The following is a 45,914-nucleotide window of genomic DNA, read 5'->3' on the forward strand; positions in this document are numbered from 1 at the left end:
TGCGCAGTGTTGATGGGCCTTCACGTAGGTTCCATCAATGAACACCCACTCAAAGTCGGGGTCAATCAATAAGGCTTTGAAAATTTTGAGCCATTTTCCTGCCGCCGACCACGCATTGAAACGCTTGTAGACGGTGTTCCAACAGCCAAAGGCTGGCGGCAAGTCACGCCACGGACAGCCGCAGCGCATCCGATAGAGCATCCCTTCCACGGTCATTCGTAAATCGGGCTTGTTGTAAATGGCGTGTTGAAGCAGAATCTTTTCCAGCTTCGACCAAAGCTCGTTACTGAGCATCAATCGGGGCATCGCAAACCTGCAGAGGATTGGTGTAGGAACCTTAATTCTGCAGGTTTGCACCCCTCCTATCTGCTCCCTGCTTCAAAACGTCAACAGCCCCTAGTAGAACTACCCATCTTCTTGATAGCCGCTGCCGTGCGACCTTGCCCGCTCTTTCGCTATAATTGCGCGTTGTGTCGGCAATCCGACGGCATTATCATTCGCACACCTGCCCATTCAAAAGGAAAGTCATGAGCCGCATCACCCTCTCCCGATTTCTTATCGAACAGCAACGCAAGGCGGGCACGCTGCCGCCCGAACTGCGCCTGCTGATCGAAACCGTCGGTCGCGCCTGCAAGGCCATCAGCTACTCGGTGAACAAAGGCGCATTGGCTGACGTGCTGGGCGAGGCCGGTACCGGCAATATCCAGGGCGAGGCGCAAAAGAAGCTGGACGTGATCGCCAACGATTACCTGCTGGACGCCAACGAGTGGGGCGGCAGCCTGGCCGCCATGGCTTCGGAAGAGATGGAGTTGCCGTACCACATCCCGGGCGAATATCCCAAGGGCGAATACCTGCTGATGTTCGATCCGCTGGATGGTTCGTCCAATATCGACGTCAATATCTCCATCGGCACCATCTTCTCCATTCTGCGCAGCCCGGAAGGCGTGACGCAGCCTACCGAGCAGGATTTCATGCAGCCGGGCACCCACCAGGTAGCCGCCGGCTATACGGTGTATGGTCCGCAGACGCTGCTGGTGCTGACTTTCGGCAGCGGCGTGCACGGCTTCACGCTGGACCGCGAACAGGGTTCCTTCGTGCTGACCCACCCGGACATGCGCGTGCCGGAGCAAACCAGCGAGTTCGCCATCAATATGTCCAATATGCGCCACTGGGAGCCGCCGGTGCGCCGCTATATCGACGAGCTTCTGGCCGGCAAAACCGGCCCGCGCGCGCGCGACTTCAATATGCGCTGGGTAGCCTCCATGGTGGCCGAAGTTCACCGCATTCTGACCCGCGGCGGCATCTTCATGTACCCGAAGGACGCGCGCGATCCTTCCAAGGCCGGCAAGCTGCGTCTGATGTACGAAGGCAACCCCATGGCCTTCGTGGTGGAACAGGCTGGCGGCGCCGCCACCAACGGCCATCAGCGCATCATGGACATCCAACCGCAAAAGCTGCATGAGCGCGTGGCGGTATTCCTCGGCTCCAAGCAGGAAGTGGAACGCGTCACCCGCTACCATCAGGAACAATAAGGCCTTCGCGCCGCTAGTAGGTTCAGCCAACCCGCCTCCCGGCGGGTTTTTTCATGAATGCCGTAGTCCGGACTGCAAGACGCGCCAGCCCGCATAGGCAAATACCGCGGCCAGCAAGCCCTCCAGCGGCCTGCGGATTTTCAGGTAAGCCGTGCGCACCATGGCTTGCGAAAACAGCAAGGCATAGCCGCCAAACACCGCCAGCCCCAGAACGCCGCAAGTAGCCACTACCTTCAGCGCATCCGCCGTCGCGGCCTGGGGAGGCATGGCCAGCGCGACAATCGACAACCATACGAAAATCGCCTTGGGATTGGTCAAATGCATGCCTAGCCCCCGCAGCAGCAGGCTGCCGGCGCTTTTTGCCGCCACGCGTTTTCCCGTCGCCCCGGGGGTGGCCGCGGACCGCGCCGAGCGGAAAGCCAGCCAGAACAAATACAGCGCGGCAGCAAATTTCATGAACAGCAGCGCCGTAGCGGACTCCGCCAGAATGGCCGACAAGCCCAAAGCTGCCATCACGCCCCAAAACAGCGAACCCAGCACAACGCCCAATGCGAGCGTCAGCGCTGCGCGGCGACCATCCTCCATCGCCACGGCCATGATGGCGAGATTGCTGGGACCGGGGCTGGCCGCGCCCAGCAAGTAGGCCGAGCAGGCCAAGGCTAAGTCAACCGGGATCGTAGACGGAATCATGATTCTCTCGACAGAGTGGGGAGCCTGAATCCTAGCATCCCTGCACGGGCAATGCCATTTGCATTGCAGGGCGGCCGTATTCGGCAGCCCTGCAATTTGCTAGAATTACGTCTCATTAGCCGATGAAAACAAGCAAGCCACACATGTCTATCCAAATTAAAGACACTGCCGATATCGAAAAAATGCGGATCGCAGGCCGCCTGGCCTCCGAAGTCCTCGACTTCATCACGCCGCACATCAAGCCTGGCATCACCACCGAGGCCATAGACAAGCTGTGCCATGACTACATGGTCAATGTGCAGGGCACGATCCCCGCGCCGCTGAACTATGCGCCCGGCGGCCACAATCCGTATCCCAAGTCCATCTGCACCTCCGTCAACCATGTGATCTGCCACGGCATCCCCAACGACAAAGCGCTGAAGAACGGCGACATAGTCAATTTGGACGTCACCGTGATCAAGGATGGCTATCACGGCGATACCAGCCGCATGTTCTATGTAGGAGACGTGAGCCCGCACGCCAAGCGCCTGTGCAAGATCACCTATGAGGCGATGTGGAAAGGCATTGAAAAGGTCAAACCGGGCGCCATGCTGGGCGATATCGGTTACGCCATCCAGAGCTACGCCGAGGGCGCCGGCTACAGCGTAGTACAGGAGTTCTGCGGCCACGGCATAGGCACGAAATTTCACGAAGAACCGCAGATTCTGCACTACGGCCGCCCCGGCACCGGGCTGGAAATCCAGGCTGGCATGATTTTCACCATCGAGCCCATGATCAACCAAGGCAAGCGCCACCTGCGCATCCTCGCTGACGGCTGGACCGTGGTCACCAAGGATCGCAGCTTGTCCGCGCAATGGGAACATACCGTGCTGGTCACTGAAACCGGCTACGAGATCATGACCCAATCCACCGGCACGCCCGACAAGCCAAGCTTCAAATAAATAACGCCGCCCCTCCCTGAGCGGCATGGGGCGGCCCCTGCTAATTTGTTGCCAATCATTGCAGACCTTAAATTGACATTGCCGGCGCAAGCGATTGTTTCTAAACTGTATACACGGTATTGCCCTGACGGCAGTCCGTTTGCGGGAGAATTATCATGGCGCTGACCGTCAATACCAATGTGGCCTCTCTGGCCGGCCAATACCAGTTGGACAAGACCCATCAGGCGATCAAGCAAACGCTTGCCAAACTATCGTCCGGCCATGACGTGAACAGCGCCGCGGACAATGCCGCGAACCTCGCCATCGCCCAACAGCTGCAGGCGCAGATCAACGGCAACAATCAGGCGATCAACAATACCAACGACGGCGCATCCCTGGTACAGACCGCCGATTCGGCCATCAGTCAGCTGCAAAGCAATAATCAGCAGATTCAGGATCTGGCGATTCAGGCTGGCGACGGCGCCTTGAGCGCCAGCAATCGCCAGGCGCTGCAGCAGCAAGTGGACCAACTGACCCAGTCCAACTCCCAAATCGTCCAGAGCACGCAGTTCAATGGCACGCCCTTGCTGACGGGCGGCAATGCTACGTCGTTCCAGGTTGGCCCCAACGGCACCAGCTCCGATCAGGTCTCCGTCCCCGGGATTGATTTGTCCGCTGCGCCCGGAGCCGGCGGACTCAATGGTTATAACGCCAATCTGGCGGCAACCAACACCATAGATATCACCAGTCAAGCCAATGCGCTGGCTGCCCAGCAAAACGTGCAAAACGACCAGAGCACGCTGGCAGCCCATCGAACCACTTTGGGCGCGGTGAGCAATAGTTTCGAGGCCGTGGTCAATAATCTGCAAAGCTCCAATCTCGCCACTCAAGCCGCCAACAGCCGCGTTAGCGATACAGATTACGCCGCCGCTACAGCGCAGCTCACCGCGCAGCAGATTCTGAGCCGCGCCGGCACGTCGGCGCTGGGTCAAGCCAATGTCGCGCCGCAAGCCGCTCTGTCCTTGCTGGGCTGAGAGGATAATTCCACAAGTTCCTCAAAAATTAAAATAAATACAGGCCTGCGCGGCTTTAAAAGATGCAATGCGTCCTTTATGATGGACTTATGAATCCTGTGCGGATTCATACGAACGGGCACCGTAAGCGGTGCCCTTTGTCTATCTGCAAGGAGCGCATATGTTGATTTCGCCGTCCATCATCGTAAGCTCGCTGGATTGCGAGCGTCTTTTCTCTTTACTTGGGTCTTGCGAATACGGGCATCCCGTTGCGAGCCGCCTGGAGGCGGAGCTGGAGCGAGCCGAGGTGCGGGAGCCGCAAGCCATGCCCCCGGATGTAGTCACGATGAATAGTACGGCTCGAGTCCGCCTCGAAGGTGAAGAAGAGAAACTGCTGACATTGGTTTATCCCCGCGATGCGGATGGCGCGCTCAGCCGCATTTCCATTCTGGCGCCCATTGGCGCCGCCTTGCTGGGACTGTCCGCAGGACAAACCATACATTGGCCTACTCCAGCCGGCATGGCCGCGCTGACGGTGCTGGCAGTCACCCGGCAGCCAGAGGCCGATGGCGACTTCCACCGTTAAGCCGTCAGGCAATCAGCCCTCATCGGCATAACGCCGGGCGATTTCCTGGAATTGCTCGGCGATCTGGACAAAAGCCTTGACCACGTCCGGGTCGAAATGCCGCCCACTGCCCTCCCTTATCATTTCCACGGCCCTGGGGTGGGTGAACGGCGGCTTGTACACTCGCTTCGAAATCAGAGCGTCGTAGACATCCGCCACCGCCATCAGCCTGGCTGACAGCGGGATCTGCTCGCCTTGCAACCCTTCCGGATAGCCGCTGCCATCCCACTTTTCCTGATGGGAATAAGCGATTTCGCGCGCCAGGCGCAAAAAATTGCTAGGCCCGTCCAACAGGCGCTCCGCGCTGGCGATGGCATCCCTGCCCATCACGGTATGCGTCTTCATGATTTCAAATTCTTCCGGCGTCAACGGCCCAGGCTTCAGCAGGATATGGTCAGGGATGCCCACCTTGCCGATATCGTGCAGCGGCGCGGACTTGTACAGCAGCAGTATGGTTTCGTCGTCGAGTTCCGCGCGGTAACGCGGATGGTTGCGCAGTTCTATCGCCAGCGCCCGGACATAGTTCTGCGTGCGCAACAGGTGGTTGCCGGTTTCATGGTCGCGGGTTTCCGCCAGCGCCGCCATCATCATGATGGTGACGTCTTGAATCACTTGCACTTCGCGCGTGCGGCGCTCCACCTCCACCTGCAGAAAAGCGGCTTTGTCCTGCAGGAAGTCGGCCGCCGCCTTCACTCGCATATGCGTTTGCACGCGCGCCAGCACAATGGGCGGGGAAATGGGCTTGACGATGTAATCGGCGGCTCCGGCATCAAATCCGGCCTGTTCCTCCTCGCTCTCTCCCCGCCCAGTCAAAAATATCACCGGCGTCTGCGCCGTCCGCGGATCGGACTTCAGGCGGCGGCAAACCTCGTATCCGCCCATGCCCGGCAGCATCACGTCCAGCAAGATCAAGTCCGGCGCAGTATCGCCGCTCGCCAGCTGCAAGGCCCGCTCGCCGCTGTTCGCCACCAATACGCGGTAATGCCCTTTGAGCAAGCCATACATCTGGGTCAGGCATTCCGGCGCATCGTCGACCACCAGCACGGTATGCGTGCCTGGTTCGAATGAATCGCTCATGGCGCTTGCTCCGAAAGATCCATGCCCACGGCCTTGGCGGCCGCGCGCAACTGCTCCAGCGCGTCGACAAAGTCGAAGCTGTTCAAACTCCGTTCAAACACCTGGCAGCCGTCTTCCGGAAAGCCGGCGAGGATATCGCTCGCATGCTCCAGGAAAAAGCTCAACGCCTCTCCGTCACCTGCTTGCAGCAAGGCGGCAAGCTGATTGAACAGCGCCGCGGCATCGCCGCCGGCAGGTTTCATTTTAGTCTCCATGCCGCCCATGGCCTCTCGTAATCCAGACAAGGCATGATCCATGCTGCGGGCCAGCAACTCACAGGGCGCATCCGGATCCTGCCCGTCTCGCAACGCCCTTTCCAATCGCGTTGCATCGCTCTGCAATTCGATCAACCCTATGCTGCCTGCGGCGCCTTTCAGGGTGTGCGCGATGCGTTCGGCTGTTTCCAGATCTCCCACTTCCAGCGCCAGGCTCAGCCGCTGCATGGCATCCGCCTCCTCTTCGACGAACTGCCTCAGCATATGCAAATACAAGTCACGGTTGCCCGCAACGCGGTTCAAGCCACCCGCCTGATCCAGCCCCTCCACCGGCGGCAGCGGCAAGCCAGATGGCGGCTGCCCCGGCTTTTCCACCAAGTTTGCCGCAGGCAGCCAGCGCATCAGCGTGGAAAACAGGATATGCGGATCGATAGGCTTGGCCACATGATCAACCATGCCGGCCGCCAGGCAGCTCTCACGCTCATCCGCCAGCGCATCCGCCGTCATGGCGATGACGGGCAAGTCGGAAAACTCATCCTGCGCGCGGATGCGGCGCGTGGCCTCTATTCCGTCCATGATGGGCATTTGCACATCCATCAATACCGCGTCGAAGCCTTTCGGGCCATAGGCCGCCAATTTGTCCAGCACGGCCTGGCCATTGCCCACAACCGTGATGGTGGCCCCCGTTCCCTCCAAAAGCTCCACCGCGATTTGCTGGTTGATTCGATTGTCCTCAGCCAGCAGCAAGTGCACGCCATGCAGATCAGGCTGCAGCTCCACGGCAGGCGCGGTCCGCTTGCCGCTGCGGCCGAAGCCGAATGCCTCAAGCAAGGAGTCGTACAGCGTGGACTGGCTGACCGGCTTGACCAGAAAGCCATCGCAGCCGGCGTTCTTGGCCTGCGCCCGCACATCGTCGCGGCCGAACGCCGTCACCAGGATCACCCTCAGCCGCCTGCTGATCTGCCGCATCCGCCTGATGGTTTCCAGGCCATCCATTTCCGGCATCATCCAGTCCACCAACGCAATGTCGAACGGCTGGTCCAGGCAGTGCTGGCGCACCTGCGACACCGCCTCCCCTCCCGTCATGCATTCGACCACATCGAAGTCCAGCGCCCGCAACTGTTCGGACAACACGCTCAAAGCCGCCTGATTGTCGTCCACGGCCAGCACGCGCATTCCGCGTAGCTCCTTCGGCAACTGCGGGCGACTGGAGACGCCCATGGTTTCGTCCACGCCCAGCCAGCAGTTGAAAATGAAGGAGCTGCCCCAGCCCGGCGCGGACTCGACGCGCACGGTGCCGCCCATCAACTCGACCAGGCGCTTGACGATGGCCAGGCCCAAGCCTGTGCCGCCAAAACGGCGCGTGGTGGAGCCATCGGCCTGGCTGAACGCCTGGAACAGGCGCGAAACCTGCTCCTCGGTCATGCCCATGCCCGTGTCGTGGACGCAGAAACGCAGCTGCGCCTTGTCGCCTATGCGCTCGGCCACGCCGATGAGGATGGCCACCTGCCCTTGCTCGGTGAACTTGATCGCGTTGTTGACCAGATTGGTCAACACCTGGCCCAGCCGCAAGGCGTCTCCCACCAAGGCTTGCGGCACATCCTTGCCGGTTTCGAACAACAGCTCCAAGCCCTTGTCCGCCGCCTTCTGCGCCACCAGCGCCGAGACGCTGTCCAGCATGTCGTCCAGCCAAAAACGCTGCGACTCCAGCTCCAGGCGGCCGGCCTCCACCTTGGAAAAATCCAGAATGTCGTTGATGATGCCCAGCAGCGAGGTGCCCGCGTTGTGGATCTTGCTCACATAGTCGCGCTGCTGATCGCTGAGTTCAGTGCGCAGGGCCAGATAGGACATGCCTATGATGGCATTCATCGGCGTGCGTATTTCATGGCTCATATTAGCCAGGAACATGGATTTGGCCTTGGTCGCCTCCTCAGCCTCCTGCTTGGCCTGGCCCAGCGCCACGGAGCTGGCGGCCAGTTGGGCGTACAGGCGGCCGTTCTCAAGCAGCAGCACCAGCAGGATGAAACTCGCGGCCAACAGACCGTAAACGCGGCCAGCGTAGAAACCCAGATCGAAGCGGCCGGCATTGAACACGGTGGACAGGCCCACGTCGCACAGCCAAGTCAGCATGACGACGGATAGCCACAGGTCCAGCAAGGATTGCGGGCGTCGCAACATCATGGCCGCCAGCGCCAGCGCGCTCATGCCCCACACACAGGTCACCACGCCCCACATCAGCGGCGTGTAGTGGTTGCCTTGCATGATGGACGGTAGATATTCATGACCGGCCGTGGCCAAGGCCGCGACGGCCGCCACAGCCAGGCAAACCTGGCTTATTGACAGCAAAATCAACCGCATGCTGCTGCCGCGGCTCGCCGTGGGGCTGGGCGCCAATTGCGAATAGACGATGACCAGTCCCGGAAATCCAGCATGCCAGAACATATAGAGCCAGGCCGTGGTTTGCGGGCCGCCGGTCAGCGCGCCGTGCTCGGCGAACAGCCCTGGAAAACTCAGGGCATGAAACACCGCCATCAGCGCGGTATACAGATAGCCCATGGCCAGCAGCCGCAGCCCTGGGTGGCGCAAGATGGCGAACTGGCCGAACAGCAGCGTGGCAGTCACCAGATCGTTGATCGCTAGTGCGGACTGGTAAGTGGGTATGAAGGCCCACACCTTAGTCAGCGGGATCTGGGCGAAGGGCAACGCCGCAAAAAAAACCAATAGCGAGGCCGCGCCCACCAGGTAGGCGAGCCTGCGTTGGCCGCGTGTAGGCGGCAGCGTGGACAGGAATTCCAGGCTGGGTTGGGAGGCCGAACTTGCCTGCTGCATAAGCGCTGTTCTCCGCGTTGCGGCATGCCTCCGCCACGGAGATCATCAAGGAGGCATGGTGATGCTTATGTATAGAGCATCGGGCAGCGTCTTGCCCATCATGCGGCCATGCTGCAAGGCAAAAAACTAGGCCATGGGTTGGAATCGACTTCTCAGCCCAGCCAGCCCTTGGCCTTCGCGTCCAGCAAACGGCCCTCCAAGTATTCCCACAAGGCAGGACAGCCTTCGCGGATGGGCGGCGCGATACGCTTGACTACCTGTTCGTGACGAATGCCGTTTTCAAGCCAGCTCTGGCCATGATTGGCCAGATTCAGCAATACCGGCATGGCGCGGTCCGCGGCATTGGCGAAGCGCGCCTCAGCCGTCTCACCCGCCTCGAACTCTTTCCAGAGATCCAAAAAGCGCGCGCCCTGCTCCGGCGCCAACATGCCGAAAATACGCGTGACGCAAGCCAGCTCATGCGCCTTGCGCTCCTCCCAGCCGCTTTCGGCATATACGATAGTGTCGCCGGTTTCGATTTCGCCGATGTCATGCACCAACAGCATCATGACCACTTGGTTGATATCCACCGGTTCGGCGGCGTAAGACTGCAAGGACGCCGCCAACAGCGCGATTTGCCAGCTGTGCTCGGCCGAATTCTCATAGCGCTCGCTGTTCAGCACGCGCGTCTTGCGGGTGACTTGCTTGAGCTTGTCGATTTCCAAGGCGAATTCAATGATGTTTTGCATCTTGTTCTCTTTCTGATGGATTCGGGGATTAGCGGGCAGATCTGCAGCTTGCCCGCCCAACCGCGAGCTGCCGTCGCGGAGCGGGCAGCGTTCAAGGATAAGGGGCGGATCATGGGGTGCAAAAAAAGCAGACCGGAGTCTGCTTGGGCGCGCCTTACCAGCATCGCTGTATCATTTGAGCCAGCTGCACCAGCCGGCCATGGAAGAAGTGGCCCGCGCCGGGCAGCACCAGCACCGGCAGGTTCTGCGGCCTCGCCCAGTCCAGCACGGCGGACATTGGAATCACCTCGTCTTCTTCGCCGTGTATCACTAGCGTATCGGCTGGCACTTCCGGCGTGGGGATGGGATATTTGCCGACAGCCACGCCCATCAGCAGCAGCTTGTCAGACTCGATGCGCGCGCGCGCGCGCGCGGCGACAAAGCCGCCGAAGGAAAAGCCGGCCAGCGCCAGCGGCAGGCCCGAATGCTGTGTCTTGGCGTGCTCGACCACGGCGATGACGTCGTCCACCTCGCCTTGCCCGTGGTCATGCTCGCCCTCGCTGTCGCCCACGCCGCGCAGATTCGGGCAGTAACAGGCATAGCCCATTTGCGACAGCGCCTTGGCCGCGGTTTGCACCACCTTGTTGGTGTGCGTGCCGCCTTGCAGCGGGTTGGGATGGCAAATCACGGCCACGCCGCTGGCCTCGCCCTGAGCGGCCACGAAAATGGTATCGAGCCGGCCAGCCGGGCCGGCGACGTCCACCTTGTTCAGCGCCTTCAACATCAGATCTTCAGCCTTTCCACCACGCGGCCGTTCACCATGTGCTCGCTGACGATTTCGTCTATGTCTTCCTTGTCGATGAAGGTGTACCAGGTCTCTTGCGGATAGACCACCATCACCGGGCCATCGTCGCAGCGGCCCAGACAACCGGCCTTGTTGACGCGGATCTTGCCGTCGCCGGCCAAACCCTGCGCCTTGACTTTGTCCTTCATATAGCTCAGCAGCTCGCTGGAGCCATGATTATTGCAGCAGCTCTCGCCCTCGGCGCGCTGGTTGCAGCAGATGAATACGTGTTTGTCGAAAAAGCTCATGTTTCTCTCTCGATGAATGCGATTTTTCGCAGAGCGGGCCAACTTCGCCCATCAGGCTTCCGCCTGGGCAAACCTGAGGCTTGCCCATTCTGCGACTTTGGCTATTAGTTGTCCGTATCCGCCCAGCCGGCCGCGCCGACGGTGGCGGCGTTGTCGAACTTGGCGTAGTGGCCGATGAAGGCCAAGCGCACCGCGCCGGTGGGGCCGTTACGGTGCTTGCCTATGATGGCCTCGGCCAGGCCCTTTTCCGGAGAGTCCGGGTTGTAGTACTCGTCGCGGTACATGAAGATGATCAAGTCCGCGTCCTGCTCGATGGCGCCCGATTCGCGAAGGTCGGACATCATCGGGCGCTTATTCGGCCGTTGCTCCACCGCCCGCGACAGCTGCGACAGCGCGATTACCGGCACCTGCAGCTCTTTGGCCAGACCCTTCAGACCGCGCGAGATTTCGCCCAGTTCGGCGGTCCGGTTGTCGCCGCGGCCGGAACCGGACATCAGCTGCAAGTAGTCGATCACGATCAAGCCCAGCTTGCCGCCGTGCTGGCGCGCCAAGCGGCGCGCGCGGGCGCGCAATTCCAGTGCGGTGAGACCCGGCGTCTCGTCGATATACATCGGCGCGTCGGACAGCTTGCCTATGGCGTAGGTCAGCTTCTGCCAATCGTCGTCGCCCAGCTTGCCGGTGCGCAGCACGTGCTGGTCCAGCCGTCCCACCGAGCCCAGCATACGCATCACCAGCTGCGCGCCGCCCATTTCCATCGAGAACACCGCTACCGGCAGATGGGTTTCCACCGCCACGTGCTCGGCGATATTCATCGAGAAGGCGGTTTTACCCATGGACGGGCGGCCCGCGACGATGATCAGGTCTCCCGGCTGCAGGCCGGAGGTCTTGGCGTCCAGGTCGAAGAAGCCGGTCGGCACGCCGGTCACCTCGTCCGGATTGTCGCGGCTATACAGCATGTCGATCCGCTCCACCACCTCCTTCAGCAAACCCGGCATTTCCAGGAAGCCTTGCTTGGACTTGGCGGTGGATTCGGCGATCTGGAACACCCGGCCCTCGGCCTCGTCCAGCAATTGCGCCGCGTCGCGCCCCATGGGCGCGTAAGCGGCTTCGGCGATCTCCGTGCCCACCTGCGCCAACTGGCGCATGATGGAACGCTCTCGGACGATTTCGGCATAGCGGCGGATATTAGCCGCCGACGGCGTGTTCTGTGCCAGCGTGGCCAGGTAGGCCAGCCCCCCTATCTCGGCCAGCGCGGCGTTTTTGTCCAGCGCCTCGGCTACCGTCACCACGTCCGCCGGCCGCGCCACTTCCACTAGCTTGGCGATGCTGCGGTAGATCAGGCGGTGATCATGGCGGTAGAAATCGGGTTCGCTGACCACGTCAGCGATCTTGTCCCAGGCGCTGTTGTCGAGCAGCAGGCCGCCCAGCACCGATTGCTCGGCTTCCACCGAATGCGGCGGCGTGCGGATGGACGCCATCTCGCTGTCGAAATTTTCGTACTGTTCTGTCATGTAGACCCGGAGGGCGCGCGCGGAACGGCGCGCGTAAGGCAAAACGTAATTCTAGCGCGAAACGTCGAAGCGCTCATCAATCATTCAAGCGGCAAGAATCTTGACCCGGGCCAGCCTGAAAATTCAGAATGAATAATTATTGGAAATGGAGACGCCCATGCCCCACTTAAAAATCGGCATCATAGGCGGCCTGAGTCCGGAGTCCACAGTCAGCTATTATCTTCGCATCACGCGCCAGTACGTGGCCAGGCACGGCGATGACGGATATCCGGAAATCCTGATTCATAGTGTGTGCTTAAAGCAATTCCACGCTTGGCGCGACGCCGGCCGCTGGGAGCTGTTCGCAGACAAGCTGGCTGAGATCGCAGAAAACCTGCGCCTGCGCGGCGCGGATTTCGGCCTGATCGCGTCCAACACCCCGCACCGGGTATTCGACGAAGTGCAGGCCCGAACCGCGCTGCCCTTGCTGCATATTCTGGAGCCGGTAAGCGAAGCCATTCTGCAGGCTGGCCAGCGCACTGTCGCCCTGCTGGGCACCCGCTTCACCATGGGCGAAGCTTTCTATAGAGACGCTCTAGCCAAGCGCGGCATAGACTGTCTGCTTCCCGCCCCAGCGGAGCAGGCCACCATTCACCGCATCATCGACGAGGAATTAGTCCGCGGCGTGCTGCGTGAAGAATCGCGCCGCGTGTATCAGGACATCATCGCCCGCCTGGCCGGACAAGGGGCCGAAGGCGTGGTGCTGGGATGCACCGAGATTCCGCTGCTGATTGAGCCTAGACACAGCCCCATCCCCGTTTACGACACCGCCGTTTTGCATGCCGATGCGGCGCTGGCGCGCGCCACCCATCCGTCGTAGGGCGGATGCCTAAAAGAAGACTCGCCTGCCGCAACTTGCAGCCAGCGGCGGATGCCCCGCAAGCGGGGCATCCGCCCTACCGCATGAGTCAGCAGTTCATCCCGGCGACGAAGCCGGACGACCAGGCCCACTGGAAGTTGTAGCCGCCCAGCCAGCCGGTCACGTCCACCACCTCGCCGATGAAGAACAGTCCCGGCGCGTCGTTGGCCATCAAGGTTTTGGACGACAGCGCCTGGGTGGACACGCCGCCCCGCGTCACTTCGGCCTTTTTATAGCCTTGGGTGCCGTTGGGCTTGACGCACCAACGGTGCAGTTGCTCAGCCAATTGACGGCGCTGCTTCGGCCCCAAGTCTTTCAGGCGCTTGTTCATGCCGACGCGGTCCAGCCAGGCGTCGGCGAAGCGTCGCGACCAACCTAGTTCCGACAAGGCATTGGCGATCAGTTGCTCGCTGTCCGCCCGCTCCTCCAGCCAGCTCTCGGCATCACCGTCCGGCATCAAGTCCAGCAGCAGTTCCATGCCGGGCTGCCAGTAAGACGACACCTGCAGGATGGCGGGACCGGACACGCCCTTGTGCGTGAACAGAACGTTCTCGCGAAACTTGCCCTTGCCGGCCTTGGCCTCCACCTCCACCGATACGCCGGCCAGCGGGGTGAAAATCTCGGCATCTTCCACATGGAAAGTCAGCGGCACCAGCGCCGGCGACAACGGCGTGACGGCCAGGCCAAATTGTTCGGCCAGTTGATAACCAAACGGCGTGGCGCCTATTTGCGGAATGGACAGGCCGCCAGTGGCGACGACCAGCGAAGACGAAGAAAAACGGCCGCGGCTGGTATCCACCTCGAAGCCGCCATCTGCGGCGCGCGCCACGCTCATGATGGTGGTTTCCATCCGGCGGTCCACGCCGCCCTTGCGGCACTCTTCGTCGAGCATGGCGATGATGCGCTCGCTGCCTTCGTCGCAAAACAGCTGGCCCAGCTTTTTCTCGTGGTAGCCGATGCCGTGGCGCTCTACCATGGAGACGAAGTCCTGCGGCGTGTATTGCGCCAGCGCGGAGCGGCAAAAATGGGCGTTGGCCGACAGATAGCAGTCGAAGCGCGCGTTGACATTGGTGAAGTTGCAACGGCCGCCGCCCGAGATGCGGATTTTCTCCGCCAGCTTGGCCGCGTGGTCCAGCAATAGCACGCTGCGGCCGCGTTGGCCGGCCGTGGCTGCGCACATCAAACCGGCCGCGCCGGCGCCAATGACGATTACATCAAATTGCAAAAGCTTATTCCTATCATTTTAGTCAACTATTAGCCACGCCGGCCATATTCCAGTAAACTGCGAGAAAAGCATCCGCTTATGCGGCTTACTTTCTCAACAAGGAGAGCATAATGGAACACAAACTGCCTGAACTGCCGTACGCGCTGGACGCCCTGGCCCCGCACATTTCCAAGGAAACCCTGGAATTCCACTACGGCAAGCATCATCAGACCTATATCACGAACCTGAACAACCTGATCAAGGGCACCGAGTTCGAAAACGCCTCCCTGGAAGAGATCGTCAAGAAGTCTTCCGGCGGCATTTTCAACAACGCCGCTCAGGTTTGGAACCACACCTTCTACTGGTTCGGCCTGGCCCCGAACGCGGGCGGCGAGCCGACCGGCGCGCTGGCTGAAGCCATCAACGCCAAGTGGGGTTCGTTCGAAGAATTCAAGAAAGCCTTCACCCAAACCGCCGTCGGCACCTTTGGTTCCGGCTGGGCCTGGCTAGTGAAGAACAGCGACGGCAGCCTGGACCTGGTTTCCACCAGCAACGCTGCCACCCCGCTGACCACCGACAAGAAGCCGCTCTTGACCTGTGATGTGTGGGAACACGCGTATTATATCGATTACCGCAACAGCCGCCCGAACTATATGGAAAGCTTCTGGAAGCTGGTGAACTGGGACTTCGCGGCCAAGAATTTCGCCTGATTCCCGCTTCGCGCAAAACCAAAGGGGCCAGACGGCCCCTTTTTTGCGCCCATACGCCGCTTACTCCCTCTCCTGCATCCATAACAGGAAAAGCTCTTCCGACAGCGGCCGGCTGTAATAATAGCCTTGCGCCACATCGCAACCCAGCGCCGCCAGCTGCTGCCTGTCATCCTCCGTTTCCACACCCTCCGCTACAGAAGACAACTGCAGCTTTTGGCACATCGCGATGGCCGAGGTCAAAATGGCCAGCTTCTTCGGACTGCCCGAGGCGTCGTGGACGAATTCCCGGTCTATTTTCAACTCTGTGAACGGGCTGCGCGACAACTGCTTCATCGACGAATAGCCTGTGCCGTAATCGTCCATCGCCAGACCAAAGCCGTTGAGCCGCAAACGCGCCAATGTCCCCAGCGATGGCGCGAGATTGGACATCAGGGAAGTTTCCGTCACCTCCAGCACGATGCTCTGGCTGGGCAAGCCCTTGGACTGGACGATGGTTGTCATCTCGTCCACCAGATTGGGGTCGTTCAGCAGCGGCACCGGCAGATTGATGGAGGCGTGCAGGCCGGGATGGATGGCCAGGAAGCGCAGCATCGCGGCGCAGACCTCGCGCAGAAAATGATAGAAGAAACGAATGGCCAGCTCGCCGTCTTCCAGATATTCGACGAACAGCGACGGCGACAGCACGCCATAATGCGGGTGCTCCCAGCGCACCAGCGCCTCTACGCCGCACAGCGCATTGTCCTTCAGCGAAATCTTGGGCTGGTAATACGGCACCAGTTGCTTCATCTGCAAGGCGTGGGAAACCTCCTCGCGGGTCAGCGTGAATTTATTGTTGACCAGGCTGGGCAAATGCCAGTCCGGATTGCAGGCATCGAGCACGCGCAGCACCTCTTCGCGCCGCAGCGGCTTGGGAAACACCTCAAGCAGGTCCAGGTCCGATGCATCCACCACGCCTTGCACCGCGTCCAACACGTCGCGCGGCACGCCGCTCATCACCGCGACGAACTGCACCTTGCCCTTCATCGTGGCGGCTATGCTTTCCAGCAGCCTGACGCCGTCCATGCACGGCATGTTCAAGTCGGTGATCACCAGATCGACGTTGTCCAGCGTCTCCAGCTTGGCCAGAGCATCCACGCCGTTCTCCGCTTCCAGCACTCTGGGGAAGCCAAGATCCTGCAAAATGCCCACGGCCAGCAGGCGATGGGTCGCGGAGTCATCCACCACCATCACCGTGCGCGGCAGCCACTTATCGAGATAACCCATGATTCAGCCCCTGATTCCCGCCAGCGTGTGGGCTATCCTCTCCAGGGACATGACCTCGTCCACCCCGCCATGATTGATCGCCTCCGCCGGCATGCCGAACACTACGCAGGACTCCTCATCCTGCGCGATGGTCCGCGCGCCGGCGTCGTGCATCTCTCGCATGCCGCGCGCGCCATCATCTCCCATGCCAGTCATGATGACCCCCAGCGCGTTGCCGCCGGCGCACACCGCCACCGAGCGGAACAATACATCCACTGACGGCCGGTGCCGCGACACCAGCGGCCCGTCCTTCACCTCGGCCACATATTGCGCGCCGCTCCGTTTGACCAGCAGATGGCGGCCGCCCGGCGCGATCAAGGCCATGCCCGGCGTCAGCCTGTCGCCGCTTCTGGCCTCCCTGACCTCCACCCGGCATAGCCCGTTGAGCCGGCTGGCGAACGAGGCCGTGAACCGTTCGGGCATGTGCTGCACCACGGCCACGCCCGGGCAGGTGGCTGGCAACCTGGGCAGCAGGTATTCCAGCGCCTGGGTGCCGCCAGTGGAGGTGCCGATGGCGATGATCTTTTCCGTGGTCCGGTATTTTTCCAGGCCGGACGGCGCCTCCAGCACCACGTCGGCGGTCAGCTTGGGCGCGATCCCGCCCCCCGCTTCATGGCCCGCTGGACGCGCCATGCGTTTGAGCGCGCCCATGCGCGCGCCGGCGGCGTTCCTGACCTCCTGCACCAAATCCTTGGACGCATTCTGCAGAAAGGATTTCAGATTGATCGTCGGCTTGGTGATTACCGCCACCGCGCCGGCCGACATCGCGTCCAGCGTGATGCGCGCGCCCTGCTCGGTCAGCGAGGAGCATATGATCACCGGCGTGGGCCGCTCCTCCATGATCTTGCGCAGGAAAGTCAGGCCGTCCATGCGCGGCATCTCGATATCCAGCACAATCACGTCGGGCCAGCGCATCTTCATCCGGTTCATCGCAAAGATGGGGTCAGGCGACGCGCCTAGCACTTCGATATCCGGCGCCGTGGACAGCATCTGGCTCAAGATTTCCCTGACCACCGCCGAATCGTCGACGATCAATACCGCGATGCTCATCTAGCCCTCACCCCCATGCCCGCAGACCAACCGGTAGCGCGAGGGTTCTTCTTGCGCCAAGGGCAGGTTCAGCTTATGCAGCGACTCGGAATGGCCGATCAATAGGTGGCCGCCCTCTCGCATCCGGCTGCACAGTTTGCGCAGCACTTCAAGCTTGGTCCCCTCATTGAAGTAAATCAGAACATTGCGCAAAAAGACAATATCGAAATCCGCATGGGCGAAACGATTGCAATGCAGCAAATTCAAGCTGGAAAACTCCACTCGTTTCGCCAATTCGGGCAACACCCTCACCATGCCGGCATATTCGTCGCGGCCGCGCAGAAAGTATTTTTGCCATAGCAAGGGCGGCGTGCGCTGCACTCTATCGGTGGGGTAGACGGCGCGCTTGGCCAGCCCTAGCACCTTGGTATTGATATCGGTGGCGTACACCCGCCAATTGCCGCGCATGCCCAACGTTTCCGCCAGCACCATGGCGATGGTGTAAGGCTCTTCGCCGGACGAGCAGGCGGCGGACCACACTTTCACCGCGCCGCCGCGCTGCTGAATCTCGAGCGCCCGCCGCTCCAGCCATTGGAAATGCTGCGGCTCGCGGAAAAAGTAAGTTTCGTTGGTGGACAGCATATTGACGGCACGCTGCCGCTCGGCCTGGCTTTCCGGCTTGCGCAACAATTGCCAGTACGCGCCGTAGCTGCCAACGCCCAAGCGGCGCAGCCGCTTGGCCAGCCGCGACTGCACCAGGGAACGCTTGCTGGCCGGAAGGTCAATGCCCGCCTCCTGCAGGATGAATTGCTTGAAGCAGGAAAACTCCTCGTCGCTCAATGTCGGATCCAGCCGCTGCACGCCATTCTCCGTTAGATCAACTCACTTCGGCATCGTCATGGAAGTGCTGTTGCGCCACGGTCTCGGCCATCGCGCTCAGCTCTGACACCGACAGCGCCTGCTGCACATTCAGCAAAATGGCGAAACGCTCATTGATGGTGGCGATGCCCTGTATGAAGTCGCCGCGGATATTGGCGCCGAAAGTCGGCGACGGGTCGATTTCACTCTCGGGGATCTCCAGCACCTCGCACACGGCATCCAGCAAAATGCCCACCTCGTGATAACCATTGTCCTGCCCTGGCAAGGACAGAATGGCGACGCAAGTTGAGGGCTTGAGTTCGGTCAGCCCTCGACCGAAACGAATCGACAAATCAATTACGGGAACCACCGAGCCACGCAGATTGATAATGCCGCGCACAAAGCTAGGCATCATCGGCACCTGGGTAATGCCATCCAGCTCGATGATCTCGCGGATGAAATTGATCTGGATGCCGAACAAGTCCTGCCCGAGTATGAAGGTGACGCAGTGGAATTTGCTTTCGCCGTGACCGGCCGCCGGATCGGAACGCTCCTTCATGGCCCTGCCTCCTCAGTATTTGGAAAACTTGGCGTCGTCTATCTCATCGCCAAACTCGTCGTCTTCGAATTCTCTAGGCGGCGACGCCTTGCCGCCTTGATGGTGGCCGATCTGCAGCAGCCGTTTGCCCTTGCCGCCGCGCAGCTTGAACTGCTGCATCAGTTCCTGAAGCTGCATCGCCGCCGAGCTGAGCTCTTCCGAAGTGGAGCTCAGCTCTTCCGCCGAGGACGCCGAGGTTTGCATGCCGGTGCTGATCTGCGTCACCGCGGTATTGATCTGATCGATGCCGGTACGCTGTTCGCGCGATGCGGCTGATATCTCCTGCACCAGCGAGGCGGTCTGGTCTATGCCAGGCAGCATTTCCTGCAGCAGCACGCCAGCCTTTTCCGCCACACTGACCGATCGCCCGGCCAGATCGCCAATCTCCTTGGCAGCGACTTGCGAGCGCTCCGCCAGCTTGCGCACCTCTACCGCCACCGTTGCGAAGCCCTTGCCATGCTCGCCGGCCCTAGCCGCTTCGATCGCGGCGTTGATGGCCAGTAAGTCGGTCTTGTTGGCAATGTCGTTGATCGCTGTGATCTTGGAGGCGATTTCCTTCATCGCATATACCATATCGCCCACCGCCTTGCCGCTTTCACTGGCGCTTCCGGCCGATTTGGTAGCAATGCCGTCCGTCACCCTGGCGTTGTCGGCGTTTTGCGTGACGGTGGACGCCATCTCTTCCACCGAGGCGCTGGTTTCCTCCACACTGGAGGCCAGTTCGGACGCCGTCTGCGCCAGCGAGCTGGCGGTGGAGGCCACTTGCTCGGAGGCCGAGCCTATCGATTCGGACATGGAGCTGACTTCGGACATCGTGTCGGACAGCTTGTGCGCCATGCCGCGTATGGAAAACAGCAGGCTGGATGTATCGCCGTCGCGCAACTTGATCGGCACCGCAAGGTCGCCCTCCGCTACCCGCGCCACGATCTGCATCGCATAGGACGGGTCGCCGCCCAGCTGGCGCAAAATGCTGCGGATGATGGCCATGGCCAACAGCACCGTCACCGCCAAGGCCACCAGGCCGATGACGATCATCAGATTGCGCGCCTCCTCGGCGCTGACGGCCGCCGCCTTGCTGAGCGTGTCCATTTGCTCGGACTGCATCTTGGTCAACTCATCCAATAATTCAATCAAGGCATTGTTGGCAGGTGCAAACTCCTTGAGCAGAAAAGTCGTAGCTTGAGTTTTATCCTTGGCCACCAATTCGTACAAAGTGGCATATTTTCCATTCAATGCCTCCCGCGCGGCCGTGATCTTGTCGAACAGCTCGCGGCCTTTGGGGCTGGCGATCATCTTGTCCATCTTGGCCAATAGCTCTTTATTTTCCGCCCGCAGCTGTTCTATATGCTGTTTGGTCTTCTCCATGTCCGCAGGCTCGCTCTCCAGCAGCAAGTTGCGGACAGAACGGCCATTGTTCAGCGTGTTCTGGGTGATGTCATTGGACAGCGCCACCTTGACGTAACGTTCAGTGACGATCTCATGGGTATTGGCGCTCATGCTGGCCATGCCGCGCACGCCCACCACCAGGATCACCGCCATCAACAGCAAAATCGAGCCAAAGCCCAGCATCAGCTTGATATGCACCTTCATGCTGTGGAACCCGTCCATTGTCTTGCCTCCGCTCGCGCCGATTCAGTTTCGGCTTTCAGTACTTGGAAAACTTGTCATCCAGCTCGGCCTCGTCGAAATCATCTTCGTCCAGCTCGCGCGGCACTTTCGCCGCCCTCTTGCCTCCACCATGGCCATGGCCGGCACGCAGCAGCAGCCGTTTGCCCTTGCCGCCGCGCAGCTTGAACTGTTGCATCAACTCCTGCAGCTGCATTGCCGCCGAGCTGAGCTCTTCCGAAGTGGAGCTCAGCTCTTCCGCCGACGATGCCGAGGTCTGCATGCCGGTGCTGATCTGCGTCACCGCGGTATTGATCTGATCGATGCCGGTGCGCTGCTCGCGCGAGGCGGCTGAGATTTCCTGCACCAGCGAGGCGGTCTGGTCTATGCCGGGCAGCATTTCCTGCAGCAACACGCCGGCCTTTTCCGCCACGCTGACCGAACGGCCGGCCAGTTCGCCGATTTCTCGCGCGGCCACTTGCGAGCGCTCCGCCAGCTTGCGCACTTCCACCGCCACGGTCGCGAAGCCCTTGCCGTGCTCGCCCGCCCGCGCCGCCTCGATGGCGGCGTTGATGGCCAGCAAGTCGGTTTTATTGGCGATATCGTTGATCATGGTGATGCGAGAGGCGATTTCCTTCATCGCGTGCACCATATCGCCCACAGCTTTGCCGCTTTCTGTCGCGCTGGTGGCGGATTTGCTGGCGATGCCATCCGTCACCCTGGCGTTGTCGGCGTTTTGCGTGACGGTGGACGCCATTTCCTCCACCGAGGCGCTGGTCTGCTCCACGCTGGAGGCTAGCTCGGACGCGGTCTGCGCCAGCGAGCTGGCCGTGGAAGCCACTTGCTCGGACGCTGAGCCGATGGACTCCGACATGGAACTGACCTCGGACATGGTGTCGGACAGCCTGTGCGCCATCTCGCGTATCGAGAACAGCAGACTGGAACTATCGCCGTCACGCAGCTTGATCGGCACCGCCAAGTCGCCATCGGACACTCGAGCGACAATTTGCATCGCATAGGAAGGGTCCGCGCCCAATTGGCGCAATATGCTGCGCGTCACCAGCATCGACAGAACGCCGCAAAGCAATAGGGAAATCAAAGACAGTCCGATGACCTCTCGCGTAGTGCTGACATAGGTTTCCTGGCCTAACGTATGAGTTTTTTCAGCGACTCTCTCATTCACTTCTTTAACTATCGTCAGGTCCTTGTCGATACGATCAAACGCCGGCCTGACCTTGGCATGCATCATCTGCAAGGCCTGCAGCCGTCCCTCCCCGTTTCCGGTGTCTGCAGCAGACAAGCGCATGGCCTCTTTCGCCGCGCTGACGTAAATCGGCCATTGTTCCTGCCACTCCTTGTTCGCCGCCGCCTCTTCCGGCTCCATGGTGGAAGAGAGCTCTGACTTCATTTGGCTGAACAATTGCTTTTCGTACTCTTCCAGATGCTCGACCGCACTTTCTTTCTGTGCTTTGTCCACTTCCACCAAGTAGCGGTACACCGCCCGGTTGTGCCGCACCACCGCCGCGCGGGCATTATTGATCCCTACCAAGGGCTCAAACTGATTAGTGAACAAATCCTCCAGGCCGGCATTCACTCTGGCGCTGGCCTGGTAGCCCACCAAGCCCATGGCCAGCAACAAGACCATTAAGAGCGCGAAGCTCAACAGCAACTTGCTGCGCACCTGTAAATTGTGAAACCAGCTCATGGCAAACCTCACTCATCAAAAGTAGGAAACCCAGTGTTGGACTTTCAATCTCTTTGCAGCGCTGCTTCGGCGCTTTGCCGGATCAGCCTCCGCTCGCGCCGGCAGGCGTGATGGATCAACTGCGGAATATCCAGCACCAGCGCCGGCTTGCCGTTGCCCAGGATGGTGGAGCCGCTGATGCCGCGCAGCGACTTGAAAATCTCGCCCAAGGGCTTGATCACTGCCTGCACCTCGCCCATCAGCCTGTCCACCACGATGCCGGCCCGGTTTTCGCCGTAATGCACAATCACCACATATTCCTGGCCCTCCGCCGGCGGCAGGCCGAACAGCTCGCGCAAGGAGACAAAGGGCAGCCAGTCGCCGCGCAGATTCACTTGCCTCGTGTGCTGGTTCATCGCATCTTGCGGCATGTCCACGCACTCGATCATCATGTCCAGCGGCATCACCAGCGCGGAGTCGTCCACCTCCACCCGGAAGCCATCGATGATGGCCAAGGTGAGCGGCAGCCTTAGCCGGAAGGTCGAGCCCTTGCCCTCGATGGACTGGATTTCAATTTCGCCGCGCAAAGCCTCGATATTGCGTTTCACCACATCCATGCCCACCCCGCGGCCGGACAGGTCGCTGACCTTGTCGGCGGTGGAGAAGCCCGGCAGAAAAATCAGTTGCAGCGTGTCTTGGTCGCTGAGCATGCGTCCCTCGGCCACCAGGCCCCGCTCCACCGCCTTGGCCAGCACTTTTTCCCTGTTGATGCCGCCGCCGTCGTCCCGCACCTCCACCACCACGGAGCCGGCGTCATGGTAAGCATTGAGCGTAACCGTGCCTTGCTCCTGCTTGCCGGCGGCCAAGCGCTTCTCGGCCGACTCCAAACCATGGTCCACCGCGTTGCGGACGATGTGCATCAGGGGGTCGGTCAGCTTTTCCACCATAGATTTGTCGATTTCCGTTTCGCCGCCCAGAATTTCCAGCTGTATGGTCTTGCCCAGCTGCTTGGATACCTCTCGCACCATGCGTGGAAAACGGCTGAAGATTTCGTCCACCGGCACCATGCGCAGCGTCAGCGCGTCATCCCGTATGCTCTCCACCAGGGTGTTGATCACGGCAACCGATTCCAGCAGCTCGGCATCGCCCCTGTCCTGGGCGATCAACTTGGTGCCGGACGAGGCGATCACCAGTTCTCCCACTCGATTGATCAGACGGTCCAGCTTGCTGGCTTCGATGCGGATGTACTGGCCATCGGCGCGCCCGCCTTTGGCCGGCGCTGCGCTGGCGAGCGGAGCCGGCTGCGGTCGCGCTGCCTCGGGTGTCACAATCGGCGCCGCGTCCTCCTCAGGCGGCGCGTCGCGAACATCGCCGCCCCGCAATCGATCCGCTTCGTTTTCGCTCAAGGCGCCGCGCGCGATCCAACGCGTCAGTTGCTCCTCTAGCGGCTCCCCCAGCCGCATGGCCAAAGCCAGATAGTCCGCCAGCGGCGCGTGCGGCGGCAAAATGCCCACCAGACTGTCCTCGGCGATAAATTCGAAGGTGCCCGCTATCCTCTCGAAGCTTGCCGACGAATCCAGCGCCAGATCAAAGCCGATAAAGCATTCTGTGACATCCAGCAGTTGCGGCGGCGGCCAGTTGCGCCATACCGGCTGCACGGCTTTCAGTTCACCCAGACCGGCCAGATAGCGTAGGAAGGACAAAGGATCAAAGCCATGGTGGAAGGTGTGGGGATGAAAGCGCAGGGAAAGTTGCCATAACGGCGTTTGCACCGGCACCGGTTCACCCGCCGCGGCCAGCCGCGGAGCCTCGGGCAAGGCCTGTTCTGCGGCAAACGTTTCAGCAGCGGCCCGCATGTCGCCGCCTTCTTGATAGTGTTTCAGACTGGCCAACAGCGGCTCGCCCTCCGGCAAGTCATGCAATCCCATCTCGTCGCTGGCCGAGGCCGCGTCCAGCAGGCGGCGCAGGTGATCGTTGCAGGACAGCAGCAGCGTGATCAGGTCGTCGCTGAGCGGGACCTGGCCGGAGCGCAGCCGCTCCAGCACGTTTTCCATGACATGGGCGAAGCGGACCAGGGCCTCCAGGCCGAAGATGCCGGCGGAGCCCTTGATGGTGTGCGCGGTGCGGAACAGTAGATTGTAAGTTTCGTCTCCCGGCGGGTAAGCCACTGGGTCGAGCAGCGCGGCTTCAAGCCCATCGCACAGCTCGCGTGACTCTTCGAAGAAAACCGCCTTGGCCTTGCTAAGATCCATGATCGCCATCCTCCGCCGCCGCATCGCCGCGATCGGCCAGCGCATTGAAGCCCAGCCAGCCCGCCACGTCGTCCAGCAAGGGACTACCCGCCGCAATGGCCGTCGGCTTGCCCATGCGCCGCGCCTCCGCGAGCAGGATGGCCAGCATCTGCGCGCCGCAGCCGTCCATCTCGGCGATGCCGGACAGGTCCAGGACCAGACGGGCATGGTTTAACAAGCCAAACAGCTCGTCCTGCATGTCCTCCGCCGTGAAAATGGTCCATTCGCCCTCCAGCGCGGCCCGCGTCGCCTCGCCGTCTTGGGTCAATCGGATCGGCATGTCGCGGCTCCCTATGGCTGAATCAGCTTGGACACGGCGTCGAGCAGCTTGGCCGGATCGAAGGGCTTGATGATCCAGGCCTTGGCCCCGGCCTCCTTGCCCTGCGCCTTCTTGTCGTCGCTGCCCTCCGTGGTCAGCATGATGACGGGCAGGAATTTGGTGGCGGCGCCTTCCTTCAGTTTTTTCAGCAAGGTGATGCCGTCCATGCCCGGCATATTGACGTCGGAAATGATCAGATTGACGCGGACGCCACCCAGCTTGGCCAGCGCGTCGTTGCCGTCGCAGGCCTCTACCACCTCGTAACCGGCCCCCTTGAGCGCGATGCTGACGGTTGCGCGTATGCTGGCCGCGTCATCGACGACCAGAATGGATTTGCCCATGGTGTTCTCCACATGCTATGGCGATAAGCGCGATGTCAGAAGAAATCGACATCGCCGCTGGAAGCTGCAGGCTTGCCACGCTCCCCTTTATGCAACGCGGCCTGCTCCAGCGTGGTATAGGTGGATTCCAGCTGCCGCAGCCACTCCTGCGGCTGAATGGCGGGCGGCGGCAGTCCCGAGCGGCGCGCGGCGCGCACGGCTTGCAGATGCGCCTGCATGCGCTCCACATCGCTCGCCACATGCTGGGCGATCTGGCTGACCCGGTCCTGGAACTGCAGCGCGATCAGCGAAGCATGCAGCTCCTTTTCCACTTGCGAGCCTTCTTCCTGCATCTTGCGGTTGATCTGCGCCAGACGCTCCGCGGCGCCGCTGAAATCCTTGACTGACTCGGCCAGCAGGCCCAGAGCGGTATTGCCCTTGTCCGAATCCTGGGAGCCGAGGCTGGTGGTGGTTTGCCGCGTCTGTTCCAGCGCGCCGTTGATTTCCTCCACTTTTTCCGACATCAGCTTGCCGGTCTGCTCCGATTGCTGGGACAGCTTGCGCACTTCGTCCGCCACCACTGAGAAGCCCCGGCCCGCCTCGCCGGCGCGGGCGGCTTCTATGCTGGCGTTCAGCGCCAGCAGATTGGTCTGGTTGGAGATGCGGCCCACCTGGTCCGCCATGGACAACAACTCGCTGGAATATGTCGCCAGCCGCGAAACTTCCGATGTCAGCTGCTGACGGTGACTGATGATTTCGGACAGCACCGTGGAAATTTCGCGGCTGCGCTCGCCGGCATCCTGGACCATGCGGCCCAGGTCCGCGCTGCCGATCTCGCTGGAGGAGGATCGGGCCGCCTCTATGGTGGCGTGCAAGCCATTCGCAATGCCGGTCAGGGTGTGCGCCAACTGGTTGCCGCCCGTGGTGGACTGCTCTATCACCAGTTGCAGATTGCCTGACCAGCGGCGCACCACCTGCTCCAGCAAGTCGAGATGCTCGTCGTATGAGGAATCCGACTTGGCGGTTTCGACAGCCGGCGGCTCCCGCTCCGCCCCGGCAACGGGCCGCAACGCCAACAGCGCGAAAGCGGCCGCGCTTGCCAGCAGCCAGCCCAGCCAGCCGGAAACAAAGGCGGTGGCAAGCGCCGCCAGGGCGCACGCCACCGCCATGGTGAGGAGGGGTTTGCTTCTGTTGTCCATTCTCCCTCCCGGCGGCCGCCGGCCACGCCCGCTGGCCGCCACCGCATGAATCCGCGAGGAAAGCTAGGCCGTGCCGCATGATGAATCTGGCCGGCTCATAGTCCGGCCATATGGAATGCGGGGCGAATGCTTGCCCCGGCTTGGAATCGCCGATTTCACCGCGATTACTTGTTTTTACTAAAGGCGTCCGGAGCGGAGCTGTCAAGGCGGGAGCGTGAACGCGGCTTTGCGGCGGGGCCTGGGCGATGATTGCGCAGCCGCTTAAGGCAGCGCCTGCCCCAGCAGCTTGGCATAGCTGCCGTCGTGCTTCATTGCGGCCAGCGCGTCGTCGAAGCGATCGCGCACCCCTGCCAGCCCAGGCTTGCGGGAAAAGGCGATATAGCTGGGGATGTCCTCCAGCGGCGGCCGCAATTCGACGACCAGCCGCTCTGCATGCCGCCGCCGCAATATGTCCCAAGCTCCCAGGCGGTTGCTGACCAGGATGTCGAATCGGTTAGCCAGCAGCATGTCCAGGTTTTGCTCGCCGCTGGCAGCGGTTTCCGTCACGCGTATGCCGCCGCGCTTCAAGGCGGCCTCGAAAGCCTCTCCGTAATTGACGGAGCGCACCACGCCGAAGCGGTAGGCGCCCAGCGCGTCCAGGCGGCCATCGAAAGGGATGTCCGCGCCCTTGCGCGTGAACAGGGACACGACTTGCGGCGCCAGCACCTGATGGCTGTAATCCAGCCTCGCTTCTCGCTCCGGGGTGCGGTAGAGCGTGAAAATGGCGTCGGCGCGTCCATCCTGCGCCATGGCCAACGCCCTTCCCCATGGGTAGATGACGATATGCACCGGCACGCCCATGCGCCGGAACGCCTCGCGCACGATGTCCGCTGCGAAACCCTTCACCTCCGCGCCGTCCTGATACTGGTAAGGCGGGTATTGCAGCGTGACCAGCTCCAGCGCGGAAGCGCCGGCGGCAGGGCCGGTCAGAAGAAGCAGTATGACGGCGGCGATCCAGGCCACGCGAACCTCCTGACGGAACGAAACCGGGGCCCGCTCCTTCCCAGGAGGGGCCCCGGTCTTGCCGAGAGCCTGGCGGGCGTGCATTCCACGGTATAGCCTACCGGGAACGGCGCCGACGCCGCCGTCTTACATCAGGTTCTGCTCGGCCACGTTCAGGTTCAGGTCTATCATCTGTTCGCTGCCGCTCTGGTCCTTGTGCTTCAGGTCCAGGCGCGCGCATTCGATGGCGTCCAGATAGGCTGCGGTAATGTCGCCGGTGATGTACTCGCCGTCGAAGCACGAGCTTTCGAACAGCTTCAGTTCGCGGTTGACGCTCGCCACCGCGTCCTTCAAGGCGTCCAGATCTTGGTAGATCACCACGTCGGCGCCGATTTCGCGCGCGATGTCCTGCTCGTCTCGCCCGGTAGCCAGCAGTTCGGCTCGGGTGGGCATGTCTATGCCGTAGACGTTGGGGAAACGCACCGCCGGCGCAGCGGAGGCGAAATACACATTCTTGGCGCCGGAGTCGCGCGCCATCTGCACGATTTCCTTGGACGTGGTGCCGCGCACGATGGAGTCATCCACCAGCAGCACATTGCGGCCGGCGAACTCCAGCGGCACCGGGTTCAGCTTCTGGCGCACGGATTTCCTGCGCACCGCCTGGCCCGGCATGATGAAGGTGCGGCCGATGTAGCGGTTCTTGATGAAGCCCTCGCGGTACGGCAGGCCCAGCGCGTTGGCCAGCTGCAGCGCGCTCTGGCGGCTGGAATCGGGAATCGGGATCACCACGTCTATCTCCAGCCCCGGCAGATCGCGGCGAATTTTCTCGGCCAGCGTCTCGCCCATATTCAGGCGGGACTGGTAAACCGACACGCCATCAATCACCGAATCCGGACGGGCGAAGTAGACGTATTCGAACAGGCAGGGCGCGAGGCGGGTGTTTTCCGCGCATACCTGGCTGTGCATGTCGCCATCGAAAGTGACATAGACGCATTCGCCCGGCAGCACGTCGCGCAGCAGCGTAAAGCCGGAGCAGTCGAGCGCGACGGACTCTGAAGCGAACATGTATTCGGTCTTGCTGTCGGACTCGGTGCTGCCCATCACCAGCGGACGGATGCCGTTGGGGTCGCGGAAAGCAACCAGGCCATAGCCGGCGATCATCGCCACCACCGCGTAAGCGCCCTTGACGCGGCGATGCACGGCGGCCACCGCGCCGAACACCGCGTCCACGGTCAGCTCGGGACCCTGCACGCGCTGCGCCAGCTCATGCGCGAACACGTTCAGCAGCACTTCGGAGTCCGAATTGGTGTTGATGTGCCGCAGGTCGTGGCGGAACATGTCCGCCTTCAGTTCGTCGGTATTCGTCAGGTTGCCATTGTGGGCCAGCACCACGCCGAACGGCGAATTGACGTAGAACGGCTGCGCTTCGGCCAGGCAGGACGCCGAGCCGGCGGTCGGATAGCGCACATGGGCGATGCCGGCATTGCCCAGCAGAGAGCGCATATTGCGCGTGCGGAACACGTCGCGCACCATGCCGCTGCCCTTGTGCATGTGAAAGGTCTCGCCATTGGCGGTAACGATGCCGGCCGCATCCTGTCCGCGGTGTTGCAGCACCTGCAAGCCATCGTACAGCAGTTGGTTGACCGGAGACTGACCGACCACGCCTAGAATTCCACACATCTTTAAAGCCCTCTATCCCAACTTGCTGAAAAAGGAAAACCCCAAAAGAAAAAGGCGGAATCTTGAAGTAAAGATATCAAGATATTCCGCCTCTTCATCTAACTGTCCGGCGCCTGGCCGGGCGAGTCGTAGTGCAGGTTGTTCGCCATCGTGGGCGGCAACCATGGCCTCAATGACAAGGCCAGAGATTCGAATGGCGCCGAAAGCACCGCGTTCCTCCACATCGGTTTTTGCGGCAGGCTGCTCAAGCCCGCCAACAGCACGGCCGCCGTCACCAGCGCCACGCCGCGCGCCAGGCCGAATATTCCGCCCAGCATGCGATTGATCACGCCCAGGCCTATGCTGTCCACCAGGCCGGTCAGCGCGACGCGCAGCAGCGCGGTGCCCAGCCAGACCAGGAAGAAGACCAGCACGAAGCTCGCCACCATGCGCACGCCCTCGCCCGGCAGGCTGGCGGGCAGGAAGGCCTCCACCAGCGGCGAGAACTGCTTGGCGCACCAGAAGGCGATCAGCCAGGCGCCCAGCGACAGCACTTCGGCGATCAGGCCGCGCATCAAGGCCATCAGCACAGATCCGGCGACGATGGCAATAGCGATATAGTCGAAGGCGGTCATGGCGGCTACTTGTTGATGATGATGCCGTTGATGCCGGCGCGGGCCAGCTTCTGCAGCGCGGCCTGCGCCTCCGCCTGGCTGGCGAACGGCCCCACCCGCACGCGCGTCACTTCGCCCTTGCTGGTCTCCACCTTGGAGAAGTGGGCGGTCACGCCTATGGAGGACAACTTGCCGCGCAGCGCGTCCACCTTGGCCGGATCGGACAAGGCCGCCAGCTGGATGACGGACTTGCCGTGCGCGTCGCTCTTGGCGGAGTGGCTTTCCGGGTCGAAGCGGCCCTCGAGGATGGCCGCCGGGTCCGCTTGCTTGCGCGGCTTGCTTTCGGCCTTGGCCTCGTCGGGCTTGCGCTTGGGCTCAGTCTGAATCTCGGGTTTGGCTTCGATCTTGGCTTCGGGTTTCGCCGGTTTGGGCGGCTCGGCCGCTTTCTCTACGGGCGCAGCGGGCGTTTTGGCCGCGGTAGACGGCGCGGTGATGCTGGACAGATTGGCCGGCAGCTCGGTCGTAGAGGCCGGAGCCGGCACGGCTTCCGCCGCTTGAGCCTGCGAAGCGGCATGCTTGGCCGCCGAGGCCGGCGCGGATGCGACAGGTTCGGACGCGCCGCCCATGATCTCTATCGATTCCGGCTTCATCTGCTGCTCCGGCAGATGATCCACCACCTTCCACAGCACGGCGGTGGCGAGGGAAACCAGCACGACCGCGCCCACCAGGCGGCGGCGCGCTCGCTTGCGCAACAAAATCAGTTCATCGTGGCTGGACAGTGCCATGCATTCCTCAAACCGGGTGACGCCGGGCCGTTTCCACCTCGGCTACGGTGTGGAAAGACCCGAAAACGACGATTCTATCATTGTCGCCGGCTTGCGATAAGGCTGCGGACCAGGCTTGCGCCACGCTGCCATACGTTTTGACGCTGGCCACGCCGGCTTGCGCCAGCGCGGCGGCGATGGCTTCGCCGTTCTGGCCGCGCGGCATGTCCAGTCCCGCCACCAGCCAGTGATCGAACTCGTCCTTCGCCAATTCGATCACGCCGGTCATGTCCTTGTCGGCCAGCATGGAGAATACCGCGTAGCGGTTCTCGGCATACGGCAATTGTTTCAGCGCCGCCGCCATGGCCTTGACCGCGTGAGGATTGTGGCCCACGTCCAGCACCACGGCGGGACGGCCCGGCAGCACCTGGAAGCGGCCAGGCCACTCCACTTCCACCAGTCCTTGCTTGACCGCGCCCGCGCCCACCGGCAGCCGCTCGCGCAGCGCGTCCAGCGCCGCCAGCGCGCCGCAGGCGTTGAGCATCTGGTAGCCGCCGCGCAAGGCCGGAATCGGCAGCGCGTGGCGGTGGCGGTCGCCGATGCGGAACGACCACTGATTATCCATCCTAGTGAAGCCGAAGTCGCGCCCGTATAGTTTCAGATCGGCGCCGATGGCGGCGGCGTGATCGATCAGCCGCGCTGGCGGCTCCGCATCGACGCAGATCGCCGGCTTGCCGGCGCGGTAAATGCCGGCCTTCTCGAAACCGATGTCTTCGCGGTTGTCGCCCAGGATGGTCTGGTGGTCCAGATCCACGCTGACCACGACGGACACGTCCGGCTCGAAGATGTTGACCGCGTCCAGCCGACCGCCCAGGCCCACCTCTAGGATGATCACGTCCACTTTTTCCGCGACGAAACTGTGCACGGCGGCCAGGGTGCCGAATTCGAAGTACGTGAGGGTGGTGTCGCCGCGGGCGGCGTCTATGGCCTCGAAACTGGCGATGATGCGCTCATCGGACGCCGGCTTGAGATCAATGGCGATGCGCTCGTTGTAGCGCGTGATGTGCGGCGAGGTGTAAGTGCCCACCTTGAAGCCGGCGGCGCGCAGCATGCAGGACAGCATGGCGCAGGTGGAACCCTTGCCGTTGGTCCCCGCCACCATGATCACCGGACAGGCCGGCCGCAGCGCCATCGCGTCGCGCACGCTTGAGACGCGGGCGAGGCCCATGTCTATCGCGGTGACATGCAGGCCCTCCTGCCAGCGCAGCCAATCGTCCAGGGTCTTTTTCGTATTCATGGGGCGGATTCCGTTTGATTGCTAGGCTGCGGCGCTTCGAACCACAGCAGATACACTCTGAGCTGGCGGCGGGATTCGGCGTCGGCGGAATCCGGCCACAGCATCACGCTGCGCCGCCGTCCGGCGGCCCTGGCGTTCAGCACCGTCAGTTGCGGCGTGACGAAACAGTCGTCCAGAACCTCGGCCTCTTGCCGGTTCTCGCCGCGGCACAGGAAAAGGCGGCCGCGCGCGTCCACCTCCAGCCGCTCCGGCACCGCGCCGCCCAGCCGTCCATCGGCCCGCAGCGCCAGCCAGCCCAGGCCAGCGGCGACCGGCAGGCTGAGCAGAAAAGATGGCGGCAAATACCTCGCCAGCAACAGCGCGTCGGCGGCCAGCGCCGCCAGCACCAGGCCCAGCCACAGCCTCGACGGCCTGAGCGGCACAGCGAACGGTTGCAGCAGCGGCCGGTCCCGGCGCATCGAATTTACAGCTCGCTGGCCGGGGAGTTGGTGATGTCGGCGTCCACGCTGTCCAGCACCATGGAGTGGATCTCCACGTCGAACCATTCCCAGAACGCCTTCAAGGACAGGTCTTGCGGCCAGCGGCTATCGTCCTCATCCCAGGAGGCCAGTTCCATCTTGAACAGCTGCTCGTAGATTTCATCGATATGGGCCACGCCCTCTTCCGGCTCGATGAACTCCGGCAGCAGCACGGCGGTGCAATCGCTGCGCAGGCTGTCCAGCGACAAGTCCACCATGTCGGTGTCCGGCAACTGGTTCAGCCAGTCCAGGAACGGTTGCTTCGGCTTGATCACGGCAACGGCGCGGTCGACGAAATACATGGAGGGGCCTTTCGGGCAAGTATGGATTCGGCGCGCATTGTATCAGTCTCCCCGCCGCCAGGCGACCCATCCGCCGACAGGGTCTACGTGATACACTGGCCGGTATTTTCCTCATACCGCAAGACACACAGAACATGGCCCTGATTACCGTCGAGAAAGCCTGCCTGGCTTTCGGACACCACGCGCTCTTGGACAACGTAGACTTCGCCCTGGAGCCGGGCGAGGCGGTCGGCCTGATCGGCCGCAACGGCGCGGGCAAGTCGTCCTTGCTCAAGGGCATCGCCGGCGCGGTGCAGCTGGACGATGGCCGCATCAACATCAAGGGCGACGTCAAGGTCGCCTATGTGCCGCAGGAGCCGGAATTCGACCCCGGCCACAGCGTGTTCGAAGCCGTGGCCGAAGGCCTGGGCGATTTGAAAGCCCTGCTCACCGACTACCACAAGATCACCCAGCAGCTTACCCAGGCCGACGCCGACCACGAACAGGCGCTCTCGCGCATGGAATCCATCCAGCACGAGCTGGAGTCCCGCGGCGGCTGGCAGTTCGACGCGTTGATCTCGTCCACGCTGAGCCACCTGGAGCTGAACCCCGACGCGCGCATCTCCGACCTGTCCGGCGGCTGGAAGAAGCGCGTGGCGCTGGCGCGCGCGCTGGCGTCCAAACCGGACGTGCTGCTTCTGGACGAGCCCACCAACCACCTGGACGTATCCGCCATCGAATGGCTGGAAGGCCTGATCAAGAGTTTCTCCGGCAGCGTGCTGCTGATCACCCACGACCGCCGCTTCCTGGACAACGTCGCCACCCGCATCATCGAACTGGACCGCGGCATTCTGCGCAGCTATCCGGGCAGCTTCTCCGCCTACCAGACGCGCAAGGCGGAAGAGCTGGCGATAGAAGAAGAGCAGAACCGCATCTTCGACAAATTCCATGCCCAGGAAGAAGTGTGGATACGCAAGGGCATCGAAGCTCGCCGCACCCGCAACGAGGGCCGGGTGCGCCGGCTGGAAGCCATCCGCCGCGAACGCTCCTCGCGCCGCGAGCGCGTGGGCCAGGTGAATTTCCAGTTGGACGCCGGCGAGCGCTCCGGCAAGCTGGTGGCCGAGTTGGAGCGCGTCAGCAAGGGCTTCGACGATAAAAAGCTGATCCGCGACTTCACCAGCCGCATCCTGCGCGGCGACAAGATAGGCCTGATCGGGCCCAACGGCGCCGGCAAGACCACGCTGCTGAAACTGATCCTGGGCGAGCTGCAGCCGGACAGCGGCGAAGTCAAGCAAGGCACCAAGCTGGAAATCGCCTACTTCGACCAGTTCCGCGAACAGTTGGACGAGGAAACCAGCGTCGCCGACATCATCAGCCAGGGCAATGATTTCGTCGAAATCGGCGGCGTGAAGAAGCACGTGATGAGCTACCTGGAGGACTTCCTGTTCTCGCCGCAACGCGCCCGCAGCCCGGTGCGCTCGCTGTCCGGTGGCGAACGCAACCGCCTGCTGCTGGCCCGCCTGTTCACCCGCCCGGCCAATGTGCTGGTGCTGGACGAGCCGACCAACGATCTGGACATCGACACCCTGGAATTGCTGGAAGACGTGATCGCCCAGTATTCCGGCACCGTGTTCCTGGTCAGCCACGATCGGGCCTTCCTGGACAATGTGGTCACCCAGGTCATCGCCTTCGAAGGCGAAGGCAAGCTGGAGGAATACCCCGGCGGCTACCAGGACTGGCTGGACGCCAGGAAGCGCATGGCCGAGTTCGCCCCGGCTGAAAAAACCAAGGAAACCGCGCCCGGCAAGGAAGCGGTTCGCCAGGATAAACCCAAGGCCGCGCGCAACAAGCTGTCCTACAACGAAACCCGCGAGCTGGCGGCGCTGCCGGACCAGATCAGCGCGCTGGAAGCCGAGCAAGCCGAGTTGAACCAGCGTTTGCTGGACCCCAACTGCTACCGCGACACGCCCAAGGAAGCCATCGCCTGGCAGCAGCGCATCGAGCAGATAGACGAATTGCTGCTGGACAAGCTGGCGCGCTGGGAGGAGCTGGAGGCGCAGCAACAGCGGCCAAACTAAGAACGCTGCCCTGCGGCCGCCCTGTTCGCAGGCGGCCCGCAGCGGCGAGGGCACTTTGCCCGGAGACAGCGCATGAGCTACACAAGTAGAAGACTGCGCCTTCGCGCGCAGCTTAAGCGGCAAGGCGCCGGCGGCACGGAACCGTCCGGCCAGGATGCATGCCATTGCGAAGACAGTCCGGCAACCGACAGAGGGGAAATGTGGCGCGCACCGATGAGCCGGCGTGATCCGCGCACTTCATGGCGGCTGGCCGGGCCGCTAGCGGCCCTGCTCATCGCCGCCGCGGACATGACCCAGGCCGCGCCCCTGCGCGCCTGCGCATCGGACGTGGACTTCCCGCCCTTCGTCCTCACCTCCACCTCGGGCTTCGCCGGCGGCACGCAAAACACCGGCCTCGCCGTCAATGTGCTGCAGCGCGCGCTGCGCCGCGCCGGACGCGAGCCCGCCATAGTGGAACGGCTGCCGTGGCGCCGCTGCCAGGAAACCGTGGCCTACGGCCAGCGCGACATCATCATAGACGTGCCCACGCGGGAGCTGGACAACAAGCGCTTCCTGGCCACGGAGGCCTATGCGGATGTCCATCACCTCTATTTCTATTCGCTCAAGCGCTACCCCAAGGGCCCGCCGCTGCGCTCCCTGGCCGACCTCAAGCATCATATGGTGTGCGGCCTGCTGGGCAGCCATCTGGACGCCTTCGGCATAGACGCCGAGCATCAGGACACCGGATCGAAAAACGAACGCAGCGCCATCATCAAGGTGGACCAGGGGCGCTGCGACGTGTTCATTGAAGTCCGCGAGGTGGTGGACAGCCTGTCGGCCCACGACGCGGAGCTGCGAGATCTATTCAACACGCCTACCATACGCCGCGCCAACCTGCCCGGCGAGACGCCGGCCGGCCTGCATTTCGCGTTCAGCCGCGCGCTGCCGGACGCCCCCGCCCTGCAGCGCGCGTTCAACGCCACCATCCGCGACCTGATACGCAACAATGAGATGAAGCGCATGACGCCCTGAGCGCCGGCCCTCTATTTGCCGAACACGGTCTTCGAGGCCACTGGCATGAGCTGGTCGACGTTGTGTTTGGTCGCCACCAGGATGGGCACCAGGATTTCCCGCGCCGGCTTGCGGCCGCGCAAATACGAGACCAGGGCGTCGGCCGCGGCGCTGCCCATCAGGAAAGGCTGCTGCATGCCCACGGCCACCAGGTCTTCGTTTTTCAGCAGCCGCGCCACCTCGGGCATCGCGTCGAAGGACACGAGCAAGACCTGCTTGCGCTTGCCCGCTTCGCGGATCGCGCGCATGGCGCCGTCCACCGGCTGGTCCGTCTCGATGAAAAAGCCGCGGATTTTCGGGTGGGACGCCAGGATTTCCCGCGAATAGCGATAGGTTTCCTCGGCTGAATAGTCTTTCATCTGCTTGAGCGCCACTTCAGGCGGGAAGCCCGCGTCGCTCATCGCGTCGCGGAAGCCGTTGCTCCGGTCCTGGCCATTCTTGCGGCTCAGCTCTATCGTGATCATGCCGTAGCCGCCTCCTCCCCAATGCCGCGCCTGCATCGCCGCGGCCAGCTCGGCGCCGACGTCGTAGGCGCCGCGATAATTATCCGATTTGACGAAGCTGACGTAGTCGCCGCCATTGGTGCCGATGTCCGCGATCGCCACCGGAATATTGGCCTTCTTGGCCAGGGCCAGCGCGTCCTCCGCCGACTGGCTGTTCGTCGGCGAAATCACGATGCCGGCCGCCTTGCGCTCTATGGCCTGCCGCACATTCTCCAATTGGGTGTCCGCGTTGAGCTTGCTGTCCAGCTCGGCGAAGGAAAATCCGTTCGCATCCGCCACCGACTTCACGCCCTTGCCCACGGTGCCCCAGAACGGCAAATCCGCCTTGGCCGTGATATAGACGATGTCGGCTGCGCCGGCGCAGGCGGATGTCCAAACCATGGCAATGGCCACAGCCGCCGCCGACATGCGCCGGGACAGCCTCCCCGGAATGACCGTGGTGTTTGAAATCAATTTCTCATTCACTTTGCAGCTCCTGCATGAAATGGACCACAACGACTTCATTGTAGACAGCCCCGCCCAAAGCGTAGCCCCCGCGGCAAGGCGCGCCGGCCCTGCGCTGACGCCACGCGGGCGCTTCGCTATACTGCGGCGAAGAGGGGTATCCCGCGCTGGCGGCCTCCCGGTCAACCGCCGCGCATGGCCGCCGTTGTTGAAACTTTATGCGGGCCAGAATGGTCCCCCATTGCAATGAACAGAATCGGAGCGCACGCGGCAATGAAAGAAACCCTGCTGGACGAGGACGGCGCGCTGCGCCGCCGTTTGTTGAGACGAGCCGCCTTGGGCGGCCTCGCCGTCCTGCTCGCCGCCTGCGGCAGCGCCCCCGTCAAGACCAGCCAGCGCCCGCCATCCCGTCCGGGTAAGCCCTCCGGCGATACCTCGCTGTCAGGCCTCCAGGCCGACGGCGACGGGCGCGAGATTCTGCTGTACACCATAGGCTTGCTGGACGGCGGCTACCGCTTCGGCGGCAAGAATCCCGAAGCCGGCCTCGATTGCAGCGGCATGGTCAGCTACATCTACCAGAACGCCATAGGCATCCGCCTGCCCCACAATGCGGCGCAAATCGCCAATCTTGCGCGGCCGATCTCTGACAGCCAGCGCCAGGTCGGCGATCTGGTGTTTTTCAACACCATGGGCCGCCCCTTCTCGCACATGGGCATCTACATAGGCGACGGCAAATTCGTCCATGCCCCGCGCAGCAACAGCACCATACGCGTGGCCAGACTGGACAATGTCTACTTCGCCCCGCGCTACGAGGGCGCCCGCACCGTGCTGCGCGCCTGATCCCGCCCGGCGCGCGATGAACATCGGGCGCCGCTGTGCTAATCTGCGCTTTCCCGCATCAAGCAGCGCAGGCATTCGCCACATGAAACTGAAATTCAGCAAAATGCATGGACTAGGCAATGACTTCATGGTCATAGACGGCGTGCGCCAGTCCGTCTCGCTCTCCCTGGAACAAATCCGCCAGCTGGGCAACCGCCAGCTCGGCATAGGCTTCGACCAACTGCTGCTGGTGGAGCCGCCGCGCGAGCCTGGCCATGATTTCCGCTACCGCATCTTCAACAATGACGGCGGCGAAGTGGAGCAATGCGGCAACGGCGCGCGCTGCTTCGCCAAATTCGTCTGCGACGAAGGCCTGACCGACAAGCGCCGCATCGCGGTGGAAACCGCCCGCGGCGTAATCGCGCCGGAATACCTCGGCGCCGGCCAGGCGCGCGTGGATATGGGCGTGCCGCGCTTCGCGCCGGCCGACATCCCTTTCCTCGCCGACGGCGAAGCCCTGCGCTACCCGCTGGAGCTGGACGGCGGCGTCTGCCAGATCAGCGTGGCCTCCATGGGCAACCCGCACGCCGTGCAGCTGGTGGACGATGTGGATACGGCGCCGGTGGAACGCGTCGGCCCGCTGGTGGAGAACCATCCTCGCTTTCCCGAGCGCGTCAACGCCGGCTTCATGCAGATCGTCAACCGCGGCGAGATCCGCCTGCGCGTCTATGAGCGCGGCGCCGGCGAGACGCTGGCCTGCGGCACCGGCGCTTGCGCCGCCGTGGTTTGCGGCATCCGGCTAGGCCTGCTCGACGCGCGCGTCATCGTCCATGCTCGCGGCGGCGACATCGTCATCGAATGGGCCGGCGAAGGCCACCCGGTCATCATGACCGGCCCCGCCGCCACCGTTTTCCAGGGCGAAATCGAACTTTAAGCCCCGCCAGGGCACCAATCCTTTTACGCATCCCGAAGCGAAAGGCAAAAACAAATGCATGACGAACAAGTGCTAGCCTATCTCGACGAGCACCCGGAATTTCTGCAACAGCTTGCCCAGCGATACGGCTTGCAGGCCTCGCCGCAAAACGGCGAGCGCGTGGTGGTGTCTTTCGTCGAGCGCCAATTGCTGGAATTGAAGGACAAGAACCGCCAATTGGAAGCGCAGCTGCAGTTGCTGGTCGAACGCGGCCAGAGCAACGACCGCATACTGGGCCGGCTGCACAAATTGACCTTGGCGCTGCTCTCCAAACGCGACGCCGGCCAGCGCATCGCCGCGCTGCGCGAGCGCATGCGCCAGGACTTCCAGCTGGACCGCGTCGCCATCAAGCTGTGGCACCCGGCGGCGGAAAACGACGGCGAGCACTACAACGCGCAAAACGAGGTGCAAAGCCTGGCCCGCAATCTGCTCACGCCCTCCTGCGGCCCCTATGCCAATGACGAGGTGTTGAGCTGGTTCCCGGCCTTGCCAGTGCTGCAGTCCTTCGCCCAGGTGGCGCTGCGCGGCGCGGACGGCCAGGCTTTCGGCGTGCTGGTGCTGGCCAGCGACGATCCGCAGCGTTTCACCTACGACATGCATACCCAATATCTGGCCCAGATAGGAGAGCTGGCTTCCGCCGCGCTGCTGTCCGCGCTGGAGGCCGCATGACGGCGACGCCTTGCGGCCTGCTATTGCTGAGCATAGTCGTCCTGTACTTCCTGCATGCCCTGTGGCGGCTGGGCGCCAGCCGCAACGGCAGCGCCCTGGCCTGCTTCGCGGCGGCCTATCTGGCCTTGGCCGCCCTGCTGCATGCGCGTGTGGACCCGGCCCCGGCTTCCCCACTGCTGTTGCCCTTCGTCTACGCCTATGCCTGGCTAGGCATGGCGGCGCTGATGTGGGCCGCGGCCCATATGCGCGTGGGCAGGCGGACGCTGAGCTTTCCGGGCCAGGATACGCGGCTGGCCGCGCTGTTCGCCAGCCAGCTCGCGCTGCACATCGGCGTGCTGGGACTGTCGCCCTGGCTGAGCCAGCTCCCGAGGGCGGTATACTTGCTGGCCCCGCCCCTGACCATGCTGGTCAGCTACCTGGCTTACCGTTTGCTGCTGCTCGACATGCGGGGGCGAGCGGTTTGCGGCGCCAGTTGGCCGGCCTGGGGGGCGCTGTGCCTGGGCGCGCCGCTGCTGATGGCCGGCTTGAAAATCTGGGCAGTGCCTTTGCTGCTGTATCTGATTTGAAACAGACATGAAAAAGGCGGCGCCCTGTGAAGGAGCGCCGCCGCAGCCGGCAATGGCATCATCAAACGCAAACAATCAATAAGCGGATATTTTGCGAAGCGCCATCAAAACTGTCCGATGCCGATCCGGCCGACACATCGCCAGCTTAGCATGAAAGCGCCCCGCCGGATTCAGGACTTCTGCGGCCGCAAAGCCCGCTTCATCCCGCGCTCCGCGCCTGCCCGCGTCAAAGAACTCAAGGCGATGCCGCCGAAAATCGCCGCCAAACCCGCCGCATGGTACCAATGCAGCTCCTCGCCCAGCAGCGCGATGGATTGCAGCGCGCCAAACGCCGGCATCAGGTACAGAAAACTCGCGGCCTTGGCCGTTCCCACCGCCGCGATGGCGCGGTTGTACAACAGATAAGCCACCACAGACGGCAAAACGCCCAGATAGATCAGGCTGGCCCAGGCAGCGCCGTCCAGCGTCGGCAGGCCGCGTTGCGCAGCCTCCATGGCGAACAGGGGCAACAGCAGCGCCTCGCCCACCAATAGCAGCACCGCCATCTGCACCATGGCGTCGATTCCCGGCTTCAATTTTCGCAAACCCAGCGTGTAGATGGCCCAGCACAGCCCCCCGGCCAGCACCAGCAGGTCGCCGCCGCCGAAATGAAAACGCCCTATCGCCAGCAGATTGCCTTTCAGCACGATCAGCAAGGCGCCGCACAGCGCCAGCGTCATCCCCAGCCACTGCCTATTGCTCAGACGCTGGCGGAAGTACAGCGAGCCCAGCAGCAGCACCATCACCGGCGTGGCGCTGTTCAGGATCACCGCATTGGTGGCGGTGGTGGTCTGCACCGCCCAATAAACCAAGGTATTGGTCAGGCCGATGCCGAACAGGCCCAGCGTCAGCAACAGCGGCCATTGCTGGCGCAGCTTGCCCCAATTGCGCCGCAAGCGCGGCAAGGCGAAGGGCAGCACGCAGCACAAGGCGATGCCCCAGCGCGCGAAGGCCAGCGTGAATGGGCCGATCTGTCCGTGCAGGGCGCGGGCGATGATGAAATTGGTGGACCACATCAACATGGTCAATACCAATAAGCCATAGGCTGCTTTATTGTTTGTTGCGTTGTTCATGGCAGTTCTTGAAATAAACTGCCCATATTCTAACAATATCGCGCAACATAATAATTCAATCAAACATCAACAAAACATGGTTGATTTCCATTTTCAGACAAAAACCATAAATTCATTCCAAAAATCACAAAATCAATGAAACATTCCGTCCAGCCAAATACGGCTCAGCCGAAAGAACTAGCCCCTCCCCTCCATCCAGCGAGCGGCGCCCGCCGCTGCCGCGAGCTAAAATTTCCGCCAGTACCGCCTCGAGAAAACCACCATGCTGTCAGATCGCTTCGGCCGAACCATTGAGTATTTGCGCCTTTCCGTCACGGATCGTTGCGACCTGCGCTGCAGCTATTGCCTGCCCAAAGGCTTCAAGGACTTCGAGGAGCCGGCACACTGGCTGACTTTCGATGAAATCGAACGCGTCGCCGCCGCCTTCGTCCGCCTGGGCGCGCGCCGCATCCGCCTGACCGGCGGCGAACCGCTGCTGCGGCGCGACCTGCCGCTGCTGGCCGGCAGGCTGTCCGCCCTGTCCGGCTTGGCCGATCTCTCGCTATCCACCAACGCCACACAACTGGCGCGCCATGCCGAGCCGCTGCGGCAAGCCGGCGTGGCCCGGCTCAATGTCAGCTTGGACTCGCTGCGGCGCGATTGCGTGGCGGAGCTGACCGGCAGCGACAGCCTGCCCAAGGCGCTGGACGGCCTGGCGGCCGCCAAGGCGGCCGGCTTCGAGCGGATCAAGATCAATATGGTGCCCATCGCCGGCGTCAACGACGGCGACATCGAGGCGATGGCGGAGTTTTGTCTGCGCGAAGGCTTTGTGCTGCGGCTGATCGAGGCCATGCCCATGGGCAACAGCGGCCGCGCCGCGCAAGGCAGCGCGTTGGCCCCCATCCTGGCGCGGCTGCGCGCCCGTTTCGACCTGGCGCCGCTGAGCCTGGATCTGGGCGGCGGTCCGGCCCGCTACTGGGGATCGCGCGATGGCCGCTTCACCCTGGGCCTGATCACGCCTATCAGCCAACACTTCTGCGCCAGCTGCAACCGGGTGCGGATGTCGGTGGACGGCACCCTCTACCTATGCCTGGGGCAGGAGCAAAGCTACCCCTTGCGCCGGCTGCTGCGCGCCGGCTGCAGCGACACCGAGCTGGAAACCGCCATCCGCGCCGCCATCGAGCTGAAGCCGGAAAAGCATGAGTTCAAGGAAGCGCCGGCCAAGGTGATGCGCTTCATGTCGCAGACCGGCGGCTAGCCAGCCAGTTTGCGATGAACCGCGCCACCGCCTCCGCATCGTTCAAATCCAGCACTGGTATCTCAGCCTCCATCGCGGCGTCCGTCGCCACAGCAATGATGTTTTCATCTTCCAAATAGCGCGCCGGCTTGCCCAGGGACGGTCGATAGACTTCCAGTTTGGGCGCGGGCAGCGTCTTCTGCCCCTCCAGCAGCACCAGATCGCACGGCGCCAGCCGAGCCAACTGCTCATCCAGCGTCAGCTCCCGCTCGGTCTCCGCGAACACGCCTACCCGATGCGGCGACACGATCATCACTTCGACGGCGCCTGCCTGGCGGTGGCGGAAGCTGTCCTTGCCCGGCGAGTCCAGCTGCACGTCATGGTGGCTGTGCTTGATCACGGCCACCCGCAGCCCGGCCTCCCTCAATAAGGGCAATACTTTCTCCAGCAGCGTGGTCTTGCCGCTGCCGGAATAACCGCAAATTCCCAATACTTCGCGCATGTCTTCTCCTTTTGGCGGATTGTCGGCGGCGCCGGCACGCGCTATGTTCAAACCATTTCCATGCAAACCAAAGGCGCGGACGCAAGCCGACATTGTGCCGCCGTCCGCGGCAGCAGACCATACATCGAAAGCAGCATGAATCTCTCTCCTGTCACCGCCTTCGTGTCCAAGCGCCTGCAGAGCCTGGCCAGCAAGCTATTGGTACTGTCGCTGATCGCCCTGCTGGTGGTGTTGACCTCCATCGCCTACAGCCTGGCGCTGTCCTGGCGGCTGGAGGGCGGCGCGGCGGCGATCAACGACGTGGGCAGCCTGCGCATGCGCAGCTACCGCATGGCTTATCTGCTGTCGCAACAGCCCTCGCCCGGCGTCATGATCGGGGAGGTCTCCAATTTCGACCAGACCCTGGCCCGCTTGCGGCGCGGAGATCCGGCGCGTCCGCTGTTCCTGCCGGACAATCGCGACATCCGCGACCAGGAAAGCCTGATCGAACAACGTTGGCGCGCGACGATGCGCCCCACTCTGTTGCATGCCGGCAGCGCGTTGACGCAGGAGCAGGTGGAGGCCTTCGTCGCCGACATCGACACCCTGGTCAGCTTGCTGGAGCGCGACAACGAGACCAATACCAATCTGCTGCGCATGTTCCAGATGCTGTTGATCGCCATGGCGATAACCGGCGCCGTTTGCATGGCCTATATGCTGTTCCTGATGGTGATCCATCCGGTCAACCGGCTCAGCCAGGCCATCGCCCGTCTGCGCGAAGGCGATCTGCAGGCGCGGGTGGAGGTGGACCGCAGCGATGAGTTCGGCATGCTGGCGGCCGGCTTCAACCAGATGGCGGAGCGGCTGGGTGACCTGTACCACAATCTGGAAAGCAAGGTCCGAGAGCAGACGCGCGAAGTGGAGGCGCAGAATCTGCGGCTGCAGACGCTGTACGACATGACCTCCTTCCTGCACCAGCGCCGTTCGCAGGAGGAAATCTGCCTGGGCTTCATCGGCCAACTGATGCGCCTGACCGGCGCCGACGCCGCCAATGCGCGCCTGCTGGACGAGGCGCGCGGCAAGCTGGACCAGATCGCGCAGATTGGCCTGCCCGCGGACATGGCAAACAGCGAGGAATGCATACCCAGCGACGCCTGCCGCTGCGGCGAGGCGGTAAGCCAGCCCTTCGCCGTGCTGCATCAACTAGGCGAGGCGAAAGCGGACAGCTTGGGCCATTGCGGCAAAGCCGGCTTCTCCTCCATCGCCGTGTTTCACATTCGCAACCACCGCGAAGACGTTGGCATCTTTACCTTATACTTTCGCCAGCCGCGCCTGTTGCCCGAAGCGGAGCAGGTGCTGATAGAAACCCTGGGGCAACATCTGGGCGTCGCCATAGAAAACCTGAGGCTGAGCGCGCGCGAGCGCCAGTTCGCCGTATCCGAGGAGCGCAATCTGATGGCGCAGGGCCTGCACGACAGCATCGCCCAGTCCCTATCCTTCCTGAACCTGCAAACGCAGATGCTGGAAGACGCGATGAAGCGCAGCGAAGAAGAGCAGGCGCGGGAGAGCCTGGCCTTCATACGCGCCGGCGTGCAGGAATGCTACGAGGATGTGCGCGAACTGCTGCAGAACTTCCGCACCCGCATCAGCAAGCAGGAGTTCCCGGAGGCGGTGCAAACCCTGCTGCAGCGTTTCGAACAGCAGACCCGCGTGCCCGCCCGCCTGGAAATGCGCGGCGACGGCAAAGCGCTGGACCCGCAACAACAGCTGCAAGTGTTCTTCATCCTGCAGGAAGCCTTGTCCAATATCCGCAAACACGCGGAGGCCAGCCTGGTGGAGGTGGAAATCGACAACGCCGCCAGCTTCCAAATGCGCATCCGCGACAACGGCCGCGGCTTCGAGGCCGAGCGGCTGGAAACCATGTCGGCGCGCCATGTCGGCATGTCCATCATGCAAGAGCGCGCCAAGCGCATCCATAGTCAAATTCACATCCGCTCCACGCCGCAGCATGGCACCACCGTGGAGTTGACCCTGCCCAAAGAGGAGCGCGTAGGCGCATGACACAAGCCATCCGAATCTTGCTGGTCGACGACCACACCCTGTTCCGCAGCGGCCTGAAGGCGCTGCTGCAAAGACAGGATGATTTCCTGGTAGTGGGCGAGGCCGCCGATGGCCTGGAGGGCGTCAAACAGGCTGAGCAATTGCGGCCGGACGTAGTGCTGCTGGACCTGGACATGCCGGTGATGAACGGCCGCGAGGCCCTGGGGCAGATCTTGAGCGGCTGTCCCGAAACCGCCGTGCTGATGCTGACCGTATCCGAAGACGGAGACGACCTGGCCGAGTGCATGCGCGGCGGCGCGCGCGGCTATCTGCTGAAGAACATCAACGCCGATTTCCTGCTGGACAGCATACGGCGCGCGGTAGACGGCGACAGCGTGCTGTCGCCGGAGATGACCGCCAAGCTGCTGGCCCGCCTGCACCAGCCGGCGGCCAAGGCCAGCGAAGCCGACACCCTGACCCCGCGCGAGCGGGAAACCCTGAGCTGGCTGGCCCGCGGCGCCAGCAACAAGGAAATCGCCCGCGCGCTGGACCTGGCCGAGAGCACGGTCAAAGTCCACGTGCAGAACATCCTGCGCAAATTGTCGCTAAGCAGCCGGGTACAGGCGGCGGTTTACGCCGTGGAGCATGGGCTGGACAAGGCTTGAGCGACTCAAAGCACATGCCCATCGAGAATTCGGCCTAACCCCTCGGGCAACCGGACTTGCTCCGGCGTGGCTGTGCCGGACATCATTTCATTCTTGCCCGGCTTCGCCACTCTGTCGCAACTCCGTTCCCCGGATATCAGGGCCGTAGGTTGGGCTGAATAAAATGAAGTCCAACGTTTACCGAGAATGAATAGGCATTGTGTATCATCAAATGATTCGCGGTAAGCGTTGAGCTTCGCAAGCTTAGCCCAACCGATGGCCCTCCCGCCGTTGCTGCACAACTCCGGCAGTAAGTTGCTTCCAACATTAGAGAACATGACTACGTACCGCTCACAACGCATAGCTTCTCTCATTGCCTTGGCAACGCTTCTCATTGCCGTGGGCCTATCTGCATGGTTTAGATCAGCAAACCCATACGGAGTTTGGCTCTACACACCGAAAAATTGGTGCGCCGGACATCCCGCAAACTCATTTACACTGATTTATGGCGTAACGACATTACTAGCGACAGTCATTCTTGGGTTATGCGCATTCATTTTCTGGACCGCATCCCGCCTTTCAAGATCGCCGGCTGCGGAGGACCTACGAGTGAAAGCCTCTGTCGCTGCTTGGTCTGTGTTATTTGTTGGGCACTGTTGCATAAATCCAGAACAGGGCGAGGCTCCCCTTTCCCCAAACAAATTTATGCTACCGCCACCGTGCACGGACGGCCCAGCATGCTGAAACGGTTCAAGATGGCAGCGCGCACTTGCAGCTCTGCCACTTGGCTATCGAAGCGACGGGCCGTCACCCTTTCACCCAGCCGTTTGAAGCAACCCATTTTGGTTTCCACCAAGCTGCGGCGATGGTAGCCGCTCCAACGCTTCCAGATCGCCCGGCCTAGTCGTTTGGTCGCCCGCAGAATCTCATTCCGAGCC

44 protein-coding genes and 1 pseudogene are annotated in these 45,914 nt (G+C 62.5%); 15 read left to right on the forward strand and 30 right to left on the reverse strand.

The genetic code is table 11. The features are described from left to right. Positions 1-306: transposase (locus C2I19_RS00005; RefSeq protein ID WP_146056702.1), on the reverse strand; the 306-nt coding region annotated here is incomplete at its 3' end. A 221-nt stretch (positions 307-527) separates the two neighbouring features. On the opposite strand from C2I19_RS00005, the gene C2I19_RS00010 reads away from it, so the two are divergent. After that, on the forward strand, positions 528-1,532 hold the full coding sequence (locus C2I19_RS00010) for a class 1 fructose-bisphosphatase (RefSeq protein ID WP_103900683.1): 1,005 nt from the start codon (positions 528-530) through the stop codon (positions 1,530-1,532). 51 nt (positions 1,533-1,583) lie between these two features. Here C2I19_RS00010 and C2I19_RS00015 read toward each other — a convergent pair whose 3' ends face one another. Further along, on the reverse strand, positions 1,584-2,222 hold the full coding sequence (locus C2I19_RS00015) for a LysE family translocator (protein WP_103900684.1): 639 nt from the start codon (positions 2,220-2,222) through the stop codon (positions 1,584-1,586). A gap of 143 nt (positions 2,223-2,365) precedes the next feature. Here C2I19_RS00015 and map point away from each other — a divergent pair, with 143 nt between their 5' ends. The 3 genes from map (at position 2,366) to rnk (ending at position 4,741) form a co-directional block, all read left to right on the forward strand. Further along, the gene (map, locus tag C2I19_RS00020) at positions 2,366-3,163 is read left to right on the forward strand and encodes a type I methionyl aminopeptidase (protein WP_103900685.1); all 798 of its coding nucleotides are present in this window, start codon (positions 2,366-2,368) and stop codon (positions 3,161-3,163) included. 155 nt (positions 3,164-3,318) lie between these two features. Continuing rightward, a complete protein-coding gene (locus C2I19_RS00025; RefSeq protein WP_103900686.1) occupies positions 3,319-4,176 on the forward strand; it encodes a flagellin N-terminal helical domain-containing protein in 858 nt (285 codons plus the stop codon). A gap of 160 nt (positions 4,177-4,336) precedes the next feature. Beyond that, positions 4,337-4,741, forward strand: a complete 405-nt coding sequence (gene rnk, locus C2I19_RS00030) for a nucleoside diphosphate kinase regulator (protein ID WP_103900687.1) — start codon at positions 4,337-4,339, stop codon at positions 4,739-4,741. 12 nt (positions 4,742-4,753) lie between these two features. On the opposite strand, the gene C2I19_RS00035 is transcribed toward rnk, so the two are convergent. The 6 genes from C2I19_RS00035 to dnaB form a co-directional block, all read right to left on the reverse strand. Next, positions 4,754-5,857, reverse strand: coding sequence for an HD-GYP domain-containing protein (locus C2I19_RS00035; RefSeq protein ID WP_103900688.1), 1,104 nt, complete (start codon positions 5,855-5,857; stop codon positions 4,754-4,756). Then, the gene (locus C2I19_RS00040) at positions 5,854-8,940 is read right to left on the reverse strand and encodes a response regulator (protein WP_103900689.1); all 3,087 of its coding nucleotides are present in this window, start codon (positions 8,938-8,940) and stop codon (positions 5,854-5,856) included. The genes C2I19_RS00035 and C2I19_RS00040 overlap by 4 nt, the downstream gene beginning before the upstream one ends. A 152-nt stretch (positions 8,941-9,092) precedes the next feature. Then, positions 9,093-9,668 (reverse strand): HD domain-containing protein, encoded by a 576-nt coding sequence (locus tag C2I19_RS00045; RefSeq protein ID WP_103900690.1) that lies wholly within the window; start codon positions 9,666-9,668, stop codon positions 9,093-9,095. A 154-nt stretch (positions 9,669-9,822) separates the two neighbouring features. Then, positions 9,823-10,431, reverse strand: a complete 609-nt coding sequence (locus C2I19_RS00050; protein ID WP_103900691.1) for an alpha/beta hydrolase — start codon at positions 10,429-10,431, stop codon at positions 9,823-9,825. After that, positions 10,431-10,739, reverse strand: coding sequence for a (2Fe-2S) ferredoxin domain-containing protein (locus C2I19_RS00055; protein ID WP_103900692.1), 309 nt, complete (start codon positions 10,737-10,739; stop codon positions 10,431-10,433). The genes C2I19_RS00050 and C2I19_RS00055 overlap by 1 nt, the downstream gene beginning before the upstream one ends. A 104-nt stretch (positions 10,740-10,843) precedes the next feature. Continuing rightward, positions 10,844-12,250, reverse strand: coding sequence for a replicative DNA helicase (gene dnaB / locus C2I19_RS00060; RefSeq protein ID WP_103900724.1), 1,407 nt, complete (start codon positions 12,248-12,250; stop codon positions 10,844-10,846). Between the two features lie 157 nt (positions 12,251-12,407). On the opposite strand from dnaB, the gene C2I19_RS00065 reads away from it, so the two are divergent. Next, a complete protein-coding gene (locus C2I19_RS00065; RefSeq protein WP_158253594.1) occupies positions 12,408-13,109 on the forward strand; it encodes an aspartate/glutamate racemase family protein in 702 nt (233 codons plus the stop codon). Between the two features lie 88 nt (positions 13,110-13,197). On the opposite strand, the gene C2I19_RS00070 is transcribed toward C2I19_RS00065, so the two are convergent. After that, positions 13,198-14,373 carry a BaiN/RdsA family NAD(P)/FAD-dependent oxidoreductase gene (locus tag C2I19_RS00070; RefSeq protein ID WP_103900694.1) on the reverse strand — a complete coding sequence of 392 codons (1,176 nt, stop codon included), beginning with the start codon at positions 14,371-14,373 and terminating at the stop codon, positions 13,198-13,200. Positions 14,374-14,483: 110 nt separating this feature from the next. On the opposite strand from C2I19_RS00070, the gene sodB reads away from it, so the two are divergent. After that, a complete protein-coding gene (gene sodB / locus C2I19_RS00075) occupies positions 14,484-15,062 on the forward strand; it encodes a superoxide dismutase [Fe] (RefSeq protein WP_103900695.1) in 579 nt (192 codons plus the stop codon). A 60-nt stretch (positions 15,063-15,122) separates the two neighbouring features. On the opposite strand, the gene C2I19_RS00080 is transcribed toward sodB, so the two are convergent. From C2I19_RS00080 to C2I19_RS00160, 17 genes are all read right to left on the reverse strand, one after another. After that, entirely contained in the window at positions 15,123-16,325 is a 1,203-nt protein-coding gene (locus C2I19_RS00080) for an EAL domain-containing response regulator (protein ID WP_103900696.1), read from the reverse strand. Between the two features lie 3 nt (positions 16,326-16,328). Then, positions 16,329-17,414 (reverse strand): protein-glutamate methylesterase/protein-glutamine glutaminase, encoded by a 1,086-nt coding sequence (locus C2I19_RS00085; protein ID WP_103900697.1) that lies wholly within the window; start codon positions 17,412-17,414, stop codon positions 16,329-16,331. Next, positions 17,415-18,254: a CheR family methyltransferase gene (locus tag C2I19_RS00090; protein ID WP_103900698.1), complete on the reverse strand. Its 840-nt coding sequence runs from the start codon at positions 18,252-18,254 to the stop codon at positions 17,415-17,417. Between the two features lie 16 nt (positions 18,255-18,270). Continuing rightward, on the reverse strand, positions 18,271-18,810 hold the full coding sequence (locus tag C2I19_RS00095) for a chemotaxis protein CheW (RefSeq protein WP_103900699.1): 540 nt from the start codon (positions 18,808-18,810) through the stop codon (positions 18,271-18,273). Between the two features lie 12 nt (positions 18,811-18,822). Then, positions 18,823-20,457 carry a methyl-accepting chemotaxis protein gene (locus tag C2I19_RS00100; RefSeq protein ID WP_103900700.1) on the reverse strand — a complete coding sequence of 545 codons (1,635 nt, stop codon included), beginning with the start codon at positions 20,455-20,457 and terminating at the stop codon, positions 18,823-18,825. A gap of 37 nt (positions 20,458-20,494) precedes the next feature. Beyond that, positions 20,495-22,159: a methyl-accepting chemotaxis protein gene (locus tag C2I19_RS00105; RefSeq protein ID WP_103900701.1), complete on the reverse strand. Its 1,665-nt coding sequence runs from the start codon at positions 22,157-22,159 to the stop codon at positions 20,495-20,497. Positions 22,160-22,203: 44 nt separating this feature from the next. Next, on the reverse strand, positions 22,204-24,390 hold the full coding sequence (locus C2I19_RS00110; RefSeq protein WP_103900702.1) for a chemotaxis protein CheA: 2,187 nt from the start codon (positions 24,388-24,390) through the stop codon (positions 22,204-22,206). After that, entirely contained in the window at positions 24,380-24,709 is a 330-nt protein-coding gene (locus C2I19_RS00115; RefSeq protein ID WP_103900703.1) for an STAS domain-containing protein, read from the reverse strand. The genes C2I19_RS00110 and C2I19_RS00115 overlap by 11 nt, the downstream gene beginning before the upstream one ends. An 11-nt stretch (positions 24,710-24,720) precedes the next feature. Further along, complete coding sequence (locus C2I19_RS00120; protein ID WP_103900704.1) at positions 24,721-25,089, reverse strand: response regulator; 369 nt, start codon at positions 25,087-25,089, stop codon at positions 24,721-24,723. A 35-nt stretch (positions 25,090-25,124) separates the two neighbouring features. Continuing rightward, positions 25,125-26,267: a methyl-accepting chemotaxis protein gene (locus C2I19_RS22205; protein WP_103900705.1), complete on the reverse strand. Its 1,143-nt coding sequence runs from the start codon at positions 26,265-26,267 to the stop codon at positions 25,125-25,127. 261 nt (positions 26,268-26,528) lie between these two features. Continuing rightward, on the reverse strand, positions 26,529-27,269 hold the full coding sequence (locus C2I19_RS00130) for a substrate-binding periplasmic protein (protein WP_233201045.1): 741 nt from the start codon (positions 27,267-27,269) through the stop codon (positions 26,529-26,531). Positions 27,270-27,395: 126 nt separating this feature from the next. After that, a complete protein-coding gene (gene purF, locus C2I19_RS00135) occupies positions 27,396-28,928 on the reverse strand; it encodes an amidophosphoribosyltransferase (RefSeq protein ID WP_103900707.1) in 1,533 nt (510 codons plus the stop codon). A 98-nt stretch (positions 28,929-29,026) separates the two neighbouring features. Next, entirely contained in the window at positions 29,027-29,542 is a 516-nt protein-coding gene (locus tag C2I19_RS00140) for a CvpA family protein (protein WP_103900708.1), read from the reverse strand. 5 nt (positions 29,543-29,547) lie between these two features. Next, positions 29,548-30,306, reverse strand: coding sequence for an SPOR domain-containing protein (locus tag C2I19_RS00145; RefSeq protein ID WP_103900709.1), 759 nt, complete (start codon positions 30,304-30,306; stop codon positions 29,548-29,550). Between the two features lie 7 nt (positions 30,307-30,313). After that, positions 30,314-31,582: a bifunctional tetrahydrofolate synthase/dihydrofolate synthase gene (gene folC / locus C2I19_RS00150; RefSeq protein ID WP_103900710.1), complete on the reverse strand. Its 1,269-nt coding sequence runs from the start codon at positions 31,580-31,582 to the stop codon at positions 30,314-30,316. Beyond that, positions 31,579-32,040: a protein YgfX gene (locus tag C2I19_RS00155; RefSeq protein ID WP_103900711.1), complete on the reverse strand. Its 462-nt coding sequence runs from the start codon at positions 32,038-32,040 to the stop codon at positions 31,579-31,581. The genes folC and C2I19_RS00155 overlap by 4 nt, the downstream gene beginning before the upstream one ends. A 5-nt stretch (positions 32,041-32,045) precedes the next feature. Further along, on the reverse strand, positions 32,046-32,402 hold the full coding sequence (locus tag C2I19_RS00160; RefSeq protein ID WP_103900712.1) for a hypothetical protein: 357 nt from the start codon (positions 32,400-32,402) through the stop codon (positions 32,046-32,048). A 134-nt stretch (positions 32,403-32,536) separates the two neighbouring features. On the opposite strand from C2I19_RS00160, the gene C2I19_RS00165 reads away from it, so the two are divergent. Beyond that, a complete protein-coding gene (locus tag C2I19_RS00165) occupies positions 32,537-34,459 on the forward strand; it encodes an ATP-binding cassette domain-containing protein (RefSeq protein WP_103900713.1) in 1,923 nt (640 codons plus the stop codon). Between the two features lie 213 nt (positions 34,460-34,672). Further along, the gene (locus C2I19_RS00170; protein ID WP_158253595.1) at positions 34,673-35,470 is read left to right on the forward strand and encodes a substrate-binding periplasmic protein; all 798 of its coding nucleotides are present in this window, start codon (positions 34,673-34,675) and stop codon (positions 35,468-35,470) included. Between the two features lie 11 nt (positions 35,471-35,481). Here the strand turns inward: C2I19_RS00170 and C2I19_RS00175 are convergent, their stop codons facing one another. Further along, positions 35,482-36,393 (reverse strand): substrate-binding domain-containing protein, encoded by a 912-nt coding sequence (locus C2I19_RS00175; RefSeq protein ID WP_233201046.1) that lies wholly within the window; start codon positions 36,391-36,393, stop codon positions 35,482-35,484. A gap of 336 nt (positions 36,394-36,729) precedes the next feature. On the opposite strand from C2I19_RS00175, the gene C2I19_RS00180 reads away from it, so the two are divergent. From C2I19_RS00180 to C2I19_RS00195, 4 genes are all read left to right on the forward strand, one after another. Further along, entirely contained in the window at positions 36,730-37,296 is a 567-nt protein-coding gene (locus C2I19_RS00180; RefSeq protein ID WP_103900716.1) for a C40 family peptidase, read from the forward strand. 82 nt (positions 37,297-37,378) lie between these two features. After that, positions 37,379-38,209, forward strand: a complete 831-nt coding sequence (gene dapF, locus C2I19_RS00185; protein ID WP_103900717.1) for a diaminopimelate epimerase — start codon at positions 37,379-37,381, stop codon at positions 38,207-38,209. A gap of 54 nt (positions 38,210-38,263) precedes the next feature. Next, a complete protein-coding gene (locus C2I19_RS00190) occupies positions 38,264-38,917 on the forward strand; it encodes a DUF484 family protein (RefSeq protein WP_103900718.1) in 654 nt (217 codons plus the stop codon). Next, positions 38,914-39,483, forward strand: coding sequence for a hypothetical protein (locus C2I19_RS00195; protein WP_103900719.1), 570 nt, complete (start codon positions 38,914-38,916; stop codon positions 39,481-39,483). Before C2I19_RS00190 ends, C2I19_RS00195 begins: the two co-directional genes overlap by 4 nt. Before the next feature lie 170 nt (positions 39,484-39,653). On the opposite strand, the gene C2I19_RS00200 is transcribed toward C2I19_RS00195, so the two are convergent. Continuing rightward, positions 39,654-40,595, reverse strand: coding sequence for a DMT family transporter (locus C2I19_RS00200; RefSeq protein ID WP_103900720.1), 942 nt, complete (start codon positions 40,593-40,595; stop codon positions 39,654-39,656). A 262-nt stretch (positions 40,596-40,857) separates the two neighbouring features. Here C2I19_RS00200 and moaA point away from each other — a divergent pair, with 262 nt between their 5' ends. Further along, positions 40,858-41,832: a GTP 3',8-cyclase MoaA gene (gene moaA / locus C2I19_RS00205; RefSeq protein WP_103900721.1), complete on the forward strand. Its 975-nt coding sequence runs from the start codon at positions 40,858-40,860 to the stop codon at positions 41,830-41,832. Here the strand turns inward: moaA and mobB are convergent. Beyond that, entirely contained in the window at positions 41,810-42,313 is a 504-nt protein-coding gene (gene mobB / locus C2I19_RS00210) for a molybdopterin-guanine dinucleotide biosynthesis protein B (protein WP_103900725.1), read from the reverse strand. The genes moaA and mobB overlap by 23 nt on opposite strands. Before the next feature lie 135 nt (positions 42,314-42,448). On the opposite strand from mobB, the gene C2I19_RS00215 reads away from it, so the two are divergent. Both C2I19_RS00215 and C2I19_RS00220 read left to right on the forward strand, forming a co-directional pair. Beyond that, entirely contained in the window at positions 42,449-44,353 is a 1,905-nt protein-coding gene (locus C2I19_RS00215) for a type IV pili methyl-accepting chemotaxis transducer N-terminal domain-containing protein (protein ID WP_103900726.1), read from the forward strand. After that, positions 44,350-44,997 carry a response regulator gene (locus C2I19_RS00220; protein WP_103900722.1) on the forward strand — a complete coding sequence of 216 codons (648 nt, stop codon included), beginning with the start codon at positions 44,350-44,352 and terminating at the stop codon, positions 44,995-44,997. The genes C2I19_RS00215 and C2I19_RS00220 overlap by 4 nt, the downstream gene beginning before the upstream one ends. A 682-nt stretch (positions 44,998-45,679) precedes the next feature. Here the strand turns inward: C2I19_RS00220 and C2I19_RS00230 are convergent. Further along, a pseudogene (locus C2I19_RS00230) lies at positions 45,680-45,914 on the reverse strand (IS5/IS1182 family transposase); the annotation flags it as partial.

This window comes from Chromobacterium alticapitis, assembly GCF_002924365.1.
Lineage (GTDB): Bacteria > Pseudomonadota > Gammaproteobacteria > Burkholderiales > Chromobacteriaceae > Chromobacterium > Chromobacterium alticapitis.

What these genes read in the sequence shown, in the direction of transcription:
- C2I19_RS00010 (WP_103900683.1), top strand. Translation starts at nt 528, where the DNA reads ATGAGCCGCATCACCCTCTCCCGATTTCTTATCGAACAGCAACGCAAG.
- C2I19_RS00015 (WP_103900684.1), bottom strand. Translation starts at nt 2,222, where the DNA reads ATGATTCCGTCTACGATCCCGGTTGACTTAGCCTTGGCCTGCTCGGCC.
- map (WP_103900685.1), top strand. Translation starts at nt 2,366, where the DNA reads ATGTCTATCCAAATTAAAGACACTGCCGATATCGAAAAAATGCGGATC.
- C2I19_RS00025 (WP_103900686.1), top strand. Translation starts at nt 3,319, where the DNA reads ATGGCGCTGACCGTCAATACCAATGTGGCCTCTCTGGCCGGCCAATAC.
- rnk (WP_103900687.1), top strand. Translation starts at nt 4,337, where the DNA reads ATGTTGATTTCGCCGTCCATCATCGTAAGCTCGCTGGATTGCGAGCGT.
- C2I19_RS00035 (WP_103900688.1), bottom strand. Translation starts at nt 5,857, where the DNA reads ATGAGCGATTCATTCGAACCAGGCACGCATACCGTGCTGGTGGTCGAC.
- C2I19_RS00040 (WP_103900689.1), bottom strand. Translation starts at nt 8,940, where the DNA reads ATGCAGCAGGCAAGTTCGGCCTCCCAACCCAGCCTGGAATTCCTGTCC.
- C2I19_RS00045 (WP_103900690.1), bottom strand. Translation starts at nt 9,668, where the DNA reads ATGCAAAACATCATTGAATTCGCCTTGGAAATCGACAAGCTCAAGCAA.
- C2I19_RS00050 (WP_103900691.1), bottom strand. Translation starts at nt 10,431, where the DNA reads ATGTTGAAGGCGCTGAACAAGGTGGACGTCGCCGGCCCGGCTGGCCGG.
- C2I19_RS00055 (WP_103900692.1), bottom strand. Translation starts at nt 10,739, where the DNA reads ATGAGCTTTTTCGACAAACACGTATTCATCTGCTGCAACCAGCGCGCC.
- dnaB (WP_103900724.1), bottom strand. Translation starts at nt 12,250, where the DNA reads ATGACAGAACAGTACGAAAATTTCGACAGCGAGATGGCGTCCATCCGC.
- C2I19_RS00065 (WP_158253594.1), top strand. Translation starts at nt 12,408, where the DNA reads ATGCCCCACTTAAAAATCGGCATCATAGGCGGCCTGAGTCCGGAGTCC.
- sodB (WP_103900695.1), top strand. Translation starts at nt 14,484, where the DNA reads ATGGAACACAAACTGCCTGAACTGCCGTACGCGCTGGACGCCCTGGCC.
- C2I19_RS00080 (WP_103900696.1), bottom strand. Translation starts at nt 16,325, where the DNA reads ATGGGTTATCTCGATAAGTGGCTGCCGCGCACGGTGATGGTGGTGGAT.
- C2I19_RS00085 (WP_103900697.1), bottom strand. Translation starts at nt 17,414, where the DNA reads ATGAGCATCGCGGTATTGATCGTCGACGATTCGGCGGTGGTCAGGGAA.
- C2I19_RS00095 (WP_103900699.1), bottom strand. Translation starts at nt 18,810, where the DNA reads ATGAAGGAGCGTTCCGATCCGGCGGCCGGTCACGGCGAAAGCAAATTC.
- C2I19_RS00100 (WP_103900700.1), bottom strand. Translation starts at nt 20,457, where the DNA reads ATGGACGGGTTCCACAGCATGAAGGTGCATATCAAGCTGATGCTGGGC.
- C2I19_RS00105 (WP_103900701.1), bottom strand. Translation starts at nt 22,159, where the DNA reads ATGAGCTGGTTTCACAATTTACAGGTGCGCAGCAAGTTGCTGTTGAGC.
- C2I19_RS00110 (WP_103900702.1), bottom strand. Translation starts at nt 24,390, where the DNA reads ATGGATCTTAGCAAGGCCAAGGCGGTTTTCTTCGAAGAGTCACGCGAG.
- C2I19_RS00115 (WP_103900703.1), bottom strand. Translation starts at nt 24,709, where the DNA reads ATGCCGATCCGATTGACCCAAGACGGCGAGGCGACGCGGGCCGCGCTG.
- C2I19_RS00120 (WP_103900704.1), bottom strand. Translation starts at nt 25,089, where the DNA reads ATGGGCAAATCCATTCTGGTCGTCGATGACGCGGCCAGCATACGCGCA.
- C2I19_RS22205 (WP_103900705.1), bottom strand. Translation starts at nt 26,267, where the DNA reads ATGGACAACAGAAGCAAACCCCTCCTCACCATGGCGGTGGCGTGCGCC.
- purF (WP_103900707.1), bottom strand. Translation starts at nt 28,928, where the DNA reads ATGTGTGGAATTCTAGGCGTGGTCGGTCAGTCTCCGGTCAACCAACTG.
- C2I19_RS00140 (WP_103900708.1), bottom strand. Translation starts at nt 29,542, where the DNA reads ATGACCGCCTTCGACTATATCGCTATTGCCATCGTCGCCGGATCTGTG.
- C2I19_RS00145 (WP_103900709.1), bottom strand. Translation starts at nt 30,306, where the DNA reads ATGGCACTGTCCAGCCACGATGAACTGATTTTGTTGCGCAAGCGAGCG.
- folC (WP_103900710.1), bottom strand. Translation starts at nt 31,582, where the DNA reads ATGAATACGAAAAAGACCCTGGACGATTGGCTGCGCTGGCAGGAGGGC.
- C2I19_RS00155 (WP_103900711.1), bottom strand. Translation starts at nt 32,040, where the DNA reads ATGCGCCGGGACCGGCCGCTGCTGCAACCGTTCGCTGTGCCGCTCAGG.
- C2I19_RS00160 (WP_103900712.1), bottom strand. Translation starts at nt 32,402, where the DNA reads ATGTATTTCGTCGACCGCGCCGTTGCCGTGATCAAGCCGAAGCAACCG.
- C2I19_RS00165 (WP_103900713.1), top strand. Translation starts at nt 32,537, where the DNA reads ATGGCCCTGATTACCGTCGAGAAAGCCTGCCTGGCTTTCGGACACCAC.
- C2I19_RS00170 (WP_158253595.1), top strand. Translation starts at nt 34,673, where the DNA reads ATGAGCCGGCGTGATCCGCGCACTTCATGGCGGCTGGCCGGGCCGCTA.
- C2I19_RS00175 (WP_233201046.1), bottom strand. Translation starts at nt 36,393, where the DNA reads ATGGTTTGGACATCCGCCTGCGCCGGCGCAGCCGACATCGTCTATATC.
- C2I19_RS00180 (WP_103900716.1), top strand. Translation starts at nt 36,730, where the DNA reads ATGAAAGAAACCCTGCTGGACGAGGACGGCGCGCTGCGCCGCCGTTTG.
- dapF (WP_103900717.1), top strand. Translation starts at nt 37,379, where the DNA reads ATGAAACTGAAATTCAGCAAAATGCATGGACTAGGCAATGACTTCATG.
- C2I19_RS00190 (WP_103900718.1), top strand. Translation starts at nt 38,264, where the DNA reads ATGCATGACGAACAAGTGCTAGCCTATCTCGACGAGCACCCGGAATTT.
- C2I19_RS00195 (WP_103900719.1), top strand. Translation starts at nt 38,914, where the DNA reads ATGACGGCGACGCCTTGCGGCCTGCTATTGCTGAGCATAGTCGTCCTG.
- C2I19_RS00200 (WP_103900720.1), bottom strand. Translation starts at nt 40,595, where the DNA reads ATGAACAACGCAACAAACAATAAAGCAGCCTATGGCTTATTGGTATTG.
- moaA (WP_103900721.1), top strand. Translation starts at nt 40,858, where the DNA reads ATGCTGTCAGATCGCTTCGGCCGAACCATTGAGTATTTGCGCCTTTCC.
- mobB (WP_103900725.1), bottom strand. Translation starts at nt 42,313, where the DNA reads ATGCGCGAAGTATTGGGAATTTGCGGTTATTCCGGCAGCGGCAAGACC.
- C2I19_RS00215 (WP_103900726.1), top strand. Translation starts at nt 42,449, where the DNA reads ATGAATCTCTCTCCTGTCACCGCCTTCGTGTCCAAGCGCCTGCAGAGC.
- C2I19_RS00220 (WP_103900722.1), top strand. Translation starts at nt 44,350, where the DNA reads ATGACACAAGCCATCCGAATCTTGCTGGTCGACGACCACACCCTGTTC.